The organism is Bradyrhizobium sp. CSA112 (assembly GCF_029051645.1).
Lineage (GTDB): Bacteria > Pseudomonadota > Alphaproteobacteria > Rhizobiales > Xanthobacteraceae > Bradyrhizobium.
Genome location: NZ_JAACFS010000009.1, coordinates 57672 through 115342 on the forward strand (window position 1 = coordinate 57672; position 57671 = coordinate 115342).

The 57671-nt window shown below is 63.6% G+C and carries 48 protein-coding genes and 1 pseudogene (2 of these 49 cut by a window edge); 20 read left to right on the forward strand and 29 right to left on the reverse strand.

Going from position 1 to position 57671, the window contains the following annotated elements; genetic code table 11:
• The 4 genes from hpaE to GWE18_RS18090 all read left to right on the forward strand — a co-directional run.
• Window positions 1-59, forward strand: the 3' portion of a protein-coding gene (gene hpaE, locus GWE18_RS18075; protein WP_275187057.1) for a 5-carboxymethyl-2-hydroxymuconate semialdehyde dehydrogenase. Its footprint begins 1477 nt before the window's first position; 59 of the gene's 1536 nt are visible here — the last part of the coding sequence; its start codon lies off the left edge, out of view; its stop codon occupies window positions 57-59.
• A gap of 107 nt (window positions 60-166) precedes the next feature.
• Window positions 167-1150 (forward strand): 3,4-dihydroxyphenylacetate 2,3-dioxygenase, encoded by a 984-nt coding sequence (gene hpaD / locus GWE18_RS18080; RefSeq protein WP_275187058.1) that lies wholly within the window; start codon window positions 167-169, stop codon window positions 1148-1150.
• A gap of 5 nt (window positions 1151-1155) precedes the next feature.
• A complete protein-coding gene (locus tag GWE18_RS18085; RefSeq protein WP_275187059.1) occupies window positions 1156-2025 on the forward strand; it encodes a fumarylacetoacetate hydrolase family protein in 870 nt (289 codons plus the stop codon).
• Between the two features lie 29 nt (window positions 2026-2054).
• The gene (locus tag GWE18_RS18090) at window positions 2055-3683 is read left to right on the forward strand and encodes a thiamine pyrophosphate-dependent enzyme (RefSeq protein WP_275187060.1); all 1629 of its coding nucleotides are present in this window, start codon (window positions 2055-2057) and stop codon (window positions 3681-3683) included.
• Window positions 3684-3823: 140 nt separating this feature from the next.
• On the opposite strand, the gene GWE18_RS18095 is transcribed toward GWE18_RS18090, so the two are convergent.
• From GWE18_RS18095 to GWE18_RS18115, 5 genes are all read right to left on the reverse strand, one after another.
• Window positions 3824-5062 (reverse strand): MFS transporter, encoded by a 1239-nt coding sequence (locus GWE18_RS18095; protein WP_275187061.1) that lies wholly within the window; start codon window positions 5060-5062, stop codon window positions 3824-3826.
• A 190-nt stretch (window positions 5063-5252) separates the two neighbouring features.
• The gene (alkB, locus tag GWE18_RS18100) at window positions 5253-5906 is read right to left on the reverse strand and encodes a DNA oxidative demethylase AlkB (protein ID WP_275187062.1); all 654 of its coding nucleotides are present in this window, start codon (window positions 5904-5906) and stop codon (window positions 5253-5255) included.
• Between the two features lie 12 nt (window positions 5907-5918).
• Window positions 5919-6659: a 2OG-Fe(II) oxygenase gene (locus GWE18_RS18105; protein ID WP_275187063.1), complete on the reverse strand. Its 741-nt coding sequence runs from the start codon at window positions 6657-6659 to the stop codon at window positions 5919-5921.
• A gap of 188 nt (window positions 6660-6847) precedes the next feature.
• The gene (locus tag GWE18_RS18110) at window positions 6848-7534 is read right to left on the reverse strand and encodes a DUF2848 domain-containing protein (RefSeq protein WP_275187064.1); all 687 of its coding nucleotides are present in this window, start codon (window positions 7532-7534) and stop codon (window positions 6848-6850) included.
• The gene (locus GWE18_RS18115) at window positions 7527-8876 is read right to left on the reverse strand and encodes an amidase (RefSeq protein ID WP_275187065.1); all 1350 of its coding nucleotides are present in this window, start codon (window positions 8874-8876) and stop codon (window positions 7527-7529) included. The genes GWE18_RS18110 and GWE18_RS18115 overlap by 8 nt, the downstream gene beginning before the upstream one ends.
• Before the next feature lie 251 nt (window positions 8877-9127).
• Between GWE18_RS18115 and GWE18_RS18120 the strand changes: the two genes are divergently transcribed.
• The 4 genes from GWE18_RS18120 to GWE18_RS18135 all read left to right on the forward strand — a co-directional run bounded on the left by GWE18_RS18120 (window position 9128) and on the right by GWE18_RS18135 (window position 13026).
• Window positions 9128-9541 (forward strand): Zn-ribbon domain-containing OB-fold protein, encoded by a 414-nt coding sequence (locus GWE18_RS18120; protein WP_275187066.1) that lies wholly within the window; start codon window positions 9128-9130, stop codon window positions 9539-9541.
• Between the two features lie 5 nt (window positions 9542-9546).
• Complete coding sequence (locus tag GWE18_RS18125) at window positions 9547-10686, forward strand: thiolase (protein WP_057849243.1); 1140 nt, start codon at window positions 9547-9549, stop codon at window positions 10684-10686.
• A 105-nt stretch (window positions 10687-10791) separates the two neighbouring features.
• On the forward strand, window positions 10792-11706 hold the full coding sequence (locus GWE18_RS18130) for an SDR family oxidoreductase (RefSeq protein WP_275187067.1): 915 nt from the start codon (window positions 10792-10794) through the stop codon (window positions 11704-11706).
• Between the two features lie 153 nt (window positions 11707-11859).
• Window positions 11860-13026, forward strand: a complete 1167-nt coding sequence (locus GWE18_RS18135) for an SMP-30/gluconolactonase/LRE family protein (RefSeq protein WP_275187068.1) — start codon at window positions 11860-11862, stop codon at window positions 13024-13026.
• A 169-nt stretch (window positions 13027-13195) separates the two neighbouring features.
• On the opposite strand, the gene ppc is transcribed toward GWE18_RS18135, so the two are convergent.
• The 3 genes from ppc to GWE18_RS18150 all read right to left on the reverse strand — a co-directional run bounded on the left by ppc (window position 13196) and on the right by GWE18_RS18150 (window position 18701).
• Window positions 13196-15988, reverse strand: a complete 2793-nt coding sequence (gene ppc / locus GWE18_RS18140) for a phosphoenolpyruvate carboxylase (protein ID WP_275187184.1) — start codon at window positions 15986-15988, stop codon at window positions 13196-13198.
• 230 nt (window positions 15989-16218) lie between these two features.
• The gene (locus GWE18_RS18145) at window positions 16219-17763 is read right to left on the reverse strand and encodes an acyl-CoA synthetase (RefSeq protein WP_275187069.1); all 1545 of its coding nucleotides are present in this window, start codon (window positions 17761-17763) and stop codon (window positions 16219-16221) included.
• A gap of 122 nt (window positions 17764-17885) precedes the next feature.
• Window positions 17886-18701: a crotonase/enoyl-CoA hydratase family protein gene (locus GWE18_RS18150; protein ID WP_275187070.1), complete on the reverse strand. Its 816-nt coding sequence runs from the start codon at window positions 18699-18701 to the stop codon at window positions 17886-17888.
• 100 nt (window positions 18702-18801) lie between these two features.
• Here GWE18_RS18150 and GWE18_RS18155 point away from each other — a divergent pair, with 100 nt between their 5' ends.
• Window positions 18802-19674 carry an SDR family oxidoreductase gene (locus GWE18_RS18155; RefSeq protein WP_275187071.1) on the forward strand — a complete coding sequence of 291 codons (873 nt, stop codon included), beginning with the start codon at window positions 18802-18804 and terminating at the stop codon, window positions 19672-19674.
• A gap of 193 nt (window positions 19675-19867) precedes the next feature.
• A complete protein-coding gene (locus GWE18_RS18160; protein WP_275187072.1) occupies window positions 19868-21448 on the forward strand; it encodes a fatty acid--CoA ligase in 1581 nt (526 codons plus the stop codon).
• A gap of 164 nt (window positions 21449-21612) precedes the next feature.
• Here the strand turns inward: GWE18_RS18160 and GWE18_RS18165 are convergent, their stop codons facing one another.
• Both GWE18_RS18165 and GWE18_RS18170 read right to left on the reverse strand, forming a co-directional pair.
• Entirely contained in the window at window positions 21613-22083 is a 471-nt protein-coding gene (locus GWE18_RS18165) for a GFA family protein (RefSeq protein WP_275187073.1), read from the reverse strand.
• 87 nt (window positions 22084-22170) lie between these two features.
• Window positions 22171-23445, reverse strand: a complete 1275-nt coding sequence (locus GWE18_RS18170; protein WP_275187074.1) for an acyl-CoA dehydrogenase family protein — start codon at window positions 23443-23445, stop codon at window positions 22171-22173.
• A 224-nt stretch (window positions 23446-23669) separates the two neighbouring features.
• Between GWE18_RS18170 and GWE18_RS18175 the strand changes: the two genes are divergently transcribed.
• Window positions 23670-24449: an enoyl-CoA hydratase-related protein gene (locus GWE18_RS18175; protein ID WP_275187075.1), complete on the forward strand. Its 780-nt coding sequence runs from the start codon at window positions 23670-23672 to the stop codon at window positions 24447-24449.
• Between the two features lie 133 nt (window positions 24450-24582).
• Here GWE18_RS18175 and GWE18_RS18180 read toward each other — a convergent pair whose 3' ends face one another.
• Genes GWE18_RS18180 through GWE18_RS18190 form a run of 3 tightly spaced genes read right to left on the reverse strand, consistent with a single transcriptional unit; the run spans window position 24583 to window position 26733 of the window.
• Window positions 24583-24957 (reverse strand): DUF6285 domain-containing protein, encoded by a 375-nt coding sequence (locus GWE18_RS18180; protein ID WP_275187076.1) that lies wholly within the window; start codon window positions 24955-24957, stop codon window positions 24583-24585.
• Between the two features lies 1 nt (window position 24958).
• Window positions 24959-25945: a phosphotransferase family protein gene (locus tag GWE18_RS18185; protein WP_275187077.1), complete on the reverse strand. Its 987-nt coding sequence runs from the start codon at window positions 25943-25945 to the stop codon at window positions 24959-24961.
• Window positions 25942-26733, reverse strand: a complete 792-nt coding sequence (locus GWE18_RS18190; RefSeq protein ID WP_275187078.1) for an enoyl-CoA hydratase/isomerase — start codon at window positions 26731-26733, stop codon at window positions 25942-25944. The genes GWE18_RS18185 and GWE18_RS18190 overlap by 4 nt, the downstream gene beginning before the upstream one ends.
• A gap of 167 nt (window positions 26734-26900) precedes the next feature.
• On the opposite strand from GWE18_RS18190, the gene GWE18_RS18195 reads away from it, so the two are divergent.
• Window positions 26901-27680, forward strand: coding sequence for an SDR family oxidoreductase (locus GWE18_RS18195; protein WP_275187079.1), 780 nt, complete (start codon window positions 26901-26903; stop codon window positions 27678-27680).
• A gap of 308 nt (window positions 27681-27988) precedes the next feature.
• Here the strand turns inward: GWE18_RS18195 and htpX are convergent, their stop codons facing one another.
• Entirely contained in the window at window positions 27989-28924 is a 936-nt protein-coding gene (gene htpX, locus GWE18_RS18200) for a zinc metalloprotease HtpX (protein ID WP_275187080.1), read from the reverse strand.
• A gap of 294 nt (window positions 28925-29218) precedes the next feature.
• Between htpX and GWE18_RS18205 the strand changes: the two genes are divergently transcribed.
• The 3 genes from GWE18_RS18205 to GWE18_RS18215 all read left to right on the forward strand — a co-directional run bounded on the left by GWE18_RS18205 (window position 29219) and on the right by GWE18_RS18215 (window position 32059).
• The gene (locus GWE18_RS18205) at window positions 29219-29599 is read left to right on the forward strand and encodes a VOC family protein (protein WP_275187082.1); all 381 of its coding nucleotides are present in this window, start codon (window positions 29219-29221) and stop codon (window positions 29597-29599) included.
• A gap of 247 nt (window positions 29600-29846) precedes the next feature.
• Window positions 29847-31121: an acyl-CoA dehydrogenase family protein gene (locus GWE18_RS18210; protein ID WP_275187083.1), complete on the forward strand. Its 1275-nt coding sequence runs from the start codon at window positions 29847-29849 to the stop codon at window positions 31119-31121.
• 317 nt (window positions 31122-31438) lie between these two features.
• Window positions 31439-32059, forward strand: a complete 621-nt coding sequence (locus GWE18_RS18215) for a flavin reductase family protein (protein ID WP_275187084.1) — start codon at window positions 31439-31441, stop codon at window positions 32057-32059.
• 120 nt (window positions 32060-32179) lie between these two features.
• Here the strand turns inward: GWE18_RS18215 and GWE18_RS18220 are convergent, their stop codons facing one another.
• Together GWE18_RS18220 and yghU are read right to left on the reverse strand one after the other, a co-directional pair.
• Complete coding sequence (locus tag GWE18_RS18220; RefSeq protein ID WP_275187085.1) at window positions 32180-32944, reverse strand: alpha/beta hydrolase; 765 nt, start codon at window positions 32942-32944, stop codon at window positions 32180-32182.
• 295 nt (window positions 32945-33239) lie between these two features.
• Window positions 33240-34133: a glutathione-dependent disulfide-bond oxidoreductase gene (gene yghU, locus GWE18_RS18225; RefSeq protein ID WP_275187086.1), complete on the reverse strand. Its 894-nt coding sequence runs from the start codon at window positions 34131-34133 to the stop codon at window positions 33240-33242.
• A 252-nt stretch (window positions 34134-34385) separates the two neighbouring features.
• Here yghU and GWE18_RS18230 point away from each other — a divergent pair.
• Window positions 34386-35444 (forward strand): annotated as a pseudogene (locus GWE18_RS18230) (aminotransferase class V-fold PLP-dependent enzyme); the annotation flags it as partial.
• On the opposite strand, the gene GWE18_RS18235 reads toward GWE18_RS18230, so the two are convergent.
• Entirely contained in the window at window positions 35416-37299 is a 1884-nt protein-coding gene (locus GWE18_RS18235) for an NAD(P)/FAD-dependent oxidoreductase (RefSeq protein ID WP_275187087.1), read from the reverse strand. The pseudogene GWE18_RS18230 and the gene GWE18_RS18235 overlap by 29 nt on opposite strands.
• Before the next feature lie 311 nt (window positions 37300-37610).
• Here GWE18_RS18235 and GWE18_RS18240 point away from each other — a divergent pair, with 311 nt between their 5' ends.
• Together GWE18_RS18240 and GWE18_RS18245 are read left to right on the forward strand one after the other, a co-directional pair.
• Entirely contained in the window at window positions 37611-38744 is a 1134-nt protein-coding gene (locus tag GWE18_RS18240) for a nitronate monooxygenase (protein ID WP_275187088.1), read from the forward strand.
• Window positions 38745-38879: 135 nt separating this feature from the next.
• On the forward strand, window positions 38880-40394 hold the full coding sequence (locus tag GWE18_RS18245; protein WP_275187089.1) for an acetyl-CoA acetyltransferase: 1515 nt from the start codon (window positions 38880-38882) through the stop codon (window positions 40392-40394).
• 182 nt (window positions 40395-40576) lie between these two features.
• On the opposite strand, the gene GWE18_RS18250 is transcribed toward GWE18_RS18245, so the two are convergent.
• From GWE18_RS18250 to ltnD, 8 genes are all read right to left on the reverse strand, one after another.
• On the reverse strand, window positions 40577-42319 hold the full coding sequence (locus GWE18_RS18250) for a methyl-accepting chemotaxis protein (protein WP_275187090.1): 1743 nt from the start codon (window positions 42317-42319) through the stop codon (window positions 40577-40579).
• Window positions 42320-42579: 260 nt separating this feature from the next.
• Entirely contained in the window at window positions 42580-43548 is a 969-nt protein-coding gene (locus GWE18_RS18255; protein WP_275187091.1) for a helix-turn-helix domain-containing protein, read from the reverse strand.
• Window positions 43549-43981: 433 nt separating this feature from the next.
• Window positions 43982-45682: a cache domain-containing protein gene (locus GWE18_RS18260; protein WP_275187092.1), complete on the reverse strand. Its 1701-nt coding sequence runs from the start codon at window positions 45680-45682 to the stop codon at window positions 43982-43984.
• Window positions 45683-46050: 368 nt separating this feature from the next.
• Window positions 46051-48081, reverse strand: coding sequence for a methyl-accepting chemotaxis protein (locus tag GWE18_RS18265; RefSeq protein ID WP_275187093.1), 2031 nt, complete (start codon window positions 48079-48081; stop codon window positions 46051-46053).
• 215 nt (window positions 48082-48296) lie between these two features.
• The gene (locus tag GWE18_RS18270) at window positions 48297-49988 is read right to left on the reverse strand and encodes a methyl-accepting chemotaxis protein (protein WP_275187094.1); all 1692 of its coding nucleotides are present in this window, start codon (window positions 49986-49988) and stop codon (window positions 48297-48299) included.
• 185 nt (window positions 49989-50173) lie between these two features.
• Entirely contained in the window at window positions 50174-51451 is a 1278-nt protein-coding gene (gene otnK / locus GWE18_RS18275) for a 3-oxo-tetronate kinase (protein ID WP_275187095.1), read from the reverse strand.
• Window positions 51448-52230 carry a 2-oxo-tetronate isomerase gene (gene otnI, locus GWE18_RS18280; protein ID WP_275187096.1) on the reverse strand — a complete coding sequence of 261 codons (783 nt, stop codon included), beginning with the start codon at window positions 52228-52230 and terminating at the stop codon, window positions 51448-51450. The genes otnK and otnI overlap by 4 nt, the downstream gene beginning before the upstream one ends.
• Window positions 52231-52256: 26 nt before the next feature.
• Entirely contained in the window at window positions 52257-53171 is a 915-nt protein-coding gene (gene ltnD, locus GWE18_RS18285; protein ID WP_275187098.1) for an L-threonate dehydrogenase, read from the reverse strand.
• A 129-nt stretch (window positions 53172-53300) separates the two neighbouring features.
• Here ltnD and GWE18_RS18290 point away from each other — a divergent pair, with 129 nt between their 5' ends.
• Together GWE18_RS18290 and GWE18_RS18295 are read left to right on the forward strand one after the other, a co-directional pair.
• On the forward strand, window positions 53301-53963 hold the full coding sequence (locus GWE18_RS18290; protein WP_275187099.1) for an aldolase: 663 nt from the start codon (window positions 53301-53303) through the stop codon (window positions 53961-53963).
• 114 nt (window positions 53964-54077) lie between these two features.
• Window positions 54078-54365, forward strand: a complete 288-nt coding sequence (locus tag GWE18_RS18295; protein WP_275187100.1) for a GIY-YIG nuclease family protein — start codon at window positions 54078-54080, stop codon at window positions 54363-54365.
• Window positions 54366-54813: 448 nt separating this feature from the next.
• Here GWE18_RS18295 and GWE18_RS18300 read toward each other — a convergent pair whose 3' ends face one another.
• The 4 genes in view from GWE18_RS18300 to GWE18_RS18315 are tightly spaced (each overlapping or abutting the next) and all read right to left on the reverse strand, a layout consistent with a single transcriptional unit that may run on beyond the window.
• Window positions 54814-55518 carry an ABC transporter ATP-binding protein gene (locus GWE18_RS18300; RefSeq protein WP_275187101.1) on the reverse strand — a complete coding sequence of 235 codons (705 nt, stop codon included), beginning with the start codon at window positions 55516-55518 and terminating at the stop codon, window positions 54814-54816.
• A complete protein-coding gene (locus tag GWE18_RS18305; RefSeq protein WP_275187102.1) occupies window positions 55502-56236 on the reverse strand; it encodes an ABC transporter ATP-binding protein in 735 nt (244 codons plus the stop codon). Before GWE18_RS18305 ends, GWE18_RS18300 begins: the two co-directional genes overlap by 17 nt.
• On the reverse strand, window positions 56233-57213 hold the full coding sequence (locus tag GWE18_RS18310) for a branched-chain amino acid ABC transporter permease (protein ID WP_275187103.1): 981 nt from the start codon (window positions 57211-57213) through the stop codon (window positions 56233-56235). The genes GWE18_RS18305 and GWE18_RS18310 overlap by 4 nt, the downstream gene beginning before the upstream one ends.
• Window positions 57213-57671, reverse strand: the 3' portion of a protein-coding gene (locus GWE18_RS18315) for a branched-chain amino acid ABC transporter permease (protein WP_057854060.1). 420 nt of this gene lie beyond the right edge of the window; only the last 459 of its 879 coding nucleotides appear in the window; the start codon falls outside the window, past its right edge; it ends in the stop codon at window positions 57213-57215. The genes GWE18_RS18310 and GWE18_RS18315 overlap by 1 nt, the downstream gene beginning before the upstream one ends.

The window sequence follows — 57671 nt, forward strand, 5'->3', positions numbered from 1 at the left end:
AAACCAAGCACGTCTCGCTCGCGCGCGGGACGCATAAGATTCAGAAGCTGGGTATTTAAGACACCGTCGTTCCGGGGCGATGCGAAGCATCGAACCCGGAACCTCGAGATTCCGGGTTCAGCCCTGCGGGCTGCCCCGGAATGACGAACCAACCAAGGGAACGCCCATGCCGGTGCCTACTCACACCTTCGATCCGCCCTTCAACATCATCCGCTGCAGCCATGCCGTGCTTGATGTCGTGGACCTCAACAAGAGCCGCGCGTTCTATGAGACCACCGTCGGCCTCCATGTCGAGGACGCCGACGACAAGGCCGTGTATTTGCGCGGAAGCGAGGAGCATCAGCATCACTCGCTGGTGCTGCGGAAAGCCCCTGTTGCGGCCTGCAGCCGGCTCGGCTTCAAGGTCGGCAATGACGGCGATCTCGACAAGGCGGCGACGTTCTTTTCCGAGAACGGTATCGCCTATGCCTTCGCCGATCAGCCGTTCCAGGGCCGCACCCTACAGTTCACCGATCCCGCCGGCTTCCAGTTCGAACTCTACGCAACGATGGAAAAGCGCCCGCACCTGCTGCGCCGCTACGACCTCTACAAGGGCTGCCATCCGCAGCGGCTCGACCATTTCAATGTCTTTTCGCCCGAGGTTCAGGGCACGATCGACTTCTATGCCCGGCTCGGCTTCCGCCTGACCGAATATGGCGAGGAGGACGGCCCGAACGGGCGGATCGCCGCCGCCTGGATGCACCGCAAGGGCAATGTCCATGACCTCGCGATCACAAATGGCCGCGGCCCTCGTTTGCACCACTTTGCCTATTGGGTGCCGACAGCGATGAACGTCCTGCATCTCTGCGACGTCATGGCTTCGAGCGGCTACCTGAAGAACATCGAGCGCGGCCCGGGTCGGCACGGCATCTCGAATGCATTCTTCCTTTACGTCCGGGATCCGGACAGCCACCGGCTCGAGCTATACACCAGCGACTATTTTACGGGCGATCACGACCATGAGCCGCTGCGCTGGTCGCTGAAGGACCCGCGCCGGCAGACGCTGTGGGGCGCGCCCGCGCCACGCTCCTGGTTCGAAGAGGGCTCGCCGTTTTCGGGGCAAGCGGTACGCGAGCCGGCCTTTGTCGCCGACGTCACGATTGCGGATTGATGCCGATGGCCACTCCCCGCCTCGCCACCTACACCGTCAACGGTGCGGAGAAATATGGTGCCGTGACCGATTCCGGCATCGTCGATCTCTCCGCGCGCTTCGGAAAGGACTATCCGACGCTGCGCGAAGTCATCGCCGCGGGCGCGCTGATGAAACTCGCGGAAGAAGGCGCGCAGCACACGGCGGACCACGCGCTCGACGCGATCACCTGGCAGCCGCCGATCCCCTCGCCGGAAAAGATCATCTGCATCGGCGTGAACTACCCGGACCGCAACGCCGAATACAAGGACGGGCAGGACGCGCCGAAATATCCGAGCATGTTCATGCGCACGCCGCGCTCCTTTGTCGGGCACAACACGCCGCTGGTGCGCCCGCGCGCCTCGACGCAGCTCGATTACGAAGGTGAACTCGTGATCATCATCGGCAAGGCGGGGCGGCATATCAGGGAGAGCGACGCGCTTGACCATATCGCCGCGGTCACGCTCTGCAACGAAGGCACGATCCGCGACTGGGTGCGGCACGCCAAGTTCAACGTCACGCAGGGCAAGAACTTCGATTCCACCGGAAGTCTCGGCCCGTGGCTCGTGCCCTACACCGATGAAAGCCAGATCGCGGACATCCGCCTCACCACGCGGGTCAACGGCGAGACGCGGCAGGACGACCGCACGGGACGATTGATCTTCAGCTTCCGATACCTCATCAACTATCTCTCGACCTTTACCACACTGGTGCCGGGCGACGTCATCGTGACGGGAACGCCGACGGGGGCCGGCGCGCGGTTCGACCCGCCGCGCTATCTCAAGCCCGGCGACGTTATCGAGGTTGAAGCCGAGGGCGTCGGCGTGCTGAAGAACGGCGTGATCGACGAAGCCTGACAATCCCCCGCAAGCGAGTGGACAGTACGATGAAATCAACTTCCGGCGGCGAAGCGATCGTCAATAGTCTCGTCGCGCATGGCGTCGACACCGTGTTCGGCCTGCCCGGCGCGCAAATCTATGGCTTGTTCGACGCCTTTCATCAGGCGCAGTTGAAGGTGATCGGCGCACGCCACGAGCAGGCCTGCGGCTACATGGCCTTCGGCTACGCGCGGTCTTCGGGGCGGCCCGGCGTGTTCAGCGTGGTGCCCGGCCCCGGCGTGCTCAACGCGGGCGCGGCGCTTTTGACCGCATTCGGCTGCAACGAGCCGGTGCTCTGCCTGACCGGCCAGGTGCCGACGTCCTTTCTCGGCAAGGGCCGCGGCCATCTGCACGAGATGCCGGATCAGCTCGCCACGCTGCGCACTTTCGTCAAATGGGCCGAGCGCATCGAATATCCCGACGTGGCGCCGGCCATGGTGTCGCGCGCGTTTCAGGAGATGCTGTCGGGCCGCCGCGGTCCCGTGTCGCTCGAAATGCCGTGGGACGTGTTCACGCAACGCGCGCAGGTCGGCCCTGCCCAGATCTTCGACACCCTCCCCGCGCCACAGCCCGACCCTGACCGCATCAAGGCTGCGGCTGCGCTGATCAACGATAGCAAGCGGCCGATGATCTTCGTCGGCAGCGGCGCAATCGATGCCGCTGAGGAAATTCTCGAACTCGCGGAAATGATCGACGCGCCCGTGGTGGCGTTCCGCAGCGGTCGCGGCATCGTCTCCAATGCGCACGAACTCGGGCTGACCATGGCGGCGGCCTACAAGCTCTGGCCGAATACCGATCTGATCATCGGGATCGGCACCCGCATGGAGCTGCCGACCTCCGGTTTCCGTTGGCCGTACCAGCCGAAGGGTTTGAAATCCGTTCGCATCGATATCGATCCCGTCGAAATGCGCCGGGTTTCGTCCGACGCTGCCATCGTCGCGGACGCCAAGGCGGGCACGGCCGATCTGGTGGCGGCCGTGAAGAAGTCCGGCTACAGCAAGACCAGCGGCCGCCGCGCCGAAATCCGCGAGGCTACGGCAGTGGCGCAGCAGGAGATCCAGAAGGTTCAGCCGCAGATGGCGTACCTGAACATCCTGCGCGAGGTGCTGCCGGCCAACGCCATCGTCACCGACGAGCTGTCGCAGGTCGGCTTTGCCTCCTGGTACGGCTTTCCGGTCTACGAGCCGCGCACTTTCATCACCTCAGGCTATCAGGGCACGCTCGGCTCGGGCTTCCCCACCGCGCTCGGCGCCAAGGTCGCCAATCCGGACCGGCCAGTGGTCGCGATCACAGGCGATGGCGGCTTCATGTTCGGCGTGCAGGAACTGTCGACCGCCGTGCAGTTCAAGATCGGCGTGGTGACGCTGGTGTTCAACAACAACGCATATGGCAACGTGCGCCGCGACCAGCGCCAGCATTTTGACGGACGCGTGGTGGCGTCCGACCTGGTCAATCCGGATTTCGTGAAGCTCGCGGAATCCTTTGGCGTCGGCGCCGCGCGCGTCACCTCACCGGATCATTTCCGTCCCGCGCTGGAAAAGGCGCTGGCCGACGGCGGACCCTACGTGATTTCGGTGGAGGTGCCGACGGATTCGGAAGTCTCACCGTGGGCGTTCATTCATCCACCGAAGCCGTGATCTAGGCACGTCGTTCCGGGGCGATGCGAAGCATCGAACCCCAATGTGCAATTGCACATTGTGGAACCTCGAGATTCCCCGATGCGCAATTGCGCATCTGAGGTCTGGTCCTTCGGACCATCCCGGAATGACGACAGAGGTTAAATCGGCTTCTCCGCCAAACTCCGCTGCATCCGTGACGCCGCAACCACCAACAGGCCTGCGCCGGCGACCGACCAGCAAGCGACAGGGGCCCACTGCAACAGCGGCGCATATTCCGGCAGCTTCTGCAGGCCGCCTGCGACCGCCGCCATCCGCGCAAAGGTCGCGAGCGCGAGCGCTGAGAACACCAGCCCCACCACCTTACCCTCGGCACCGGTTTCGCCGATCGCGAGCGCCGCGGAGACCGCGGCCATCAGCATGCAGCCCCACGCGGCGCCAGCGATGAACTGCGCCACAATCAGCATGTTGAGATTGCCGGCCACTTCCGCGCCCAGCACGGCCAGCGCACCGAGCAGGCCCGCAGCGCCCATCACGACCAGCCCGCCACGGTGCTTGACGACGGCACTCGCCGGAAACATCGCGATGTTGAAGCCGATCCAGAACACCGGCATCAGCCATTGCAACTCTTCCGGCTTGGCGAAACGCAGGAAGAACGGCGTGCTGTTGATGGAAAAATGCAGTTGATAACCGAGCGACAGGATGACCATCGAGGCGATGAAGAACATCGGCACCGGGCCCAGCGATTTTGCAGGCGCCGCCGGTTGTTTCGCGACAGATGGCGCCTGCGCCAGATCACGTTCGACCTTCGACAAGGCTAGCGTGGTGAGCAGCAACACAGTGCCTGAAATCACAAAAGGCAGCCGCGGATCGTGATTGCGCAACACCACACCCAGATAGGGTGATACCGCGCCCGCCAGACCATAGCCGAGCATCGCCAGCGCCGACAAAAACGGGATCGCCGGCCGCGCGCCGTATTTGCCTAGTAGCGTCAGCGGCGGCGCGCGCAGGGCCGAAGACGTCACAACCCAGACCAGGATCAGTCCGATGAACCAGACCTGCGCGGCCGGCCCGGTGCCGGCCACGAACGGCAGCGCGACAAAGGCCGCGCAGGAGATTGCGGTCAGGCCGCCGACGAACACGCCGAGCCGGCCGACAAACGGCGCGATCTTGTCGGCGGCAATTCCCATCGCGGTGTCGGTGACCGTGAAGATCGCCTGATCCAGCATCAGGATCAGGATCACGGCCGATGGCGCAATTCCGACGTCGGCGCACAGTTTTGGCAGGTAGATGACGTAAGTGGTCCAGCCCAGCGTGAACACGAGTTGCAGCACGGCGAGATAGACGCCGGTGCTGTTAGCGCTGGTGCTGGTTTCGGACTTGATGTCTGTGGCGGTCATGTTTGCCCCCGGCAGAGGGAGCATAGACCAGAGAATATGCGGATGGAACGCCTCTTCCCTTCTCCCCTTGTGGGAGAAGGTGGATCGCTGACGCGCAGCGGCAGCGAGACGGATGAGGGGTCTGTCTCCGCGGAGAGAACCCCTCATCCGGCGCTGCGCGCCAGCTTCTCCCACAAGGAGAGAAGGAAGATCACCGTGCTTTGCGAAAAGTCAGATTGATGCGCTGGCGGCCCATCAGCGCATGCTCGCCCTCGGCCAGCGGCGCCACACCGTGAAAGAACAGCCGCGATGGGCCGCCCCACACCACGACGTCGCCATGCTCCAGCCGCTGACGCGCAGGCTTGTCGGCGCGCTTCAAGCCGCCGAACAGGAAGATTGCGGGCAGCCCCAGTGACACCGACACGATCGGCGCGGCAAAATCCTGCTCGTCTTTGTCCTGATGCAGCGACATCCGCGCACCGGGCGCATAACGGTTGATCAGGCAGGCGTCCGGCGCAAAACCGTCGAAGCCGCCCGCTGCGGCTGCCTGCTCCGCCAATTGACGAAACACAGCCGGCATCGCCGGCCATGGCCGGCCGGAGTTCGGATCGATGCCGTCATATCGATAGCCGCTCGGATCGGTAACCCAGCCCGCGCTGCCGCAATTGGTCATCGCGACCGACATCTGGTGACCGCCAGGGGTAACCATGCGCCGGAACGGCGCCTGTGCGATGACCTCGCGCAGCGCCGCGGTGACCTCACCTTCAAACGGCTTGGCGAAACCTCGCAGCAGCACCGCGCCCTCGGCCATCGCTTCGCGCGGCGGGCGCACATCAGGAGCAGCGTCGAACAAATCTGCAGTCAACTCAGTTCGCACTCATTTGGCATCGTGAAAGATCACGCCGACGGTGTGACGATGGCCGGAACGGATCCGGCTGACGCCGTGGCGCAGATTAACGCGGTAAGGCCCGCGCGTCCCCTGCACCGGCCGGTGATGCACAGCAAAGGCAACCGCATCGCCCTGCCTGAGCGGGACCACCTCGGGCCGTGACTGCATCCGCGGCCGCTGCTCGGTCAGCACGAACTCGCCGCCTTCGAAATCGCGCCCCGGCTCCGACAGCAGGATCGCGACCTGCAGCGGAAACACATGCTCGCCGTAAAGGTCCTGATGCAGGCAATTGTAGTCGCCCTCGCCATATTGCAGCAGCAGCGGCGTCGGCCGCGTCTGCCCGGCGTCGTGGCAGCGCTTCAAGAATACCTCGTGCCGGTCGGGATAGCGGATGTCGATGCCCATCGCCTCGTTCCAGCGGTTGGCGACACTGCACAGCCGCGCATAGAGCACAGGCCGCAGTTCCGCGATCAGCTTCGGCAGTGGATATGTGAAGTATTTGTATTCGCCGCGGCCGAAGCCGTGGCGGCCCATCACGATCCGGCTGCGGAAGTTCGCGTCGTCAGGATAGAGCGCCGCCAGCGCGTCGCATTCTTCCGGCGACAGCAATCCCTTCAGGACGGCGCAGCCCTGTGCGTCGAGGTCAGCGGTCGCCGGGGCCCAGTCGATGGCGTCGACGCGGGCGGCGATGGTGGGCAGACGGTCGATATTTCTTGCGGTTGCTCTCATAGCGCGGAGTCTCGCAATCAGGCCACAACAAAACCACCCGATTTCCGTTTCTGACGTCGTCCCTGCGAACGCAGGGACCCATAACCACAGGTCATCGTGGTTCGCCGGGCTGTGGCTCCAGTCCGCCACAACAACGAACAACGGTGGTTATGGGTCCCTGCGTTCACAGGGACGACAAGTGGAGAAATCTAACCCAACACCGGCATCGTGATCACATCATAGCCGTGGCTGATCTTCCGCTTCAGCACGGGGTCCTCGAGCTCGAACTCGAAGCGATCAGCTGGGCGAATGCCGCCCTTGGCGGCGAAGGTGCCGCCGAACATGGCGCAGCCGTCAGGAAGGCCCTTGCCGCCGAAGCCGCGCTCGATCAGGTCGTTCACCGGCAGCATCGCATCAAGCGTGCCTTCCTGGTACAGCACGCGCGCGCCGCCGATCACGGCCCAGGAGCGCAGGATCAACTTGTCCCAATGCGCGATGACCTCATCCAGCTCCCACAGCACCGAGGCTACCGGCTTGTCACACATCTGCTTGGAGACGGTGACGCTGTAGCTCTCGACCTTGCGATCGGTGTGGTCGGAGCCGCAGCCAACGAAGATGCGGCCCTGCCAGCCGATCAGCACGAACTCGACCTCGCCGCTGGAATTTTCGCCGCAGACCTCGATGCGGTCGTCCTGCGTAATCCGCCGCGCCGAGCAGCGGTAGTAGATCGGCGTCGAAGCTGGCCGCGCGATGCCGAGCGCTTCGAGCTCGGCGATGTGCTTGTCGCGCGCCACCGGATCGCGGCCGGTCCAGCCGGCGATGACGGCCTGATCGATCGCGAGCGTCAGCGGCGTCAACATACCCTTGTCGTCGACGTTGAAGGTCAGATCAAACACGGATGATATCCTCCATTCCGGCGGCGAGTTCGAAGATGCGGCGGTCCGATCCCCCCGCTGCCGCGAGCATCAGCCCGACCGGCATGTCTCCTTCGCGGTGCGCCGGCAGCGAAATCGCGCAGCCGTCGAGCATGTTGATCAGCGTGCAGTTGCGCAACGACCGCAAATTCTGCCTGGCGAAGGCCTGGTCGTCGGCGAGGTCGGCGATGACAGGCGGCGTGTTTGATGTGGTCGGCAGCACCAGCGCGTCATACGGCGCGATGCGCTTCTCGGTCCGCGCAATGAACGCGCGGCGCGCACCGACGATATCAATATAGTCGGCCGCGCTGATGCTTTCGCCGCGCAGGATGCGGACGCGAACGCGCGGGTCGTAGACATCTCCCTTGCTCGTGAGCAGATAACGGTGCCAGGCGTAGCTTTCCGCGGCGGCAAAACCGCCTTTGCTGTTCATGACGCCGACGTCATGGAATTCCGGCACCTCGATCCGCTCGATCGACGCGCCCTGCCGCGACAGCGTCGCCAGCGCACGCTCGAATGTTTTCGCGACCTCGTCGTCGAGATCGTCGAGTGCGATCGTGGTCGGCACCGCGAGCCGCATGCCCTTGACGGCGCGCGGCTGCAACGGCTGCACGGCTTCATCGGCCAGGACGGCATCCAGCACCGCGCAGCAGCCGACCGAACGTGCCAGCGGTCCAAAACTGTCGAGCGAAGAGGACAGCGGCACGCCGCCGTCGAGCGGCACCCGGCGTTGCGTCGGCTTGTAGCCGACGATGCCATTATAGGCCGCCGGAATCCGGCAGGAGCCGCCGGTATCGGTGCCGAGCGCACCATGGGCCATCCGATCGGCGATCGATACCGCCGCGCCCGAGGACGAGCCGCCGGGGACATGGCCGACGCCGCGATTGAAGACGCTCTTCGGCGTGCCGTAATGCGGATTGATGCCGATGCCGGAATAGGCGAACTCGGTCATGTTGGTGCGACCGATCACGATGAAGCCGGCACGGCGGAGCCGCGCCACCACAGGCGCATCGGCTTCGGCGGGAGCCGAATCCTCCAGCGCGCGCGATCCTGCGCGGGTCACCTGCCCCTTGATGTCGAACAGGTCCTTGATCGAGACGGGGATGCCGGCATAGGGCGATGGCGCGGCGTTGGCTTTACGCAGATGATCCATCGCATCGGCTGCTGCGATCGCGGCGTCCTTGTCGACGTGGATAAAGGCGCGCGCGCCCTCGCCGGCTGGATCGGCAATTTTGGCGAGACATTCCTCGACCAGTTTGCGCGCGGTAGTGCGTCCGGCATCGAGGTCGGCGGCGACGCTGGCGAGCGTCGGATGGTTCGGCATGGCTTTCTTGTTCGCTTCCTTTGGCGTCACTTGTGTCTGAAGCGAGCCTGATGACGAAAAATGCAGTCGGCAATTTGCCGTGGGGCGGACTATCTCCGATGATACGCTGGCATACAAGCGCCCTCACGCGGAGGAATGCGGCCATGCAATCGCCGTCGTCGCTGAGCCGTTGACGGGCAACTGCCAAATGTCGCATCAAGACCGCAAGCAAGCGGGCAGACGCCCGGCTTCCCCGAGGAGAAATTGCCGATATGGCCGAGCCCGCCCGCGCGAGACCAAAGCCCACACCTGAAACCCAGCATTTCTGGGACGGAACGCAGGCCGGCGAATTGCGCCTGCAGCGTTGCGACGTCTGCGCCAATGTCTATTTCCCGCCGCGGCCGTTCTGTCCCTCCTGCGCCTCGCGCAAGGTGAGTGTGTTCAAGGCCAGCGGCAAGGGCAAGCTCTACAGCTACGTCATCAACCATCGCCCGGCGGCGCCCGGCTTTACCCCGCCTTACGCAATCGCGGTCGTCGAACTCGACGAAGGCCCGCGCATGATGAGCAACATCATCGACTGCCCGCAGACGCCGGAGGCGCTGGAGCTCGACATGAAACTCGAAGTCGCGTTCGAAAAGCTCGACGACAAGATCACCCTTCCCATGTTCCGTCCGGCGAAGGGCTAAGCACCATGCGCAGAAACCAGGTCGCCGTCGTCGGCGCTGCCGAGACCACCGAGCTCGGCGTCATCCCGAACGTGTCGCAGATCCAGCTCCACGCGGATGCGGCGCTCAACGCCATTGCCGATGCCGGGCTGAAATTGTCCGATATCGATGGCATCGCCACGGCGGTGGAAACCCCGCAGCAGATCGCCCATTACCTCGGCATCACGCCGACCTGGGTCGACGGCACTTCCGTCGGCGGCTGTTCGTTCATGCTGCATGTCCGCCATGCCGCGGCCGCGATCGAGGCCGGCCTCTGCAAGACCGTGCTGATCACGCATGCCGAGAGCGGCAAGTCGATGATCGGCAAATTGCCGCGCTCGATCCCCGCCGATAGCTTGCAGGGCCAGTTCGAGGCGCCGTTCGGCATCTACGGCCCGCCCAGCATGTTCCCGATCCCCGTGCTGCGCTACATGAAGACCTACGGCATCACCCATGAGCAGATCGCGATGGTCGCCGTGGTGCAGCGGGAATGGGCCGCGAAGAACCCTCGCGCGATGATGAAGGACCCGATCACGGTCGCCGACGTCCTTAACTCGCGGATGATTGCCTATCCCTTCCGCCTGCTGCAATGCTGTCTCGTCACCGACGGCGGCGGCGCGCTGATCCTCACCTCCGCCGACCGCGCCAGGGACTTTCCGAGAAAGCCGGTCTATATTCTCGGCACCGGCGAGAGCGTGGAGACGCCGATGGTCAGCCAGATGGAGACGTTCAACTCCTCGCGCGCCTTCAAAGTCGCCGGCCCTACTGCCTTCAAGGAGGCCGGCATCACCCACAAGGACGTCGATCATCTGATGATCTACGACGCCTTCGCGCATCTGCCGCTTTATGGGCTCGGCGATCTCGGCTTCATGCCGCACGAGGAGACCGGCAAGTTCATCGCCGACGGCAACACCCGCCCCGGCGGCAAGCTGCCGCTCAACACCAATGGCGGCGGCCTGAGCTACATGCATTCCGGCATGTACGGCATGTACGCGCTGCAGGAGAGCGTGCGGCAGATGCGCGGCATTGCGCCGGCGCAGGTCAAGGACGCGAAGATTTCGGTCTGCCACGGCGTCGGCGGCATGTTCGCCGCAAGTGGCACGATCATCTTTACGAACGAGAAGTAACACCCTGTCATTCCGGGGCGCGCGAAGCGCGAACCCGGAATCTCGAGATCCCGGGTCTGGTGCTTCGCACCATCCCGGAATGACGGGCACAACCGGAGCAACACAATGGCAAAATCACTGCAAGACAAAGTCATCATCGTCACCGGCGCAGGCCGCGGCATCGGGCGTGAAATCGCGCTGCTCTGCGCCGCCGAAGGCGCCAAGGTCGTGGTCAACGATCCCGGCGTTGCCGCGGACGGCGCCGGTTCGAGCGCTGCGCCCGCCGAGGAGGTGGTCGAGGAGATCAAGAAGCGCGGCGGCACCGCGGTCGCCAACTTCGAGTCGGTGGCGGAAGCGATCCCCGCGAGCAAGATCGTGAAGACGGCGACCGACCATTTCGGCCGCCTCGACGGCGTCGTCAACAACGCCGGCATCCTGCGCGACATGATCTTCCACAAAATGAGCGTGGAAGCGTTCGAGGCCGTCATCAAGGTGCACCTGATGGGTTCGTTCTACGTCTCCCACGCCGCGGCGCGGCTGTTCCGTGAGCAGGAGAGCGGCTCCTTCGTGCACTTCACCTCGACCTCCGGCCTGATCGGCAATTTCGGCCAGGCCAACTACGCCGCCGCCAAGCTCGGCATTGTCGGCCTGTCGAAATCGATCGCGCTCGACATGGGCCGCTTCAACGTACGCTCGAACTGCGTCTCGCCCTTCGCCTGGACCCGCATGATCGGCACCATCCCGACCGAGACCGAGGCCGAGAAGGCGCGCGTGGCCAAAATCCAGCAGATGGGACCGGAGAAGATCGCGCCGATCTGCGCTTATCTGCTCAGCGATGCCGCCAAGGACGTGACCGGCCAGATTTTCGGCGTGCGCATGAATGAGATCTTCCTGTTCAGCCAGAATCGTCCGCTGCGCTCGGTGCAGCGGAGCGAAGGCTGGACGCCGGAAACCATCGCCGAGCACGGCATGCCCGCGCTCAAGGGATCGTTCTACAAGCTCGACCGCTCGGCGGACATTTTCCCCTGGGATCCGATTTGAGAATGCTCTTGGTCGTCCCTGCGAATGCAGGGACCCATACGCCGCGGCCTATCCGTGGAGCGATGAGATAAATTATTTCCACCACAGCCCGCCCGCTTTATGCCGGAATGCGGGCTGATGTTTTCCTCCCAACAAAAAACATGGGAGGAAATCATGACAACCTCGTTGACCCTTTCCGATCCCCAGCACCAAGGCGGCGGTGTCGACCGCCGCAAGATATTGACAGGCGCAGCGGCGCTTGCCGCCTCGGCCGTGACGATGAAGACGGCTTCCGCGGCCTCCGTGGCACCGCTCGGCCAGACCGGCGCGCCGACCACGGCAACGCAGCCCCTGCCGCTCGGCCCGCTTCCCGGCGCCCGCTATCCGGATTCCCGCCTGGAGTCGATGAAGAAGCCCAAGGTCTCGTTCGGGCCCACCGGTTTCCCGGCCTTCGCGGGCACCATGGCGGTCGAGCGCGTCGCAACCGGATTCCGTTGGGCCGAAGGCCCGGTCTATTTCGCAGCCGGACGCTACGTGCTGTTCTCCGACATTCCCAACAACCGCATCATGCGCTTCTCGGAAGATGACGGCCATCTCAGCGTCTACCGCCAGCCGTCGATGAACTCCAACGGCAACACCATCGATCGCGAAGGACGCCTGATCACCTGCGAGCATTCCGGCCGCCGGGTAACCCGGACCGAACTCGACGGCTCGATCACGATCATCGCCGACAAGTACAATGGCAAGAAACTGAACTCGCCGAACGACGCGGTCGTCGCGGCCGACGGTTCGATCTGGTTCTGCGACCCAGCCTACGGCATCGGCGGCTTTTACGAGGGCATCAAGGCCGAGCCCGAGCAGGAAAAGAAAAATGTCTACCGGGTGGATCCGAAATCCGGCGACATCAAGATGGTGGTCGATGACTTCGTGCAGCCGAACGGCCTTTGCTTCTCGCCTGACGAGAAGAAGCTCTATATCTGCGATACCGGCTTCACCGACGGACCGGATAACCCGTCGCATATCCGCGTGTTCGACGTCGATCTCGCGGCCGGAAAGCTTTCGAACAGCAAGGTCTTTGCGGACATGCCCAAGCCCAGCATTACCGACGGGCTGCGCTGCGACACCGCCGGGCGTCTTTGGTGCTCCGTGGGTTGGGGCGATCCGAACGAAGACGGCGTGCGCTGCTACACTCCTGACGGCGATCTCCTCGGCAAGATCCACATACCGGAAACCGTCGCCAATTTGTGCTTCGGCGGTCAGCAGCGAAACAGACTTTATATCTGCGGCTCGTCATCGCTCTATGCCGTCTACACCAGTGCGCAGGGCGCCATGAAGCCGTGAGAAGCTGGGAGGCAGCAAATAGGCCTTACTCGTCGCCCCCGCGAAAGCGGGGGCCCATAACCACAGGGCGTCGTTGAAGGAGAACGGCATCTCCCACCCTGCTTATCGAGAGATCACGCGGTATGGGTCCCGGCGTTCGCCGGGACGACGGTGGGGGGAGCAGCGTCCCTCACCCGCTATTCCGTAGCCCCGCCGAAATGCCATTGATGGTGAGCTGAATCCCGCGCAGCACCTGCTCGTCCGGGTTCTGCGCGCGGTGCTCCTTCAACAGTTCGACCTGCACGTGGTTGAGCGGGTCGAGATAGGGGAAGCGGTTGCGGATCGAGCGTTCCAGCAGCGGGTTTCCCTGCAACAGCCGCTCATGCCCCATGATGTCGAGCAGCGACTCGATCGAGGAATGCCATTCGCGCCGGATGCGCCCAAAGATACTCTCGCGCAAGGCGACATCAGGCACCAGCTCGGCATAGCGCGAGGCGATCGCGATCGAGCTCTTCGCCAGTACCATGTCCATGTTCGACAGCAGCATGCGGAAGAACGGCCATTCGCGGTAGAGTTCCTGCAGGAACGGCATGCCCTGCTCCGGATGCTCCGCAATCCAGGTCTCTACCGCCGAACCAAAACCATACCAGCCCGGCAGCATCAGCCGGCATTGCGCCCAACTGAACACCCAGGGAATGGCGCGGAGGTCCTCGATCTCGCGGGTCTTCTTGCGCGACGCCGGGCGGCTGCCGATGTTGAGCGTCGAGATTTCGGTGATGACGGTGGAGCCCCAGAAATAATCGGCAAAGCCTTCGGTCTCGTAGACCAACCCGCGATAGGCCATGAAGGCCAGCGCGGACAATTGCTCCATCGCAGTCAGGTATTCCTTGCGCGGCGCGCTTTGCCGCGGATGCAACAGGCTCGCTTCCAGCGTGGCGGCAGCGAGGATTTCCAGATTGCTGCGGCCGACCTCGGGGTTGGAGTATTTGCTGGAGATGATTTCGCCCTGCTCGGTGATGCGGATCTGGCCGTTCACGGCGCCCCCGGGCTGCGCGATGATGGCGTCATAGCTCGGCCCGCCGCCGCGGCCGACCGATCCGCCGCGCCCGTGAAACAGTCGCAGCCGGACGCCGTGGCGCTCGAACACGTCGACCAGATCGATCTCGGCCTTGTAGAGCTCCCAGCCCGAGGTGACAAAGCCGCCATCCTTGTTGCTGTCGGAATAACCGAGCATTACTTCCTGGACGCCGCCGCGGCTGTCGACCAGTTTGCGGTAATCGTGCAGCGCCAGCATCCGGTCCATGATGCGGGACGACGCCTGCAAATCTCCGATCGTCTCGAACAAGGGCACGATGTTGATCGCACTACGGCCGGAGGGATTGACGAGCCCTACCTCCTTCAGCAAAAGCGCCACCTCCAGCATGTCAGACATGCCCTTGCACATGGAGATGATGCATTGGGGGATTACATCGGCACCGAATTTGGCGTGCGCCTCGGCGGCGGCGTGAAATACCGCGAGTTCACCCAGCGTTTCCTCGCTGTACTTGACGAACGGCGATGCAAGCGGCCGCGCATTGCGCAACTCGTTCGCCAGCAGCGCAACGCGCGCTTCCTCGCCGAGCGCGAGATAGGACATTCCGGGCGTCGCGGCATCGAGCAATTCGGCCACGGTGCGTTCATGCACGGCCGAATTCTGTCGCATGTCGAGCCGGGCGAGATGGAAGCCGAAGCAGTCCACGGCCCGGCGGAGCAACCGCAGGCGCCCGCGCGCGATCACGCCGGAATTGTTCGCAATCAGGGAACGATCGAGCACGTCGAGATCGGCCTTGAATTCCTTCACGCTTGCATAAGGCGCAGCCTCGCCGACCGGTCGGCGGGTGGTCTCGACCTCCAGCCGCACCGCCGTCGCCGTCAGCCGGGCATAGATGCCCGACACCGCCAGGCGATAGGGTTCACCGCTCCGATGCGGCGAGGTGTCGGGCGAGCGTCCGGCCAGCGCGCGCAACTCGTCGGAAATGTCGGCGAGGTGCGCCGCCAGCGACAGTTCCGAGCCAAGGACGTGCAACTCCTCGAGATAAAAACTCATGACCCGGCTCGACTGCAGGCGCAGCGTGCCGCGCATGACGTCGGCAGTGACGAACGGATTGCCGTCTCGATCGCCGCCGATCCAGCTTCCCATGGTCAGGAACGAGGCCAGCTCGCCCGGCGCACCGCCCTCCTCCTGGTTCAGCCGGTCCTCCAGCGCGCAATGCAGCCGCGGTACCTCGTGCAGGAAGGTGTAGTCGTAGAATGAGAGTCCGTTGGCGACCTCGTCGAGCACGGTCAGCTTGGTCCGGCGCAACAGATTGGTCTGCCACAGCGTCAGTACGGCGCGGCGCAATTGCTCGTCGCAGGCTTCGGCTTCTTCCGGGGTGAGCTGCACCCGTTCGCGCCGGTCGAGCAGCGCCGCGATCTCCATTTCGCGGTCGATCGTGCTCTTGCGGCGGACCTCCGTGGGGTGCGCGGTCAATACCGGGCTGACGAGCGCACCCTTGAAAAAACGCCGCAAATCAGCGGCACTGAAGCCGGCCGTCTTGGCATGTGACAACGTCTGCGTCAGCAGGCTCGGCCGCGGCCCGCCGGGACCTCGACCGCGCATCTGGCGGATGTTGTTCTGGTCCTCGGCGATGTTGGCAAGATGCGAAAAATAGCTGAAGGCGCGGACGATCCGCAGGGTGTCACTGGTCGACATGCTGTCGAGTATGGTCTCGAGTTCCCGCCGCGCCAGCTTGTCCTCGTCGCGATGGAACCTGATCGAGGTCTGCCTGATACGTTCGACCAGGTCGAAGACGTCAGCGCCTTCCTGGTCCCGCACGGTGTCGCCGAGAATCCGCCCGAGCAGGCGGATATCGGTCCGCAGCCGCGCATCTTCCTCCAACGCCAGCGCTTCGTCGCTGCGATTGGACCGGACGTCGGTCTGGGACGGCATGGTCTGGGAAGACACGATCTGGGAAGACATGGGCTGGCTACCTCAGAAACTGTCCGGCGATTCCGAGTGTGCAAGTTTTCTGCCGCAGTGCAAGATAAAGATGGAGGCGGCCTCTCTTCGTCGTCCCTGCGAACGCGGGGACCCATACTCCGTGTCCTCTCTCGTGACACGCTGGGGAGAGAGACCTTTCGTAAGCCCCACGGCCTGTGGCCATGGGTCCCTGCTTTCGCAGGGACGACAGCAAGCTAAATCTTCCGTCCCGCCCGCTCCCAATAGGGATCGCGCAGGCGGCGCTTGAAGATCTTGCCGGAGTCTTCCCGCGGCAGGTTGGACTGGATCTCGATGTGTTTTGGCACCTTGTAGTCGGCCAGCGAGACCTTGAGCTGGCTGCGGATGGACGCAAGATCGAGCGTCACCGCCGGCTGCGGCTCCACCACAGCCATCAGCGCCTCGCCAAATTCCGCATCGGGAATGCCGAACACGGCGCAGTCATGCACGCCTGGAATCGCATGCAGCGCGGCCTCGATCTCGGCCGGATAGATGTTGACGCCGCCTGAAATCACCATGTCGCGCTTGCGGTCACAGATGAAGACATAGCCGTCCGCATCGATGTATCCGACGTCGCCCGAGGTGATGAACCCCTCGCGATCGATCTCGGCGCGCTTTTCCGGCTTGTTGTGGTAGGTGAAGTCCGGATTACCCGCGATACGCGAATAGATTTCGCCGATCTCGCCCTGCGGCAACAGCCTTCCGTCGTCGCCGATAAAGCGCAGTTCCGCGCCCGGAGCAATCTTGCCGACGGTGCCGGGCTTCTTCAGCGCATCCTCGGAAGTGGCAAAGGTGACGGCGCCTGACTCGGTCGAGCCATAGAATTCGTAAATGATCGGCCCCCACCATTCGATCATCGCGCGCTTGACGTCGGCCGGACAAGGCGCAGCGGCATGGATGACGTGGCGCAGGGATGACATGTCGTACTTCTTGCGGACCTCCTCCGGCAGCTTCATCAGGCGGATGAACATGGTCGGCACCATGAAGATGGTGTCGATCTTTTCGCTCTCGATCACGCGCAAAAACTCTTCCGCGTCGAAGCGCGGCATGATCACGAGCGCACCACCGAGGCGGCCGGCACGCAGGCCGAACGAGTTCGGTGCGGAATGATAGAGCGGTCCCGGAAGCAGCGCGCGGGCGCCCGGCTTGAGGCCGTAGATCAGGCTGCGCATGCGTTCGGCATTGGCGCTCTGCTCCGGCGTCGGCGCAAAGCGCCGTACGCCTTTGGGGTGCCCCGTCGTGCCCGACGTGTAGATCATGTTCTGCGGCTGCGGCACTGCCGGCCCGTCATAGCGCGGGTGCTGCGCGAGCCAGGATTCGAAATCGATCGCAAAGTCGGGCGTCGCGAGATGATCGGGGTTGATCTTGTAATGGCTGAGGATTTCCGGCGGCGTCGGCACGCTGAGTGCGGTGACGCCGCCCGGGATCGCTTCGCGCAACTGATGCAGCATGTCGGCATGCGCGATCAGCACCGATGTGCCGGAATCCTTCAGCACATAATTGATTTCTTCCGGCTTGAAGTGCCAATTCACCGGCACACCGTAGGCGCCGAGCCGCATGGCCGCATAAGCCGCCTCGATGAAGGCGATGTCATTACGCATCAGCATCGCGACGCTGTCGCCCTGCTTGACGCCGAGCTTTTGCAGGCCGGTGGCAATGCGGTCGACGCGATCGGCGACTTCTGCATGGTCGCGCCGGCGCGGGCCGCTGATGATGCCGAGGAAGAGTTGGGAGGCGGGCATTGTCTCTTTTCCGATCTGTTGCCGGGTTGTGACCGTCATTCCGGGGCGATGCGAAGCATCGAACCCGGAATCTCGAGATTCCGGGTCTGGTCCTTCGGACCATCCCGGAATGACGACGGAGGCTACCCCACATCCACAAACCGCGGCGCCCGCTTTTCCATATTGGCGCGTACCGCCTCGGTCTGGTTGGGGCTGCCGAGCAGCTTCTGCTGCTCGACGGATTCGGCCAGCAGCGCCGGAGCCGGATCGACAGACAGTTTGTTGAGCATGCGTTTGGCGGCGCGGATCGCATCGGGGCTCTTGCCGGCGATTTCGCGCGCAACCTCGTAAGCCGCGGCACGCGGGTCGTCGCAGATCCGCGTCGCGAGACCATAGCCCATGGCTTCCTGCGCCGAGAAGATGCGGCCGGTGTAGGTGAGTTCGCGCAAGATGTCGTCACGGACGAGGCTTGCGAGGATCGGCGTGCCGGCCATGTCGGGCACCAGGCCCCATTTGATTTCCATGATCGACATCCGCGCGTCTGGCGTCAGGAAGCGCATGTCGGCGCCGAGCGCGAGCTGGAAGCCACCGCCGAACGCCACGCCCTGGATTGCAGCAATCACCGGCACCGGAAGCTGGCGCCAGCCCCAAACCGCAGCTTGCGGAAAGTTCGCAACACCATGCGTGCGTGCAGTGAGGTCACGCTTCTCGCCACCGGCGACCCCGTTACCGCCATTCTCCTTCATCGCCGCAAAGCGTCCCATATCGAGACCGGCACAGAACGCCCGCCCCTCCCCGGACAATACTACCGCCCGGACACCTTTTTCATGAGCAAGCCGTTCAGTTGCGGCCACCAGCGCCTCAAACATCGCGGCATCGAGCGCGTTCATCTTGTCGGCCCGCACCAAGCGGACATCGGCAATGCCGTCCGAAATCGAGATCGCGACGCGTTGCTCCATGATAAATCCTCCACACTTTCTTTCTTGACGCTTTACAGAAAGGCTGTTGTCCGGTTTTAGTCAATCGACCAATTAACAGACAATCCCGTGGGTGGAAACGATGTTCAACGATCAGCTTCTCGTCGGGCGGCGCATTCTCGTGACCGGAGGCGGCACCGGCCTCGGCAAGTCCATGGCCGCACGGTTTCTTCAACTGGGAGCCGAGGTCCACATCTGCGGCCGCCGCAAAATCGTATGCGACGAGACCGCGACCGAATTGATGGACCTGCACGGCGGACGTGTGATCAGCCACGGCGTCGACATCCGCAATGCGATGGCCGTCGACGAAATGATCGAGCAGATCTGGACCGAAGGTCCCCTCACCGATCTCATCAACAACGCCGCCGGCAATTTCATCTCGCGTTCGGAAGAGCTGTCGCCGCGCGGCTTCGATGCCGTCGCCAACATCGTGATGCATGGCACCTTCTACGTCACGCACGCGGTAGGACGGCGCTGGATCGCCGCCAAGCAGCGCGGCAATGTGGTGTCGATCACGGTGACATGGGTGCGCAACGGCTCGCCCTATGTGGTGCCGTCGGCGATGAGCAAATCGGCGATCCACGCCATGACCATGTCGCTTGCGGTCGAATGGGGCAAACACGGCATCCGCCTCAATACGATTGCGCCGGGCGAAATCCCGACCGAGGGCATGAGCAAGCGCATCAAGCCGGGCGACGAGGCCGGTGCGCGCACGCGGGCGCAGAACCCGATGGGCCGGGTCGGCACCATGGAGGAATTGCAGAACCTCGCCGTGTTCCTGATCTCCGGTGGCTGCGACTGGATCAACGGCGAGACCATCGCCATGGACGGCGCGCAGGCGCTCGCGATGGGCGGCAATTTCTACCAGCTGCGCGACTGGAGCGACGACGACTGGAACAACGCGCGCGAGTCGATCAAGGCGCAGAATGAGAAGGACCGCGCCGCGCGGGGTTAGGTTGTCGTCCCTGCGAAAGCAGGGACCCATAACCACCGGCATTCGTTTTGCGAAGGAAAACTGACCGTATCGTCTTTGCCGATAAGCCGCGGCGCATGGGTCCCTGCGTTCGCAGGGACGACGTACCGTATTGTCTTTGTCGCGCGATATCGCCAAACTCCGCGCAACGATAACAAGACGCTACGGGAGAGACATGTCCGCGCCAGAGCAGCTGACGAACCTCGCCGACATGGTGCGCGAACGCGCCAGAACGCGCGGCGAGGCGATCGCCTATGAGTTCGAGGGACGCCAGACCAGTTTTTCCGAGTTCGACATCAAGACCAACCGCGTCGCGAACGCGCTGATGGCGCTCGGCGTCAAGCCGAGCGAGCGGATCGCCTACCTCGGCAAGAACAGCGACATCTATTTCGAGCTCTTGATGGGCGCGATGAAGGCCAAGGCGGTGATGGCGCCGGTCAACTGGCGCCTGGCCGGCCCCGAGATCGCGTTTATCGTCGACGATTGCAAGGCCCCGGTGCTGTTCGTAGGCCCCGAGTTCATCACACAGGTCCGCAACATCAAGCCGCAACTGCCTGATGTCCGGACGGTCATCACGACCGAAGGCGGCGCGCCGGAATGGCAGGATTTTATGGCTTGGCGCGATGCCGCCAACGCGAGCGATCCGAAGGTCCCAATCAGCCCCAAGGACATCGCGATCCAGCTTTATACGTCGGGCACGACAGGCAAGCCCAAGGGCGCGATGCTGTCGCATGCCAACTTCCTCAATCTGGTGAACGCCGGCAGCGAGGCCGAGAAACCCGAATGGAACAAATGGTCGAGCGATGACGTCTCCCTGGTGGCGATGCCGATCTTTCACATCGGCGGCTCCGGCTGGGGTGTGATGGGCCTCTATCACGGCGCCAGGGGCGTGATCGCGCGCGAGTTCGATCCGACCAAGGTGCTGGATTTCTTCGAGCAGTCCGGCATCACCAAACTGTTCATGGTGCCGGCCGCGATGCAATTCGTGGTGCGCCAGCCGCGGGCGCGGCAGGTCGATTTCTCCCGCCTGAAATACATGCTCTACGGCGCCTCGCCGATTCCGGCTGCCCTGCTCAAGGAGTGTATCGAGGTGTTCAAATGCGGCTTCGTGCAATTGTACGGCATGACCGAGACGACAGGCACCATCGCAGCCCTTCCGCCTGAAGACCATGTCGAGGGGCTGGAGCGCATGCGCTCCGCCGGCAAGGCGCTGCCCGGTATCGAGCTTGCGATCGTCGACCCCGACGGCAAGCGGCTGCCGCCGCGCCAGGTCGGCGAGATCGCCACCCGTTCCGGCTCCAACATGGCCGGCTACTGGAACCTGCCGGAGGCGACCGCCAGGACGCTCGGCAGCGACGGCTGGCTGCGCACCGGTGACGCCGGCTACATGGACGAGGACGGCTATCTCTACATCCACGACCGCATCAAGGACATGATCATCTCCGGCGGCGAGAACATCTATCCCGCCGAGGTCGAAAGCGCGATCTGCGACCATCCCGATGTCGCCGAGGCCGCCGTGATCGGTGTTCCCGACGACAAATGGGGCGAAGCGGTGAAGGCGATCGTGGTGATGAAGCCGGGCAAGCAGGCGACCGCCAGCGACATCATCAATTTCACCCGCGAACGCATCGCGGGATTCAAGACGCCGAAGTCGGTCGACTTCATGGCAGCGCTGCCGCGCAATCCGTCGGGGAAGATTTTGCGGCGGAATTTGCGCGAGCCGTACTGGGCGGGGAAGGATCGGCAGGTGAATTGATCTGTGATCTATCAACGATGTCGTCCCTGCGAACGCAGGGACCCATAACCACTGATGCCAGTGCTTATGCTTGGCTGGAGCTCCAGCGTTTTTCAACAATCGAGATTTGTGGTTATGGGTCCCCGCATTCGCGGGGACGACAGCACGTCAAGGCGTAGCACCCGTCACTTCTTCATCCGTTCACGCACCGCGCGGTGGCGCGCCTTCGCCTCATCCGACCAGACCTCCGCGGGATTGTAGAATTCGGCGAACGCTTTTGCGCCCGGCGGCAGCGTCACCCAAGGCTGCTTGGTCGACGTGAAGATGTGGACGTCAGGCGGGCACTGGGTCGGATCGTCCATGGTGCCGACACGAACGAAGCGCACGGCGGGCCCGGAGCCCGGATAGTTGCTCCAGACGGCGACCTTGCAGACCGGGCAGCGTGCGATGCGCTGGCCCTTGCCGCTGGCCGACGGCGTATCAATGATCTCGGGCTCGGCGGCGATATGCTCGACCAGTTCCGCCTCATAGAGCGCGTTGAGGGCATGCACGGTGCCGGTCTCGCGCTGGCACCAGGTGCAGTGGCAGGCGTGCACGATCATCGGCCTGCCGTTGAGGCGATAGCGGATATTTTTGCACGTGCATCCACCTTCCATCTCTCGCTCTCCTCTTTCTGTTTGAGTATGATCCTTGGCCGAAAACCCACTTTGCGCTGACGCGGCCCTTCGGGTCGGGGATCATGCTCAGTGCTTGCCGGGCCCCATGTAACCGAACAAGAATCCCGCCACCTTCCGCATCTGGATTTCCTCGCTGCCTTCGGTGATACGGTAGCGACGGTGATGACGGTAGATGTGCTCGAACGGCTTGTGCCGCGAATAGCCCATGCCGCCATGCACCTGCATGGCGCGGTCGGCGGCCTCGCAACACAGCCGGTTTGCCCAATAGTTACACATCGAGACCCGGTCGGACAGCGTGTGCTCAACCTGGGCCTGGGTGAGCTGGTCCATCTCCCACGCGGTCTTGCGGATCAATAGCCGCAACATCTCCGCCTGCGTCGCCAGTTCCACCAAGGGCCATTGGATCGCCTGGTTCTCCGCCAGCGCCTTGCCGAACGGCTTTCGCTCGCGGGCGTATTTCACGCTTTCGTTAATGCAGTAGACGGCCGCCCCCAGCGAGCTTGCGGCCTGCCGGATCCGGTTCTCATGCACAAAACACTGCGCCAGCGACAGGCCACGGCCGATCTCGCCGAACAGGGCATCCTCGGGCACGAACACATCGGTAAAGCTGACGCGCGGATGGTCGGTCGGCATGTTGAAGGTCCACATGTACTCCTCGACCTTCACGCCTTCGCTCCTGGCCGGCACCAGGAAGCACGTGATGCCGCGCGCATCGCCGTCATTGCCGGACGTGCGCGCAAACAGCGCGCAGTGAGTCGCGACATGCATGCCGGTCGTCCACATCTTCTGGCCGTTGATGATCCAGCCCTTGACGTTGTCGCGGGTCACCTGGATGGCTTTGGTTTCCATATGCGTCGCATCGGAACCATGGTCCGGCTCGGTGAGGCCGAAGGTGATGCGAAACTTGCCGGTGATCGAGCCGTCAATCATCGCCTTCTGATCGTCAGTGCCGTAGCGGTCGAGCATGGTGACGATGGGCAGATTGCCGACGATCGAGTGCTCGTTCTGCAGGTCGTTATGCAGGCCAAGCCCCTTCGAGGCAAAATGCTCGCGGATCACGGCCATCCAGAGGTTTGAACCGTCCTTGCCGCCATAGCGCTTCGGAATCGCAAAGCGCAGATGGCCGGCGGCGTCGGCGAGGTTCTTCGCCTTGCGCAGCAGCGCTTCCCATTCATGCCGAGGCAGGCCGCCGTTTTCGAAATCGGTGCGCGCCCATTCGCGGCGATGATCGAAGAAGCGGATGTTATCGTCGGCCTCCTCCAGCGGCTTGATCTCGCGCGCGATGAAGCGGTCGAGCTCGTCGAGATAGGCTGTGAGGTCGGCAGGCAGGTTGAAATCCAAGGTGGTCGCTCCCGGAATTATCGTTTGTTTTGATTTGCGTTTAGGCGCTGCGCGAGCGCTCCTGCTCGGATGGATTTAGCTGAGAAGACCACGCCCAAGTCAAGCAACGGAATGGACCTTGGCACGCGCGGGGGCGTTGCGTAATTGGATGGTATCGGACGCCGCGCTGGCGCTATGATCGCGGCCAATATTCTTCGCCGCAGAAAATCCAAACGGGAGCAAACATGGACCTGAAATTCTCCAAGGTAACGCGCAAGGGACCGATCACGATCATCACGCTGTCGCGGCCCGAAGTGTACAATGCGTTGCATATCGACGCGCATTTCGAGCTCAACAAGGTGTTCGACGATTTCTCGGCCGATCCCGAGCAATGGGTCGCAATCGTCACCGGCGCCGGCGACAAGGCGTTCTGCGCCGGCAATGACCTGAAATGGCAGGCCGCGGGCGGCAAGCGCGGCTGGGACAAGGGCGGCTTCGCCGGCCTCACCTCGCGGTTCGACTGCGACAAGCCGATCATTGCCGCGGTGAATGGCGTCGCGATGGGCGGCGGTTTTGAAATCGCCCTGGCCTGCGACCTCATCATTGCGTCGGAGAACGCGACGTTCGCGCTGCCCGAGCCGCGCGTCGGCCTCGCAGCGCTTGCCGGCGGCGTGCACCGGCTGCCGCGGCAGATCGGGCTGAAGCGCGCCATGGGCATGATCCTCACCGCGCGCCACGTCTCGGCCAAGGAGGGGCTTGAACTGGGCTTCGTCAACGAGGTGGTTCCCGCCGGTGAAGCGCTTGCGGTCGCCGAGCGCTGGGCAGAGACGATCTGCAAGAATTCGCCGATGTCGATCCGTGCTTCCAAGCAGGCGATTCAGCGAGGGCTTGAAGTCTCGCTGGAACAGGCGATCGCCGAGCAGCGGGAATATCCCGCGGTGAAGGCGATGGCGGCCTCGCAGGACTACATCGAGGGGCCGAAGGCGTTTGCCGAGAAGCGGCCGCCGAAGTGGCTGGGGCGGTGAGGCTTCTTTGCGCGTAACGGCCTCTCTCTCCGTCATGGCCGGGCTTGACCCGGCCATCCACGTCTTGCTTCTCGCAGACAAAGACGTGGATGCCCGGGACAAGCCCGGGCATGACGACGGGGTGACATCCGAGCTACTTATTTCCCAACTCCCGCTTGTATGACGCGTAATTCGGTTGATCGACGGCGAGCTTGTCCATCGTGGTTTGCCAGAGATGTTCGGACAGCCCAGGCGTCTGCAGATCGACCTCGCCTTTGGCAATCTTGTCCGACAACGCGCGATTGAGTTCGATCAACGCCCCGTCCATGCCAAGCACCTGCCTCAGCCGCGCGTGCTCTGCGGCATCACCCCCCTGCTCCAACGTCAATTGTCGTGTGACCAGATCCAGCGCGTTGATGCCAACGCGGAGCTTGAAGGCGTTGTGGCCCTTGATCTCCGGCGCGATCTCGTTGCGGAGGAAGTCCGCGACCGCCTTGATCAGTTCGGTGGGTGTCGGTTCGTCCTGCATGTTATTTTCCCCGCGGAACGAGTAGTCTCAGCAAATCGATCTCCGTCTCCGACGAGCGGCGGCCAATCATGGCGCGTTCCATCGAATGATCCGGGCCGGTGCGAAAGCGCTGCATCATGCCGCAGCACATGATGCCCCAGCGCAGCGTGCCCATCACTTCCCAAAACATCACGCGATCAGGATCGACCTTGCGACCCGCTTCCTCGTATCCCGCGAACAACTCTTCGCGCGAACCGAAGCCGCCGACCGGCTTGTCGATCTCGCCAAAGCGCCAGGAGTTGACGCAGATCCAGCCGAGATCCTCCATGGGATCACCGAAATGCGCGAGCTCCCAGTCCAGCACCGCGCGCACGCCATCGGGGCCGATGATGAGGTTGCCGTGGCGGAAATCGCCATGCACCAGCGTCACCTCCTTCGACGGTCCGGGATCGCGCTCGCGCAGCCAGCGCAGCGCCAGCTCGAACACCGGACGCGGCCAATTGAAACTGCGGTATTCCCGCTCTAGGTCGGCGATTTCCTTCGTCGCGGTCATCTCGCGCAGCCTTAGTGACCTTCCAGCCGGCAGACCGTGAATGCCGGCGATCACGCGGCCAAGCTGCCGCGCCAGGATCGGCCGTGCCTTGGCAAACTGCTCGTCGCGCAAAATTTTGCGCGCAATGGTCTCGCCCTCGATCCTCTGCATGATGAAGCCGGTGCCGAGTTCGTCCTCCGGCTTCAGCACATGCATCACCCGCGGCGACGGCAGGCCGGCGTCATGCGCGAGCTGCATCAACGTCGCCTCGGCATCGAGCCCGGCGGCCCGCCCCGGCGACGCGCCATAGCCCGGCGGCGCGCGGCGCAGGATCGCGCCGACATTGCCGCCCGGGTGGATGATGTCGAACGTCCAGGTCTCCTGGCTGGCGCCGCCGGAAAGTTTTGCGGCGCCGGTGACGCCGCTCGCTCCCGGATACCAGGAGGCAATGCAACGTTCGAGTTGGTCCTCGATCATTTGCCTTTGAACTTGGCGGGGCGCTTCTCAAGGAATGCGGTGACGCCTTCCTTGAAGTCTTCGGCCGCGCCCGCGATGCGCTGCGATTCGAATTCGAGGTTGAGCTGTTCCTCAAAGGAATTTTCCGGGCTATCCCAATAGAGCTTTCGGATCAGCGACAGCGCGATCGTCGGCCCGTTGGCGAGGTCATGCGCGAGCTTCATCGCCTCTTCCATCAGCACCGCATCGTCATAGACGCGGTTAACGAGGCCCCACTCCAGCGCCTTCTCCGCCGGCAGCCGCTCGCCCATCAAGGACAGTTCGACCGAGCGTGCCTTGCCGATCATCCGCGGCAGCAGCCAGGTCGAGCCGCAATCCGGCACCAGGCCGATGCGGCGGAACGCCTGCAGGAAATAGGACGAGCGCGCGCACAGGATCATGTCACCCATCAATGCAAAGCTCATCCCCGCGCCGGCGGCCGGACCGTTGACCGCTGTCACGATCGGGCAATGCAGCCTGCGCAGCCGCCGCAGGAACGGATGAAAGCCGATCTCCAGCGATTGCCCGGCATTGCTCTTGCCGGGCTTCTGGTTGTTGCGCCCCTGCAGATTGGCGCCGGTGCAGAAGGCGCGCCCGGCGCCGGTGAGCACGAGGCAGCGCACCTCATCCCGCTTGTCGTCGACCGCGTCGAGCGCCTCGCCGAGACCGCCCAGCATGTCCATCGAGACCGCGTTCATGACCTCCTGGTGGTCGAGCCGGAGAATGGCGACTGCGCCGTCGAAATCGAGCGTGACGTGCTTGAATTGCATTGTTTCCTCATGACTTGCGTTTACGCGCTATTTCGCTGCGCGGAAGATCGGACGATGTCTCAACCCATATTTGATTTTCCGGGCGCGGTTGTCCATGCTTGCGCGAGAACATCTGCCCGCCACCGGGCGCACGGCTTAGCGCGCACGACATCAAATGGAAACATCCAATGAGCATCTTTGACCTGACGGGCCGCACGGCGGTCATCACCGGCGGCAATGGCGGCATCGGCCTTGGCATCGCGCAGGCGCTGAACGCGCAAGGCTGCAACGTCTCGATCTGGGGCCGCAATGGCGAGAAGAACAAAAGCGCAGCGGCAACGATGTCGGCGGGCCCGGGCAAGGTCGACACCCAAATCTGCGACGTCTCCGATCCTGCTTCGGTGAAGGCCGCAATGCAGGCGACCCTCGACACGTTCGGCCGCGTCGACGGCTGCTTTGCCAATGCCGGCATCGGCGGCGGCGGACGGCGGGCCTTCATCGACCGCACCGAGGAGGAATGGCGACGGATGTTCGCGACCAATCTCGACGGCGTCTTCCACGTGTTTCAGGTCGCCGCCCGCCACATGACCGAGCGCGCCGAGGTCGGCGACAAGTTCGGCCGTCTGGTCGCAACCTCCAGCCTGGCATCGCTGTTCGGCACCGCCCGCAACGAGCACTACGCCGGCACCAAAGCAGCGCTGAACGCGCTATGCCGCGCGCTTGCGGTCGAACTCGCGCGCCACGGTGTCACCGCGAACGCGATCCTGCCCGGCTGGATCAAGAGCGACATGACCGCCGGCATCATGGCGAACGACAAGTTCGTCGCCAACGTGATGCCACGCATCCCGGCGCGCCGCTTCGGCGAGCCGAGCGATTTCGGCGGCATCGCGGTGTACATCATGAGCCAGGCGTCGTCGTATCATACGGCGGATTGTTTCGTGATCGATGGCGGGTATACGGCGTTTTGATGTCGTTTGACGTAGGCGATCTCCATCGTCGTCCCTGCGAACGCAGGGACCCATACGCCGCGGCAGCTCTTGTTGGAAAAGACAAGATAACGACGACCTCACAAAACAACTTGGGCCGGTGGCTATGGGTCCCTGCGTTCGCAGGGACGACGGAAGAGCTGTAGGGTGGGCAAAGCCACCGGGTCGTGCGAATGCGTGCCCGATGACAGGCTCCGCGTGCCCACCATTTTGCAAGTACGATCGGTGAGAGAAGATGGTGGGCACGGCGCGAATGCGCCTTTGCCCACCCTACGCGACTTTCCGATAGTCTATCCCCACGGTCCGCGCGAGGCCGAGGGGCGGCCCCACGGGCTGCGGCGGGGATAGTTGCCGCGGGTGCTCGCGGAAAGCGTTCCGCCATGCGCGCCCATCTCCGCCGCAAGCTGCTGCAACGCGGCGATGCGGTTCTCCGTGGACGGGTGCGTCGTGAACAAATTGTCCATGCCCTGGCCCGACAGCGGGTTGATGATGAACATGTGCGCCGTCGCCGGATTGCGCTCGGCTTCCGGATTCGGGACCACATGTGCGGCGTTGGCGATTTTGGCGAGCGCCGACGCCAGCCATGTCGGCTGACCGCAGATGCGCGCGCCGAGATCGTCGGCGGCGTATTCGCGGGTGCGGCTGATCGCCATCTGCACCAGCATGGCGCCGAGCGGCGCCAGGATCATCATGGCGATCGAGCCGATGATACCCGGGCCTTGGTCGCGGTTGCCGCCAAAGAACATGCCGAACTGCGCCAGCATCGAGATCGCGCCGGCGATCGTCGCGGTGATGGTCATCAGCAGCGTGTCGTGGTTCCTGATGTGCGCGAGCTCATGCGCGATCACGCCGGCGAGCTCCTCGCGGCTGAGCGACTGCATGAGGCCCGTCGTCACGGCGACCGCCGCGTTCTGCGGATTGCGGCCGGTGGCGAACGCGTTGGGCTGCGCTTCGTCCATCACGAACACGCGCGGCATCGGCAGACCGGCGCGGCCGGCCAGCTCGGCGACCAGATTGAAGAGATCGGGCGCGGTGCTCTGGTCGACCTCATGGGCGCCGTACATCGACAGCACCATGCGATCCGAATTCCAGTAGGCAAACAGGTTGGTCGCGGCGGCGATCACGAGCGCGATCACGGCACCGGTGGCACCGCCGATCAGATAGCCGACGCCCATGAAGAGGCCGGTGAGACCGGCCAACAGAATGGCAGTCTTCAGATAGCTCATTGTCGTCTCCTTGCCGCCTGCGGCGGATGCGCCCTGGCTGGCATTCCAAAGGTAGGAACTCCTCCGGCGGCGCTGCAAGATGCCCGCGGTGCGTCGAGGCGCCGCGCTCGGGCGTGGAAACCAGTCTTCCGGGCGGGATTACCGAAACGTAATCTGGCGGCCCCGGGGTGCTTCCCGGAGCTCCCGCCAGCCCGCTCGCCAGCTTGTGCAACGCCAATGGCGGAGTCTACATTGCACGGTAACGAGCACCGCGCGGGGTTGTTCCGCCACGCGAAACTGGGAGGAATTGAGGAAATGTTTTCGCACGTGATGATCGGCACCAACGACCTCGAAAAGGCCAAGGCGTTCTACGACGCGCTGCTCGGCACGCTCGGCGTCCGGCCGGCCAAGGTCGACGGTCACCGCATTTTCTACTTCACCAAGACCGGCGTGTTCGGGGTGACGAAGCCGATCAACGGCCAGCCCGCGACGCCCGCGAACGGCGGCACCATCGGTTTTGCGGCAGACTCGCCCGAGCAGGCCGACGCGTGGCACGCCGCCGGCATCGCCAACGGCGGCACCACGTGCGAAAATCCGCCGGGCATTCGCGAAGGCAGCGCGGGCAAACTCTATCTCGCTTACTTGCGCGATCTCGACGGCAACAAGATCTGCGCGATGCACAGGATGCCAGCGTAGTTTTGGTTCTTTCGTCATGGCCGGGCTTGTCCCGGCCATCCACGTCTTCGTTGCAAGAGGAAGAAAGACGTGGATGCCCGGGACAAGCCCGGGCATGACGAACCATGCTGCACACTTGCCATAAGGCGGAAAATCGCGGCGCCTCGCCCGCGCTTGTACAAGCCCCTTCCCCACGTCTACATTGCCGGCCAACGAGCCGAGTGCGCGCCCCGCAGCGACAATCTGCGCAAATGGGAGGAAATAATCCATGAAACACGCCTACATCCCGCGAACGACGACCTACAACCTCAATCCGGGCGAAGAACTCAACGATTTGCGCATGTCGGACGAGGTCCGTCCGCTCTACGAGCACGTCAAGAAATTCATTCGCGAGACGGTCGACCCGATGTCGGTCGAGTTCATGCGGCTTGGCGAAGGCAAGAAGGACCGCTGGAGTTTTACGCCGGAACAGCTCGCGGTGCTGCAGAAGGCCAAGGACAAGGCAAAAGAAGAAGGCCTGTGGAATTTCTTCCTGCCTGACGACGAGACCGGCCAGGGCCTGAAGAATTTGGACTACGCCTATATCGCGGTCGAGCTTGCGAAGAATCCGCTGGCATCCGAGACCATGAACTGCTCGGCGCCGGATACCGGCAACATGGAAGTGCTGGAGCGTGTCGGCACCAAGGAGCAGAAGGAGAAGTGGCTGAAGCCGCTGCTGGCAGGCGAAATCCGCTCGGCCTATGCGATGACCGAGCCGAATGTCGCCTCATCCGACGCCAAGAACATTTCCACCACGGCAAAACTCGTCGGCGACGAATGGGTAATCAACGGCGAAAAATATTACATCTCCGGCGCCGGCGATCCGCGCTGCAAGATCATGATCGTGATGGTGAAGACCAATCCCGACGCGCCGCCGAGCAAGCAGCAGTCGCAGATCCTGGTGCCAACAGACACGCCCGGCGTGGAGATTCTGGGCCCGATGCATGTGTTCGGCCACGACCACGCGCCGCGCGGCCACATGCATTTGCGCTTCAACAATTGCCGGGTGCCGAAGGAGAATATCCTGCTCGGCGAAGGCCGCGGCTTCGAAATCTCGCAGGTCCGCCTCGGGCCCGGCCGCATCCATCACTGCATGCGCACCATCGGCAAGGCGGAGAAAGCGCTCGACCTGATGGTGTCGCGCGGGCTCACCCGCGAAGCCTTCGGCAAGAAGATCGCCCATCTCGGCGGCAATCTGCAGATCATCGCGCAGGCGCGCTGCGAAATCGAGGCGATGCGGCTGATGGTGCTCAAGGCCGCAAAGGCAATGGACGTGCTCGGCAACAAGGAAGCGCGGATATGGGTGAGCATGGTGAAGGCCATGGTGCCGGAGCGCACCTGCAGGATCATCGACCAGGCGATCCAGATGCACGGCGCCACCGGCATCTCGCAATGGAGCCCGCTCGGTGAGATGTATCAGGATGTTCGGCACCTGCGCTTCGCCGACGGTCCGGACGAGGTGCACTGGATGGTGGTCGGAAGGCACGAACTGAGCATGCCGTAGCCTATTCCCCCTCTCCCCGTCTTCACGGGGTCGAGACAAGCGAAGCTTGCTCTTAGAGGGTCGGGGTGAGGGGCTGCTTCCGCAAATACAGCAGGCAGCGAGTTCGCGGAGAGTCCCCCTCACCCGCCGCGCTCAGGCGCGCAAGAGCGCTGCCGAGCGCGTCGACCTCTCCCCGCAAGCGGGGCGAGGCAAGAACCTCCGCCGAAGCAGTCGCAGGGTAGGCAAAGGCGCGCAAGCGCCATGCCTCACCACCACTTGTACCCGCGCTGAATGGTGGGCACGCTGTGCTTTGCCCACCCTATGCGGAGCCCCCTTGCATGCAATACGACCCCAGCGACCTCAAACCCCGCGAGCGCTACAAGGTGCTCACATCCTTCGTGCTGCCGCGGCCGATCGCGTGGGTGACGTCGATCGGCCCCAACGGCGTGGTCAACGCCGCGCCGTTCAGTTTCTTCAACGTGTTCTGCGAGGATCCGCCGCTCTGCATGTTCGCTGCGAATCTGCGACCCGACGGCCGGATCAAGGATACCGTGATCAACATCCGCCGTACCGGCGAGTTCGTGGTCAACATGACCGACGAGCCGCTGGCGCGCGCGATGCACGAGAGCAGCGGCGATTTCCCGCCCGATATCGGCGAGCCGGATTACCTCAATCTCAAGTTGGCGCCCTCGACGAAAATCGCCGTGCCGCGGCTGGCGGACGCGGCGTTTTCGATGGAGTGCAAAACCTGGAAGGAGATCGACGTCAACGGCGACCGCCTCCTGGTGATGGGCGAAGGCATCCACTTCCACATCCGCGACGAATTGTGGGACCATGCCGCGATGCGCGTGCACATGGATCACTATCAACCGATCGGCCGCATGTTCGCCGATCGCTATTGCCGGACCGACGACCGCGTGGTGTTTCCGCCGGCCGAGGGGGCGAAGACGGCCGTTTAGACGTAGGATGGGTGGAGCGAAGCGATACCCATCGCATCACGAACGGTATTGATGGGTATCGCGGAGCCTGTCATCGGGCGCGCGTTCGCGCGACCCGTTGGCTCCACCCATCCTACGAAACTACAAATTCGCGGGCGTTGGCCTATGCGCGCGCAAGAAAGACCGGATCTGGCGCACCGCGAACGGCACCCTCTCCTTCGGCTCCTTCCACGGAAACAGGCTGACTTCCGCGTTCGGCGCCAGCATTGCGCTCTCCATCGCGACTGCGTAGGGATGCGCGGGGATATCGTCGGGCAGGATCAAGACCGGCGTCTGGCATTGCCGTACGAAATCGCGCGGTACGGTGAAGACGAAATCCGGATCAGTGCGGTACATCCGCGTCAGGAATTTCTGGGCCTGCTCCATCGTGATGTCGGGCCGGCGTTTCGTCAGTTCCGGCGCCCAACCCTTCATATTGTTGTCGTAGAACAGATCACGCATCTCGGGACGCGAGCCTGACGGCATCGCCAGTACGGCAGCGACAACGCGATCCGGCGCGCGCTTGATCAGATTCCAAATCAGGGGCCCGCCGATGCAGAAGCCCAGCACCATGAATTTTTCGAAGCCGAGGTGGTCCATCAGCGCGAGCTGGTCGTCGGTGTGGGAATCCCAGGGGCGATCGATTTCGAGCGGGCCGGACGACTGGCCGGGCGGGGCGTTGCGCAGGTCGTAGGCGATGCAGCGGTACTCGTTGCCGAACTCCTTGATGGCGTTGAAGGGCGGATAGTCGCCGGTGATCCCCGAGATGTTCGAGTTCAATCCGCCGCCGGCGATCAGAAGCAGCGGGAAGCCGGAGCCGGCTTCTTCATAGTGGATGCGGACGGCGCCCTTTTCGAAAAAGCTCATGGTGTTTTCCCTTTTGCCCGTTCGTTCTACGCGGCGCGGGATTGACGGGCTTATGGTTAGAGTCCCCGTGGGGCGCCCCAACCCAGCCCTCCCCCGCAAGCGGGAGAGGGAGAAGAGCGCGCCGTGTGGTGAATAGCTTAGTCGACAAGACAGATGTGGCCAACAGACGTGGGCGTGATGATCTCCAGTCGCTCGCAACCGCCAGTGCGCCCCCTCTCCCGCTTGCGGGGGAGGGTTGGGGTGGGGGTGTCTCCGCGAATTCGACTTGCAGTGAGTCCCGTCACCCACTCCGCCATCACCCCTTCGCGGGCTCGCCGATCTTGTCCTGCGTCTTCGTGTCAAAATCAGAGGCGTCGTGCCGCTCATGCAACTGGCTCGCCGGATCGCCCGAGATCCGGTTGACCATGCGGCCGCGTTTCACCGCCGGGCGTTTGGCGATCGCATCGGTCCAGCGCTGCACGTTCTTGTATTCGTGCACCGACAGGAATTCGCCGGCGCCGTAGACCAGGCCCTTTGCCAGCGCGCCGTACCACGGCCAGGTGGCCATGTCGGCGATCGTGTACTCGCTGCCTGCAAGATATTCGTTGTCGGCAAGACGCCGGTCGAGCACGTCGAGCTGACGCTTCACCTCCATGGCGTAGCGGTCGATGGCGTATTCGATCTTGGTCGGCGCATAGGCGTAGAAATGGCCGAAGCCGCCGCCGAGAAACGGCGCACTGCCCATCTGCCAGAACAGCCATGACAGGCATTCGGCCCGCGCCGCACCACCGGCCGGCAGGAACGCCCCGAACTTTTCCGCGAGATGCATCAGGATCGCGCCGGACTCGAACACCCGGATCGGCTCAGTCCCGCTGCGGTCCATCAGCGCGGGAATTTTCGAGTTCGGATTGACAGAGACAAAGCCGCTGCCGAACTGGTTGCCGTCGATCTTGATCAGCCAGGCGTCGTATTCCGCGCCGCTGTGGCCGGCGGCCAGCAGCTCCTCGAACATCACGGTGACCTTGACGCCGTTCGGCGTCGCCAGCGAATAGAGCTGAAACGGATGACGGCCGACCGGCAACTCGGCCTCATGCGTGGGGCCTGCAATCGGGCGGTTGATGGCGGCGAACTGGCCGCCGCTCGCCTTGTTCCAAGTCCAGACTTTTGGCGGAGTGTATCCCGCGGGTTCGTTGAGGGGGGCGTCAGTCATTCGGGTTGGCTCCAGGCTCCTTCGAGCCGTCTCGCGATTGCGTGATCTGTCGCGCGGCGGCCGGCGCAATCCATGTAAGGTTTCGTATCAGCACTGCAACTAAACAAAAAGCGCACAAAAGTCAGAGGAGGAATGCGTCATGCCACGCCTGCCCTGATTGCACGAGGCGGGCGTACTCGGAGCAATGCTGCTGTGGCTGACGTAGTCGAGATCAGCCATAATGGATGTGCCGTCACCAAAGAGACCATCCAAATGCTCCCATCACAGCGCGCCTTGTTCGAGATACCGCGCCAGATTTGCTACCTGAATGCCGCCTCCTACAGCCCGCTGCCGCTTCGAACGCTGGAGGCCGGCCGTGCCGCGGTTCTCCGTAAGGGCACGCCGTGGACGCTCAAAGCCTCCTTCGCCAACCAACAGTACGAACGCGCGCGCCTTGCTGCCGCCCGGCTGATCAATGCCGAGGCCTCCGATATCGCGCTGATTCCCTCGATCAGCTACGGCGTTGCGACCGCCGCGAAGATACTGCCGATCGCCCATGGCACGCGCGTGATCGTGCTGGAGGACGATCATTCCTCGCCGGTGCTCGAATGGCACACGCGGGCTGAAACGGAAGGGTTCACCGTCGAGACGGTTCGGCAGCCTGGCGATGGCGACTGGACGTCGGCGGTGCTTGCCGCGATCGAACGATCCGGCGCACCGCCCGTGAGCCTGGCCTCGATCTCATCGGTGCACTGGTCGGACGGCGGGTTGATCGATGTCGACAAGGTCGGCGCGGCACTCCAGCAGCAGGGCGCGGCCTTCCTTGTCGACGCGACGCACAGCACTGGCGTACTATCGACGGACGTGAAGCGTCTCGACCCGGATTTTGTGATCTTCCCGACCTACAAATGGCTGCTCGGCCCTTACGGCCGCGCCTTTCTCTATGTTGCTAAACGCCATCAAGGCGGCATCCCGCTCGAGCAGACCGCGTCCGGCCGCCGCAACGTGCGCGCCGAGAACGCGGTCTATTTCACAGATGTCAGTTACGTTGGCGATGCGCGGCGCTTCGATATGGGCGAGCGCGATCATTTCATCTCGATGGAGATGGCTTCGATCGGCATGGAGATGATGGCTGATTGGGGCGCGCCGGCGATCGTGCAACGTCTCACGATGCTGACGGATCGGATCGCCGAGGGCGTGCACGGCATCGGCGTCCACGTTCCCCAACCTCATCTGCGGGCGCCACATATATTGAGCCTCGCGTTCAAGGGCGGAATGCCGGCCGGCCTCGTCGAAGGATTGGCTAGCGAAGGCGTCTATGTCGCACAGCGCCTCGGGCGCATGCGCATCTCGCCCCACGTCTATAATGACGAGGCCGATGTCGACCGGTTTGTTGAGGTTTTGACGCGGCGGCTGCGGGCAGACATGTAGGGTGGGCAAGCGAAGCGTGCCCACCATCGGTGCTATCGAACCGGAGGGACGGTGGGCACGGCGCTTGCGCGCCTTTGCCCACCCTACGGCAGCCGCTTACGATACCGCCACCTTTTCGCGGCTGCTCTGCGCCGGTCATCACAAACCCCTCGTAGCCCTTGGCCGCAACATCGTTGCAGATCTGCCGGTAGGGGCCGACGCCGCCGATATAGGGCATGAAGATACGCGGCTTGCCGGGGACGTTGGCGCCCATGTACCAGGAATTGGCCTGCGGGTAGAGCGTGGTGTAGGCGACCTCGTTGACATGGGCGACCCATTTGTATTCGGCATGGCTATCCGCTTCCATGGTATCGAGGCCGTGATCGCGCATATAGGCCATGCAGTCGGCGATCCAGTCGACATGCTGTTCGATCGAGACGATCATGTTCGACAGCACTGAGGGACTGCCGGGGCCTGTGATGACGAAGAGATTGGGAAAGCCAGCGCTCATCAGGCCGAGATAGGTGCGCGGACCCGCCGCCCATTTCTGATTCAACGTCTGGCCGTTGCGGCCGTTTATATCGATCTTCGCCACTGATCCTGTCATGGCGTCGAAGCCGGTCGCCAGCACTAGCGCGTCGACCTCGTAGTCCTTTGCACCGACACGCACCGCGTTATCGGTGATCTCCTCGATCGGATTGGACCTGATGTCAACCAGCGTCACGTTCGGACGGTTGAAGGTCGCGAAATAGTCGGTGTCGATGCAGATGCGTTTTGAACCGATCGGATGGTTGTTCGGCTGCAACAGTTTTGCGGTCTCCGGGTCCTTGACGATCTCGGCGATCTTTTCGCGGACGAAATTCGCGGCGGTGTCGTTGGCGGCCTTGTCAAGTGCGAGGTTGTTGTAGACCGACATGAAGGTAAGCCCGCCGCGGCTCCAGCGCGCCTCGTATTTGGCACGACGCTCGTTGTCGCCGTCGTCGAGCGCGCCGCGGTCAGGCATTTCGGTGTAAATACCGTTCTTCGCCACCTCGCGCGCGAAGCGCCTGATCTCGGGATAGTTATCGCGGAATTTCTGCCGCTCCACTTCGCTCAACACGGCGTTGCGCGCAGGGATCGAGAAATTCGCAGTGCGCTGAAACACCGTCAGATGGCTCGCCTGTTCGGCGATCACCGGCACCGACTGGATTGCGGAGGATCCCGTGCCGATCACGCCGACGCGCCGACCGGTGAAGTCGACTTCTTCGTGCGGCCAGTGGCCGGTGTGGTAGACCTTGCCCTTGAACCGATCGAGACCCTTGATGTCGGGCATCCGCGCGTTCGACAGGCAGCCGGTGGCGAGCACGACAAATTTTGCGGTAACCGTCTTGCCGTCTGAGGTCGTGACGGACCACAAGGAGGCGGTCTCGTCGAACACCGCGCTGTTGACGCGGGTGTTGAACTGGATGTCGGGCCGCAGGTTGAAGCGGTCAGCGACGTGATTGGCGTATTTCAAAATCTCCGGCTGCGGCGCGTAGCGCTCGCTCCAGTCCCATTCCTGCTGCAGCTCGTCGGAGAACGAATAGGAGTATTGCATGCTCTCGACGTCGCAGCGCGCACCGGGATAGCGGTTCCAGTACCACGTGCCGCCGACGCCGCTGCCCTGCTCATAGACCCGCACCGTCATCCCCTGCCCCCGCAACCGGTGCAGCATGTACATGCCGGCAAAACCTGCGCCGACCACGACCACGTCGTAGGTCTCGGGCGATTTGGCGGAAACGGAAGACGTGGCGGACATAAAGGCTCCCTGAAAAATTCTTTTGGTTGATTGGCAGCATTCTCTCGATAACGCCAAAGCGCAAGACGCAAATCGGCGGCCGTGCTCTGCATATTTTGCGAGATGGAATTGCAAGCCCCTCGTGGTGAGGAGGCGCGAAGCGCCGTCTCGAACCATGAGGCCCCATCTGTGGCCTTCATCCTTCGAGACGCCTGCTGCGCAGGCTCCTCAGGATGAGGAACTAACACCGCTTGGCATGCAAGCCTCCAATGGGCTAGCGTCTCGCGGAAAGCCAAGCAGCATCCAAGTGCTGCCGCCCGGAGGACAAAGCCATGAAATCGCCGATCTGCGACATGCTGGGCATCGAGTTTCCGCTGCTCGCCTTCAGCCATTGCCGCGACGTCGTTGCCGCGGTCAGCCGCGCCGGCGGATTTGGCGTACTGGGCGCGACCTCGCATTCGCCTGAAACCATCGAGCAGGAATTGAAATGGATCGACGGTCACACCGACGGCAAGCCCTACGGGCTCGACGTGCTGATCCCCGAGAACATTTCGACCGCGGGTGAAAAGGACGTCACCTGGAAGAGCCTGGAGGCGCGGATCTCGCCGCAGCATCGCGACTTCACCCGCAACCTCCTGAAGAAATACGGCGTCGAGCTGACGACGACCAACGTTGCCGACAACCAGCCGCAGCCGTTCGACGCGCAGCGCGCGCTCGAGGTGCTCGAGGTTTCGTTTCGCCATCCGATCAAGCTGATCGCCAATGCGCTTGGCGTGCCGCCGAAGGCGATGATCGACATGGGCAAGAGGCATAATGTCCCGGTCGCGGCGTTGGTCGGCGCCAAGGAACATGCGCTGCGACAGGTCGCGGCCGGCGTCGACATTCTGGTGGTGCAAGGCACCGAGGCCGGCGGCCATTGCGGGGAAGTCTCGACCATGGTGCTGGTGCCCGAGGTGATCAAGGCGATTAAGCCAGTTCGTGACGTGCCGGTGCTGGCCGCCGGCGGCATCATGACCGGGCGGCAGATGGCGGCCTGCATGGCGATGGGAGCCGCCGGCGCTTGGACCGGCTCGGTGTGGCTCGCCACGGTCGAGTCCGAAACCACCGAGATCTTCCGCGAGAAGATGATCGCGGCGTCCTCGCGCGACGCGGTGCGCTCGAAGGGCCGCACCGGCAAGCCCGCGCGGCAACTGCGCTCAGTGTGGACGGATGCGTGGGACCGCGGACCCGACAGTCCCGGTGCGCTGCCGATGCCGCTGCAAAGCATCATCAGCCGCGACGCCTTCAACTCGATCGATCGCGCCGCCGCCGCCGGCAACGTGCAGGCGCGCGACCTCGTGACGTATTTTGTCGGCCAGGGCGTCGGCCTGATCGACAGCGTGAAATCGGCCGGCGCCGTGGTGCAGGAATTCAAGGAGGATTTTGCCGACGCGGTGGAGCATATGAATATGCTGATGGAGGAGTGAGAGCGACCTCCCGTAGGGTGGGCAAAGCGAAGCGTGCCCACCATTTTCGAGCAAGACGTTAGATGGTGGGCACGGCGCTGGCGCGCCTTTGCCCACCCTACGAGTTTGAATCTTGAGAAAGCGAAACAAGAAGAAATGTCCAGCACGCCCCTCCCCGAAGACCGCATTCCCGTCATCGTCGGCGTCGGCGAAATCGTCGACCGGCCCAAGGACATCGCCGATGGCCTCGAGCCGCTCGCGCTGCTCGAGGAGGCCGTGCGGCGCGCGGAGGCCGATAGCGGAGCAAAACTGCTCGGCTCGCTCGGCTCGCTCGACGTCGTCAATTTCCTGAGTTGGCGTTACCGCGATCCCGAGAAGCAGTTGGCCGTGCGGCTGGGCGCCAACCCGGCGCATTGCTATTACGGCCCGGTCGGCGGCGAGAGTCCGATCCGCTACATTCACGAAGCGGCCAAGCGCATCGCGCGCGGCGAATGCAGCGTGGCGGTTGTCTGCGGCGCGGAGGCGCAATCGACCGCGACCAAGGCCGAGCGCGGCGGGATCTCGCTGCCGTGGACGCCGTTCGCCCACGATGTCGAGGAGCCGAAGCGCGGCGCGGCGTTTCAGAAGCCGATGGCGGTGAAGCTCGGCGTATTCCGCCCCATTACGGTCTACCCGCTCTATGAATCCGCCACATCAGCGCATTGGGGCCAGACCCCGCGCGAGGCGCTCGCCGAATCCGGTGCGCTGTGGTCGACCTATTCGCGCGTCGCGTCAGAAAATCCGAACTCCTGGCTGAAGAAACGTTTTGAGCCGGACGAGATCACCACGCCGACGGCTGACAACCGGTTGATCGCCTGGCCCTACACAAAACTGATGGTGGCGAATCCGACCGTCAATATGGGCGGCGCCGTCCTGCTGACATCGCTGGCAAAAGCACGTGCGGCCGGCGTTCCCGAAGATCGCCTGGTCTACCCGATCGGCGGCGCCTCGGCCGAAGAGCCGCGCGACTATCTCGTCCGCGACCAGTTCTACGAAAGCCACCCGCAGAACGCGGTGCTGAAGGCGGTGATGGATCTCGTCGAGGGCGACGGCAAGAAGTTCGATGCGATCGAGCTTTATAGCTGCTTTCCCTGCGTGCCCAAGATGGCGCGGCGGACGCTCGGCCTCGGCCGCGACGTGCAGCCGACGGTAACTGGCGGCCTCACCTTCTTCGGCGCGCCGCTCAACACCTATATGACGCATGCGGCATGCGCGATGGTGCGAGCCTTGCGTGAGCGCGGCAAGCTCGGCCTGCTCTACGGCCAGGGCGGTTTCGTCACCAAGCATCACGGGCTGGTGTTGTCGCGCGCGGCGCCGAGGCAAGCGATCGCGCAGGACACCAGCGTGCAGACCGAGGCCGACCGCAACCGCCGCAAGGTGCCGGAGTTCGTCACGGAAGCTTCAGGCAAGGGCAAGGTCGAGAGCTTTACCGTGATCTACAAGGCCAAGGGCGACGTCGAGCACGGCGTGGTGATGCTGCGCACGGAAGCCGATCAACGGGCGCTGGCCCGCATCCCCGCTGCTGACGCAGCGACGCTGAAGCATTTGCTGAACATGGATCGGACACCGGTGGGAACCGTGGGCTCGATTGTTGCGGCAGACGACGGCGTGCTGGAGTGGCGCGTGGCGTAATACCTTCTTCCCCTCTCCCCTTGTGGGAGAGGGTGGATCAATCGCGCGCAAAGCGCGATTGAGACGGGTGAGGGGTCTGTCTCCGCGGATACAGACCCCTCATCCGCCTTGCCTTCAGGCACCTTCTCCCACAAGGGGAGAAGGGAAAGGAATTCTGCTTCTTCCTCGCCCCGAACCGGCGCTTACGCCGCCCGCACCGTATCCAGGAACTTGCTGACCTCCATCTTCAGGCGGTTGCTGTCGGCTGAGAGCGACTGTGCCGCCGAAAGCACCTGTGCGGAGGCAGAGCCGGTCTCGCCGGCGCCGCGCTGCACGTCGGTGATGTTGGAGGAGACCTGCTGGGTGCCCTCGGCCGCCTGCTGCACGTTGCGGGAGATTTCCTGCGTCGCCGCGCCCTGCTCTTCCACGGCGGCCGCGATGGTCGAGGCGATCTCGGCCAGCCTTTCGATGGTGCCGCTGATCTCCTTGATCGCGCCCACCGACTCCTGGGTGGCGCTCTGGATGCCTGATATCTGCTGGCCGATCTCGCCGGTGGCCTTCGCGGTCTGTTCGGCGAGCGCCTTCACCTCGGAAGCCACGACCGCAAAGCCGCGGCCGGCCTCGCCGGCGCGCGCCGCCTCGATGGTGGCGTTGAGCGCTAGCAGGTTGGTCTGGCCCGCGATGGTGTTGATGAGTTCGACGACGTCGCCGATGCGGCTCGCCGCCTTCGACAGTTCGCTGACCCGATCGTTGGTAATGCGCGCCTGGTCGACCGCCTCGCCGGCCATCCGCGCCGATTCCTGCACCTGCCGGCTGATCTCGTTGACGGAAGAGGAAAGCTCTTCCGTCGCCGAAGCAACCGATTGCACATTGGTGGACGCCTCTTCCGAGGCCGCAGCCACCATCGTGGTCACCTGCTGGGCGCGCTCGGCGGTTGCCGTCAGCGTACTGGCGGAGGCTTCGAGTTCGGTGGACGCCGACGATACGGTTTCGACGATCTCGCCAACCGCCGTCTCAAAGGAATCCGCCAGCCTGACCATGTCGGCCCTGCGCTGCTGGGCCGCGACCTGGTCCTGCTTGATCTTGGCTTCCGCCTCGTCGCGCGCCTTCTGTTCCGAGACGACCTTGAACTTCTCGACGGCGCCGGCGACTGCGCCGAGTTCATCGTGACGGCCGAGACCAGGCAGCACCACCGCGAAATTGCCGCCGGCGAGTTCCTCCATCGACACGCTCAGCGCGCGCATCGGACGGGCGATCGTGAAGTAGGAGAATATGCTGGTTCCGATCAGCAACAGCATCGTACCGATACCGACTGCCATGGACTCCCGTTCGGCGGCGGCCATTTCCCGAGTGGCCCGGGCCGCTTCCTGATCCACACCCTGCTTGGCCGACTCGGCGATCTGGTTGGCAAGAGATTCCAGTTCGGCCGCAATCGGCAGCGTCACTTCGCGGGCAATCCGGACCGCCTCTTCATTCAGTTTGGTGATCCGTGTGGCGGCGTCGGACCCGCCCGCCGCAGCCACGGCTTCACCGCGAACCGATGCGATCTGTTGGGCTGCTTTCGCATAGTCTGCTGCCCTGGCCTTGAGCTTCTCGGTGCGTGCGCGGGTTTCTCCGGGGTCAGACAATTGCAGCAGTTCGTCGGCAAAACGGTTCACCGATTTGAGCCGCGCCGCCAGATAGTCGTTGGCCTTCTGCAGATCTGCCGCATTGTTTGCGAGACGGAGATCACGGACGCCGGTCTGCATGCCGCGAATCGACGCCTTCGCGTCCACCCCATCTCGCGCGATCGTCTGCTGCGCCGACTTGCGCACATCCGCGTCGCGCATCGCCGCGTTGGCCCGCATCTGGCTGACCATCATCACGGCGACGAGCAGAACACCGAGGCCCGAGGCGATACCGAGCTTGGCGCCGATCGAGAGATTCAGAAGAAAACGGATCGACATGATGTGGGCGTCCTTGAAAGCAGCAGCGTCGGTGAAATCGCAGCGATGCCGTTGTTTCCCGCGCAGCGGGATCACGGTTGAAAAGCGCCGGGCCGGATAATCGGACGAGCCGGTTCGTTGCGAACGAAGGGCTCCTGCGGCGTCCTCGCCACAGAGCGACACTCATGCCGATAGGGTTTCATACGATGGTTAATCAGGGGCTAAGCGGAGAGACTTGGGGAAATCGTAGAACTACGGTATCGACGCTCGCTTCGCCGGTATCACGACTGACTGTCCGTATTGTTACGTGCCGCCGACAATGTCTGCTGCGGCGTTTCGCCGAACAGCTCGCGGTACATCGAGGTGAACTCGCCCATGTGCCAGAAGCCATTCACAAGCGCGACCGCCTTGACCGATTGCGGCGATTCTCCCCGCACCAGTTGCTGACGCACGTTCCAGAGGCGCCGCAGCCGCATATAGCGGTGCATGCTCATGCCGCGAATGGCAACCACGGCGTTATGCAGCGTCCTCACCGAGACTCCAAGCTGTCGCGCCACATCGGCGCTGTACAGCGTCTTGCCGGCGTTCACGGCAACGAACTCGTCGAGCTTTCGGACCAGCGCCAGATAATTGCTCAGGCTCAGGCGCCTGGCTTCGTGCGTGGGCGATGCCGCCGCCATCGCCAGATCGACCGCCTGCAGAATCGATTCCTCAACATGCTCGATCACGTTCGGCTGGGCGAACGTATCGGGCGAATGCGAAGCGAGCGTCAGGACATCGCCGACCATTGCCCGCAGCGCTTGGCATTTGTCAGGCAGTGTCACTATCAGTTGAGCGCTATCGGCATCGCCCGGCCAGCCTCGATCGTCGATCGAAGCGAAGTTCACAAGCGCCAGCAGATTGGCCCGCTGCTCCACGATCTCGCACGTCGCGGTACCCTTGACCAGGAGCAGGGCCGGCGCACGGGCCTCAACGCCGTCGATGATCAACGAAGCCGCATCGTCCATCGTGAAGCCGACGATCGCGCCGGTCGTGGAATAGTGCATCTGCAGAATTCGCGGAAACGTCCGCTGCAGATGGATCGAACAGGACTTCAGCTTCAACGAGGCGAACGAGGCGGCGAAGTTCTTGGCGTCGATCGGAATGCTCCTGGCCTCGCCCAGTCCTTCGATGCTCCGGAAACGATCAACGTCCAGAGATCGGCTAACCTTTACGAAGTCAGATTCAACTAGTTCATCAAGCAACGACACGCGGCGGTCATCCGAGCCGTCGGTAGCGATCGTCGCAACAACGAAAAAAAGCGCTAGCCGGGATTGAGAGGGATCATATGCGCAACTTGACCATGGCGGATGGGTGCCTCGATGCGCCCTGCCATCGAACGAAGCGTCTTCAGTCCTGCCGTCTTCATTGACGCAGAACACGTGGCATCAGATCTTCCCGATACACTTGCATCTTACCACTTTTTCCCGACTTCGGAAATCCGTTGGCTGCATTCGGCATCAGTTTCACTCAGGGCGATTGGTCGGCCCATGCCGCAATCGCAATCTTGCGATCTAGGGATGTCTCCCGCTCCTCGTGCAGCCGAATAGCAAGCTGCTTGCGGCGCTCGCGCTTCTGATTCGCGTCATGGATGATCGCGAAGCCGGCATGAGGAGCCGGCTTCGGACCGAAGAGTCACCATGATCAGGCCGCCCGCACCGAATCGAGGAACCTGCCGACTTCGACCTTGAGGCGGTTGCTGTCGCCCGACAGCGATTGCGCCGCCGCGAGCACCTGCGAAGACGCCGATCCGGTTTCGCTGGCGCCGCGCTGCACGTCGGTGATGTTGGAGGAGACCTGATGGGTACCGGTCGCTGCCTGCTGCACGTTGCGGGAGATTTCCTGCGTCGCGGCGCCCTGCTGTTCCACGGCCGCTGCGATGGTCGACGAAATCTCCGACAGCTTCTCGATGGTACCGCTGATCGCCTGGATCGCGTTCACGGATTCCTGGGTCGCCGCCTGGATGCCGGTGATCTGCTGGCCGATCTCGCCCGTGGCCTTTGCGGTCTGCTCGGCCAGCGCCTTTACCTCGGACGCCACGACCGCAAAGCCGCGGCCTGCCTCGCCGGCGCGCGCCGCCTCGATGGTGGCGTTGAGCGCAAGCAGGTTGGTCTGGCCCGCGATGGTGTTAATCAGCTCGACGACGTCGCCGATGCGGGTTGCCGCTTTCGATAGTTCGCTGACACGATCGGTGGTGGTACGGGCCTGGCCGACAGCGTCAGAAGCCATTCGCGCCGATTCCTGGACCTGGCGGCTGATCTCGGTGACGGACGACGCCATCTCTTCGGTGGCCGATGCGACCGACTGCACATTGGTCGAAGCTTCCTCGGAGGCCGCCGCGACCGTTGTCGCGAGTTCCTGCGCGCGTTCCGCGGTCGACGTCAGGGTGCCCGCCGAGACTTCGAGCTGGCTGGACGCCGACGATACCGCTTCGACGATCTGACCGACCGCCGCCTCGAAATCGTTGGCCATCTTGTTCATGTCCGCCTTGCGGCTCGCCACGGCGCGGCTCTCGGCCGCGCGTTGCTCGACCTCCAGCGACTGGCGGGCGACGGCGTTGCTCTTGAACACCTCGACGGCCTTGGCCATTTCGCCGACCTCGTCGCCGCGCCCGATGCCCGGCACCTCGACGTCGAGTTTGCCGTTGGCGAGGTCGTTCATGGTCTCGGTCATATGCTGCAGCGGTGCGGTGATGCTCCGCGCCACGAAGATCGACACTGCAAGCATGAACAGCAGGATCACGCCGGCAAAGATCAGGGAGCGCTGGGTCGATACCCAGGCCTGCGCCTTCAGGTCGTCGATGTAGACGCCGGTGCCGATGACCCAGTTCCAAGGCGCAAAACCGACCACATAGGACAGTTTCGGCTGCGGCTTGTCGAAGCCCGGCTTGGGCCACTCATAGGGAACGAAGCCTGAGCCGTCCTTTTTGACGGTATTTACGAAATCGACGAACAACAGATTGCCGTTCGGGTCCTTGTAGGTCGAGAGATCGTTGCCATTCATTTCCGGCCTGATCGGATGCATCACCATTTTCGGATGCATGTCGTTGATCCAGTAATAGTCGTTATTGCCGTAGCGAAGCGCGGCGATCCGCGCCATCGCCCGCTTCTGGGCGTCCGCCGCCGGAACGTCGCCCTTCTGCGCCGCGGCATGCTCTTCCTTGACGATGCCGAGCGCGAGTTCGCCGAGGTGTCGCAGTTCGATCTGCTTCTGCTGATTGAGGCTCGACGCCAGTTCGCGCGAGTCTAAAAAGGCGACGCCCAGGAGCCCGACGAAGCTGAGGCAGATGAGGGCATAGATCTTTCGGCCAACCGTCATCCTGGCCCGACGTACCATTGCAAACATGCTTGATCTCCACGCGACGACGGAGGTCGTCCATCCCATTGCGCGGAATCGTATAGGTCAGCCGCTTTCTTCCCGTTAATTTTGCAGTCAGTAAATCTACTGGGTTTTCGTTAACCAGAACCCTTCGGGCCGCCTCCGTGCCCCGGACGCAGCGCGGCACGAAGTGACGCGCTGCTGAGCCGGGGCCCAACTTCTGGGCTCGCATTGTGGGTCCCGGCTCTGCGGCGCATCGCCATAGCGCGTCGAAGACGCGCGTGAACGCGCTTATGGCGCTGCACCGCGTCCGGGACACGAGTGTCTCAAACGGCAGAAGGCCCGCCCCCTTCAATCAAGAGGGTGGGCCTTTTGGGTTGCGTTTTGTCGGCCGATTATGCCGCCCGCACCGAATTCAGGAACTTGCCGACCTCGCGCTTGAGGCGGCTTGAGTCTGATGACAGCGACTGCGCCGAGGAGAGCACTTGCGAGGAGGCCGTGCCGGTCTCGCCGGCGCCGCGCTGCACGTCGGTGATGTTGGCCGAGACCTGCTGGGTGCCCCGGGCCGCCTGCTGCACGTTGCGGGAGATTTCCTGGGTTGCGGCGCCCTGCTCTTCCACGGCGGCCGCAATGGTCGATGATATCTCCGACAACTTCTCGATGGTGCTGCTGATCGCCTGGATCGCGCCGACCGACTCCTCGGTCGCGGCCTGGATGCCGGTGATCTGCTGACCGATCTCGCCGGTCGCTTTCGAGGTTTGTTCCGCCAGCGCCTTCACTTCGGAAGCCACCACGGCGAAGCCGCGGCCGGCATCGCCGGCGCGCGCCGCCTCGATGGTGGCGTTGAGCGCCAGCAAATTGGTCTGTTCGGCGATGGTGTTGATGAGTTCGACCACCGCGCCGATGCGGGCCGCCGCCTTCGACAATTCGCTGACCCGGTCGTTGGTGGTGCGGGCCTGGTCGACGGCCTCGTTGGCCATCCGCGCCGATTCCTGAACCTGACGGCCGATTTCGGTGATGGACGACGCCATCTCCTCGGTGGAGGAGGCTACCGACTGCACATTGGTGGAGGCTTCCTCGGAAGCCGCGGCCACCATCGTGGTCAGCTCCTGGGCGCGCTCGGCGGTCGCCGTCAGCGTGCCGGCGGCGGATTCGAGTTCGGTAGATGCTGACGACACGGTCTCCACGATCTGGCCGACCGCACCTTCGAAATCGTCGGCGAGCTTGATCATTTCGGCCTTGCGCCGCTGCGCCGCGACCTGGTCCTGCTCGACCTTGGCCTCGGCTTCCTCACGCGCCTTTTGCTCGGCGTTCTCGCGAATGACGGTGACCGTCTTGGCGAGGTCGCCGATTTCGTCGCCGCGGCCGGCGCCGGGAATCTCGACATCGAGATCGCCGCCGGCCATCTTGCCCAACGCACCGTTCAGGCGCGTCATCGGACGTGCGACCCCGAGGAAGGAAAACACGACCGAGGCGATCAGCGACATGACGACGATGATCGCCATGATCAGATTGATGCGGTTGGCACGCTCGGTATCGGACATCACCGCGTCCTTGGAAACCTTCGCATCCTTCTGCGCACCCTCGACCGTCGCCTCCATCAGGCCGGCGACGTCAGCGGCAGCCTTGACGGTGCGGGTCGCGATGATTTCGCTCTTCGACTGCTCGGTCCTGACAGCCTCCTCATTGGCGGCCAGGAAGCGCTTCACGATCGAGGAAAGGTTGCTGACCACGACCAGCAAATCCCGGTCATCGGCTTCGCCACGCAGCTTGTTGAAAACATCCTTCAGCGAGGCCTCGGTCTTGGCCATCTCCGTGACCAGGTTGGCATCGCCGGTGGCGCCGAGCTTCCAGGCAGCCGCCCGCAGCGCGTTCACCTTGCCATCGGCCTGAAACAGCAAACGCTCGATCTCGAGACGGTTGTCCAGCTTCGCCATGGCCGGCAACTTCATCTGAGTATCGACCGACTTGTTCCATTCTTCGGAAATGACCGACCGCTTCTCGATCTGCGCCAGCAGCGTCGTCTGCGCCTTCGCGAGATCTTCCACTGCCGCGGCAAAGCCTTCCATCAAGGCCTTGGTCTTCTGGAGCTGTTCTTTGGCTTCCGGCCGCTGCGCCATTGCCAGCGCCGCCTCCAGCTCCTTTGCCGCGCTCGCCTTGTGGTGCTGCAAATCGGCAAGGGCCTTTTCGACTTCCGCCGGAGTTCTCGCCAGGCGGACATCGCCGGCGGCAAGCTGAATCTTGCGCAGGTCGATATGCGCGGCGAGCGCATTACCCGCCACCTGCTGCGATCGGGCGGCGCGCTCGCTGGATTCCTCGATCTTCGATTCGGTGACCATCTGGTTGGCCACCATGCCGATCGCCAGCAAGACGCCGACCGCCCCGGCCAAGCCGAGTTTGTTTCCGATACGGTTGAGCTTGATCATGACGACGACCCCAAATTTTTCTGAAGCGGAATTTGCAACGGAACCGGCAACCTGCGCATGCAAATCCCGAAGATGCGGGCCAGCGTAGCGGCGACCGGTTAATTTCCGCTTGCGCGAAACTACGGAAAACCCAATCGGGTTGTAGCGCCATCGACTTCGCGCCAGGCGCGAAAAGGCGCGGCCTTTTCGGGAGCCGGCCTGCCGGCGGCCGGTTGTCAGGCTGCCCGAACCGACTCCAGAAACTTGCCGACCTCGAGCCTGAGGCGCTTGCTGTCGCCCGACAGCGACCGCGCCGCCGACAGCACCTGTGACGAGGCGGCGCCGGTTTCGCCGGCCCCGCGCTGCACATCGGTGACGTTGGCGGAAACCTGCTGGGTGCCCTCGGCCGCCTGCTGCACGTTGCGGGAGATTTCCTGCGTCGCTGCGCCCTGCTCTTCCACGGCGGCCGCGATGGTCGAGGCGATCTCGGCCAGCCTTTCAATGGTGCCGCTGATCTCCTTGATCGCATTCACCGACTCCTGGGTCGCGCCCTGGATGCCCGTGATCTGCTGGCTGATCTCGCCGGTGGCTTTTGCGGTCTGCTCGGCCAGCGCCTTCACCTCGGAGGCCACCACGGCAAAGCCGCGGCCGGCCTCGCCGGCGCGCGCCGCCTCGATGGTGGCGTTGAGCGCCAGCAGATTGGTCTGGCCCGCGATGGTGTTGATGAGTTCCACCACGTCGCCGATCCGGCTCGCCGCCTTGGACAATTGGCTGACGCGATCGTTGGTGACGCGGGCCTGACCGACCGCGTCCGTCGCCATCCGCGCCGATTCCTGCACCTGGCGGCCGATCTCGCCGACCGAGGTGGAAAGCTCTTCGGTCGCAGACGCCACCGACTGCACGTTGGTGGAGGCTTCTTCGGAGGCCGAGGCCACAGCCGTGGTCAGGGCCTGCGAGCGTTCGGCAGTCGCCGACAGCATGCCGGCCGAAGCTTCGAGCTGGGTCGACGCCGACGACACCGTCTGCACGATCTCGCCGATTACGTTTTCGAAGTTACGGGTGATGCCGTCGACCCGCCGGCCGCGCTCGATCTTGGCTTCGGCGTCGGCGGCTGCGGCGGCATCCGCTGCCTTCTTGGCAATCAAAGCCTGCTTGAATACCTGCAAGGTGTCCGCCATCGCGCCGATTTCCGTCTTCTCGCCCTGATGCGGCACATCCGCGCTCAAGTCGCCGTTGCCCAGCGCCTGCATCGGGGTCACGATCGAGGCGATGCCATCAGATACGTCGTGAACCAGATAATAGCTGACGGCGATGCCAATGAGCACGGCCGCGCAGAGGATCACGGCCAGCATGATCAAGGCGGAAGCGTAACTGTCGGCCGCGTCCTGTGCCGCCTTGTCGGCGCCTGTGTTGTTGAGGTCGATACTTTTCTTCAGGACGGCATCGGCCTGGAGCCCGATCTTGTTCACGGTCGTTGCATTCAGGTCGTTGGCTTCAGTGGGAATCTGGCCGACCGCATTGCGGGACAGTTCCATGACTTCCTGGGTGCCCCTGCGGTATTTATCCCAGAGCTGCGCCCACTCGCTATACAGCGCGCGCTCTTCCGCCGACGTAATCAGCGGCTCGTAGGCCGCGCGGATCTTGGTGTTGGCCTCGATCACGGCAGCCAGGGTCTTTTCCGTCGCCAGCTTTTCTTCCAGCGTCTCAGACAGCATGTGCTCGCGGATCACGTTGCGATAGGTGATGACGCCGGCGCGCAAATCACCCAGCACGCGAACGCTCGGCATCCAGCTTGTCGCGATGTCCACCGTGTTGGCGTTGATGGCCCGCATGTTCCGGACCGCGAGCAGGCCCATGCCCGTCATGGCGGCGAGCAGGAAGGCGACCACGACGATGATCTTGGTGCGGATGGAGTACCTGGCGAACATGGCTGGAATCTCTTGGTCTTGGGCGCGCGGGGGAGCACGCCGGATGGCGGCAAGGCGGGAAGACTGGAAGACGGAGAATGCCTCGCCGACATCAAACCTGATGCGTCCTCAGGTTGAGTTAACGCGCGTTGGCAAAAATACCGACGCGAGCCGACCTCACCGGGACATAAACGCCGTTGTGGCGATCAGCGCATCAGCTTCAGCGCATCGGAAAAAAACTCGGGCCCGCCGAAATTGCCCGATTTCAGGGCAAGCAACATCTCGCCGCTGTCGGCGCCAACCGCGCTCAAAACCGGCACTCCTGCAGCGATTTCTGCGCCTACCAGGAATCCGGGAATGTGCAGGCGATCGACGACGGCGCCTGAAGTTTCACCGCCTGCGACCACCAATCGCCGCACGCCTGAGCGCACCAAGCCTTCCGCAATATCGGCCATCGCCTGCTCGATGGCATGCCCGGCTGCATCGCGGCCATGCCTAGATTGCAGAGCTGCGACCTGATCCGGCGTCGAGCTGCTGGCGATCAGAATCGGGCCGTCGCTGATTCGGTCGCTCGCCCAGGCCAGCGCGCGACGTGCCTCGGTAGGGCCCGCGATGATCTGTTCGGGATCGAGGTGCAGGACGGCCATGGTCTTTTCGGCATTGGCGATCTGCGCCAGCGTCGCCTGCGAACAGCTCCCCGCCAGGCACGCCGCCGGCCCGCCGACCGGCGCCCCGGACGCCGCACCTGCGGAAGCCGGTTTGACCTTTCCGGAGGCCACCAGCGCCCGGGCGAGACCGAGGCCGATCCCGGACGCGCCGACCGACAGGCGATGATCCAGCGCGACGGTGCCGATGGTTTCGAGATCGCGGTCGAACACGGCATCGATGATCGCAGCGCCGATGTTCTTTGCCGAGAGATCGGCAAGACGTTCGCGAACCGCATCCGCGCCGCGCGAAAGCGTGGCGAGATCCACCAGCCCGACCTTGGTCTGGCTCTGGCGCGCCAGCACCCGCACCAGGTTGGAATCGTGCATCGGGTTGAGCGGGTGATCCTTCAGCGGGCTCTCGTTCAGCGGCACGCTGCCCACGAACAAATTGCCCTGGTAGACGGTGCGGCCGGTTTCCGGAAAGGCCGGGGTCACCAGCACGATGGTCTCGCCCGAGTCGGCGCGCAGCGCATCCATCACCGGGCCGATATTTCCGGCATCCGTGGAATCGAAGGTCGAGCAGATCTTGAACAGCACGTGACCTGCGCCGCGGCCGCGCAGCCATTTCTCCGCAGCACGCGAACGCGTCACGGCGAGGCCAGCCTCGATCGAGCGGCTCTTGAGCGACACCACGACCGCATCGACCTCGGGCAGTGCCAGATCGTCCGATGGCACGCCGATGGTCTGCACCGTGCGCAGGCCGCAGCGGGTCAGCGTGTTGGCGAGATCGGAGGCGCCGGTGTAGTCGTCGGCGATGCAGCCCAAAGACAATTTCACGGTTTCACTCCGGCATAGGGTTTGAACCAGGCAAGCCCCTCGGTGGTCTTGCCGCGCGGGTTATATTCGCAGCCGACGAAGCCGCCATAGCCAAGCCGGTCGAGCTCGGTGAACAGGAACGGATAGTTCAGCTCCTCACCGTCAGGCTCGTTGCGCGAGGGGATGCTGGCGATCTGGACATGGCCTGTGATCGGCATCATCTCGCGCAGCCGCATGGTGACGTCGCCGTGGATGATCTGGCAGTGGTAGATGTCGAACTGCAGCTTCAGGTTCGGGATCTTCAATTCGGTAATCAGGTCGCGCGCGAAGTTAAAATCGTTGAGGAAGTAGCCTGGCACGTTGCGCGCGTTGATCGGCTCGATCACGACGTCGAGACCGTGAGGCGCATAGAATTCGGCCGCCCACGTCACCGATTTATAAAACTGCTCGACGGCTTTCGGTTCGCTCCGGTTGGCGATGCCGGCCATCAGATGCAGCCGCTTGACGCCGGTCGCCTGTGCGTAAGGAAGCGCCGTCTCAAGGCTGCGCTTCAGATCGTCAAAACGCTCCGGCAGCGCGGCAAAGCCTTTTTCACCTGCGTCCCAATTGCCCGGCGGGAGATTGAACAGCGCCTGCGTCAGGCCGTTCTTCTTCAACCTTTCGCCGACGGCCTCCGCGGGATGATCGTAGGGAAACAAAAATTCAACCGCGGCAAAGCCCGCTTTCGCCGCCGCCGCGAAGCGGTCGAGGAACGGGACTTCGGTGAACATCATGGAGAGATTGGCGGCAAAGCGCGGCATCGGCGGTCCTCTTCTTGATCCTGGCTCTATTTCGGCTCGCCCGGCAGATGCGTGCCGGTGACGCGGGCATACATCCGCGCCACCGAGGCGTCGTCGTCGCGGCCCATGCCTGATGCGGCCGTCATCAGAAACATCTGCAGCGCAGCAGCCGCAACCGGCACCGGGAATTTCTGAGAGCGCGCCATGTCCTGGATAATGCCGAGGTCTTTGACGAAAATCTCGACCGCGCTGCGCGGCGCATAGTCGCCGTCGAGCACATGCGGCACGCGGTTTTCAAACATCCAGGAATTGCCGGCAGAGGCCGTGATCACCTCGTAGACCTTTCGGATGTCGAGACCCTGCTTGGCGGCAAACGCGATCGCCTCCGACGCGGCGGCGATGTGCACGCCCGCGAGCAACTGGTTGATCATCTTGAAGGCGGCGCCCTGGCCGGCGGCGTCGCCGAGTTCGTAAAGCTTTGCGGCCATGGCATCGAGCGCCGGGCGCGCTTTGGCAAAGGCCGCCGGACTGCCGGATGCCAGGATCGTGAGTTCGCCCTGCGCCGCGCGCTGTGCGCCGCCTGAAATCGGCGCGTCGAGGTAGTGCCGCCCGGTTCCCTCCAACTGCTTGGCGAGCCGGCGCGCGACGTCGGGGTCCATGGTGGCAGAGGAGATAAACACCGCGCCCTTCCCCAAGGTTTCGGCGACGCCATTGGGGCCGAACAAAATGGTCTCGGTTTGGGCTGCGTTGACGACCACGCTGACGACGATGTCGGCGGATTTCGCGGCTTCCGCCGGCGTCCCGGCGCCCTTGCCACCGTCAGCCACAAACCGCGCCACGGTATCCGCCGAGACGTCGCAGCCGGTGACTTCGAGGCCGGCGCGGCGCAGCGAGGTCGCCATGCCGAACCCCATCGAGCCCAGCCCGATGACGGCAACACGCGGTTTGGCGGATTCTGGCATGCGGCGGTCCCTCAAATGGTTTCATTTTAGCCGCGATCTGGCCGGCGGCTTTGCCTCTGGGTATCACGGCTTGGCCGCGCTGCCAAAGCGTGGGACAAGACAAAAAAGGGATGCCGCCGGAATACTGACATGAGCGAAACCAGGATCCGTGAGGAAATCTGCCGCCTCGGCCGCTCGCTGTTCGAGCGCGGGCTGACGCCGGGCTCCTCGGGCAATATCAGCGTGAAACTCGACGATGGCGGCTGGCTGGTGACGCCGACCAATGCCTCGCTGGGCTCGCTCGATCCGGCGCGGATGTCCCGGCTTGGCCCCGACGGACGGCTGACGTCCGGCGATGCACCGACCAAGGAAGTCCCGCTGCACACCGCGCTCTACCAGACCCGTAGCGCCGCGCGCGCCGTGGTGCATCTGCATTCGACTCACTCGGTGGCATTGTCGATGCTGCCGGAGATCGACCCCCGCGCCGCGCTGCCGCCGATGACGCCTTATTATCTGATGAAATGCGGCCACACCGCGCTCTTGCCCTACTACCGCCCCGGCGATCCCGCGGTCGCCGACGCCATCAAGGGGCTGGCCGGGAAATACTCATCCGTGCTGCTCGCCAATCATGGGCCGGTGGTATCGGGCGACACGCTGGAGGCTGCGGTGTTCGCGATGGAGGAGCTGGAGGAGACGGCGAAATTGTATTTGCTGCTGCGCGGACTGAATCCGCGGTATCTGTCGCCGGCGCAGGTGAAGGATTTGACGAAGGTGTTTGGGCTAACGCTGCCGGAGCATGACGAGCATACATAGCGATTATGCCAAACTCTCTCCACGTCATTGCGAGCGAAGCGAAGCAATCCAGGGGCCACGGGAAGACTGATTGCTTCAGCGCTAGCGCCCCCACAATGACGGCGGAGAGATCGGATGAAACAGCCCTGCGTCTACATCATGGCGAGCCGCCGCAACGGGACACTCTATACCGGCGTGACAAGCAACCTGCCGAAACGGGCTTTTGAACATCGCGAAGGCTTGGTTGCGGGGTTTTCAAAGAAGCACGCGTGCAAGATTCTGGTTTGGTACGAGCTTCACGGCAGCATGATCGAGGCCATCACTCGCGAAAAACAAATCAAGGCAGGCAGCCGCGCCAAGAAGCTGGCGCTGATTGAGGGTCATAACCCCAGTTGGAAGGATCTTTACGGCGATCTCATTTGAGTTCGTCATTTCGCGGAGCATGGTCGACGTGCCCCCAGACCGTCTCCGCGGTGAAATTTCTGGATTGCTTCGCTTCGCTCGCAATGACGCGGAGAGAGCTTACTGTCTCCGCTCTACCGCAATTAGAGCCTCAGCAGCCGTAGCCCGGATGAGCGAGGCGACATCCGGGGTTTCTGTCGCCGGACCAAGTGAAGGATTTGACTGACATGTTCGGGCCCCGCCGGAGCATGGGGAGCACACATTAGCGATTATATGCCAAGCTCTCTCCACGTCATTGCGAGCGAAGCGAAGCAATTCAGGGGCCACGGAAAGACTGATTGCTTCGGTGTTCCAACGCCATTTCGCGGAGCATGGTCAACGATACCCCAGACCGTCTCCGCGGTGCGATTTCTGGATTGCTTCGCTTCGCTCGCAATGACGTGGAGAGAGCTCGCCTTCACGGCAGCGGCTACAGCCCCAGATATGCCTTCCTGACATCCGGATTGACCCGAATGTCCGCCGCACTGCCCTGCATCAGGACGCGGCCGGTCTGCAGGATGTAGGCGCGGTCGGCGATTTCGAGGCATTCGGACATGCGCTGCTCGACGATCAGCACGGTCATGCCGGCATCGCGAATGCGCTTCACCGCCTGGAAGATTTCATCGACGAGCTTCGGCATGATGCCTTGCGACGGCTCGTCCAGCATCAACAGGCGCGGGCGCGTCATCAGCGCGCGGCCGATCGCCAGCATCTGCTGTTCGCCGCCGCTTAGCGTTTCGGCGCGCTGCTCCAGCCGTTCCTGCAGGCGCGGAAACAGCTTGAACACGAGATCGAGCGGCTCTTCGCGGTTGGCCTCGCCGCGATAGAGATAGCTGCCGAGCCTTAAGTTGTCGCGCACCGACAGGCGCGGAAACAGCCTTCGGTTTTCCGGCACATAGGCGATCCCGCGCGAGGTGATGACGTGCTGCGCCATGCCGTCGATCCGCATTCCGTCGAACGACACGGTGCCGGAGCGCGGACGCTCCGCGCCGGCGATCGATTTCAGCAGCGTCGACTTGCCGGCGCCGTTGGCGCCGGCCACGCAGACGATTTCGCCTTTTGCCACTTCGATCGAGACTGCCGAGATCGCGACCAGGCCCTGATAGGCGGTGGTGACTTCATGCACCGACAGCATGACGGTCTCCCAGATAGGCGGTAATGACTTTCGGATCGCGGACTACGTCGGCAGGCTTGCCCTCGACCAGCACCTTGCCGAGGTCGAGCACGATGGCGCGGTCGACCAGCGGCATCACGATTTCCATGACATGCTCGACCATCAGCACGGTGACGCCGGTGTCGCGCACCTTGCGCACCAGCTCGACGCCGGTCTTGGCTTCGACCGGCGTGAGCCCGGTGAGCACCTCATCCAGCAGCAGCAATTTTGGCTCTGTTGCGAGCGCCCGCGCCACCTCGAGGCGGCGCTTTTCGGACGGCACCAGATCGCTGGCGAGCACATTGGCGCGCGGGCCGAGACCGCAAAACGCCAGCACCTCATGCGCCTTGCGGCGGGCGTCGCGCATCACGGTGGAGCGGACCAGCGCACCGACGATGACGTTGTCGATCACGGTCATGGTCTCGAAACTCTTCACGACCTGGAAGGTACGGCCGATGCCGCGGTGGCAGCGTTCCGCCGCCGGCAACGCGGTGACGTCCTCGCCGTCAAAGATGATCGAGCCTTGGGTCGGCGGCAGCACGCCCGCGATCAGGTTGAACAGCGTCGACTTGCCGGCGCCGTTCGGCCCGATCAGGCCGACGATCTCGCCGCGCCCGACCGAGATCGAGACGTCGCTGTTGGCGATCAGGCCGCCGAAGCGCTGCCAGACGCCGCGGGTTTCCAGAAGAGGCGTGGTCATCGGGCCGCCTCCTTGCGCCTGGGCGAGAACAGCCCGACCAGGCCCTGCGGCCGCGCCAGCGAGATCGCGATGATCAGGCCGCCATAGACGATCAGGTCGACGCCGCGGCCGGAGCCGCCGATGAAGGAGCGCGTCAGTTCCGTGAGCGGGATCAGGATCACCGCGCCCAGCAGAGGACCCCACAGCGTGCCGATGCCCCCGAGCACTGCCGGAAGCGCCATCAACAGCGAGAACTGAAAACCCATCACACTTTCAGGATCGATGTAGGAGACGAACTGCCCATAGAAGCTGCCGCCGACCGCGACCAGGAACGCCGACACCGCCGCCGCGCCCATCTTGGAATTGAAGACGACGACGCCGAGGCTTTCGGCGGCGTCCGGATTGTCCTTCACCGCGCGCCACCAATAGCCCCATTTGGAATCTTCCAGCCACCAGGTGACGAACCAGGCGACGCAGGCCAGCGCCAGCGCGAAGTAGAAATACGGCAGCTTGCTGCGCGTGAACTGGAACTTCAGCCAGCTATCGCCGCGCACGGGGATATCGATACCCATCGCCGCGCCTGCCCAATCCCAGTTATGGAACAGCAGCAGCACGATCTCGGCGATGACGATGGTGGCGATGACGAAATAGTGGCCGCGCAGCCGGAAGCAGGGATATCCGAGCGCCATCGCAAGGACGGCAGAAATGATGCCGCCGCCGAGCATGCCGAACCAGGGCAGCACGCCGAACTTGGTGAACAACAGCGCAGTGGTATAGGCGCCGATGCCGAAATACATCGCGTGGCCGAGCGATATCTGGCCGCAATAGCCGGAAAGGATATTCCAGCTTTGCGACAGCGCGCCCCACATCAGCGTCAGAACCATGATGTTCTGAACGTAAACGTCCTTGACGAACAGCGGCACGACGGCTGCGATCGCGGCAAGACAGAATGCAACGATGAGGTCGCGGCGGCGGCTTCTGGCGAAACTCGTATCCATCACATCGATCCGAACAGGCCGCGCGGCCGGATGAAGACGACAAGGAGATAGACGGCGTAGATACCGACCGCCTTGAGCGAAGGCGGCAGCAGCAATGCGGTCGTCGCCTCGACGAGGCCGACGATGATGCCACCGGCGAAGGCGCCGAACACGCTGCCGAAGCCGCCGAGCGCCACCGTCACATAGGCGATCAGCGCAAAGGAAGCGCCGACGTCGGGATAGATGTAGAAGAATATCGCCATGACCGCGCCTGACAGCCCCACCAGCGCCGCACCGAGCCCCCAGCCCAGCGCAAACACCTTGTTCTTGTCGATGCCGACAAGCGCCACCGCGCCGGCGTCCTCGCGGGTCGCCTCCAGCGCGCGGCCGAAATCGGTGCGGTTGATGAAGAGGTAGAGCGCGCCGAACGCCGCGATCGCGACCAGGGCGCCGACCAGTTGCGGCACCGGCAGAAAGAT

Bases quoted from the DNA above. Each gene is read 5' to 3' on its own strand.
- GWE18_RS18300 (WP_275187101.1), bottom strand. From the start codon at position 55,518: ATGCTGTCGGTGCATGAAGTCACCACCGCCTATCAGGGCCTGGTCGCG.
- GWE18_RS18245 (WP_275187089.1), top strand. From the start codon at position 38,880: ATGTCCAGCACGCCCCTCCCCGAAGACCGCATTCCCGTCATCGTCGGC.
- GWE18_RS18155 (WP_275187071.1), top strand. From the start codon at position 18,802: ATGTTCAACGATCAGCTTCTCGTCGGGCGGCGCATTCTCGTGACCGGA.
- GWE18_RS18305 (WP_275187102.1), bottom strand. From the start codon at position 56,236: ATGACCACGCCTCTTCTGGAAACCCGCGGCGTCTGGCAGCGCTTCGGC.
- GWE18_RS18195 (WP_275187079.1), top strand. From the start codon at position 26,901: ATGAGCATCTTTGACCTGACGGGCCGCACGGCGGTCATCACCGGCGGC.
- GWE18_RS18085 (WP_275187059.1), top strand. From the start codon at position 1,156: ATGGCCACTCCCCGCCTCGCCACCTACACCGTCAACGGTGCGGAGAAA.
- GWE18_RS18205 (WP_275187082.1), top strand. From the start codon at position 29,219: ATGTTTTCGCACGTGATGATCGGCACCAACGACCTCGAAAAGGCCAAG.
- GWE18_RS18175 (WP_275187075.1), top strand. From the start codon at position 23,670: ATGGACCTGAAATTCTCCAAGGTAACGCGCAAGGGACCGATCACGATC.
- GWE18_RS18135 (WP_275187068.1), top strand. From the start codon at position 11,860: ATGACAACCTCGTTGACCCTTTCCGATCCCCAGCACCAAGGCGGCGGT.
- GWE18_RS18240 (WP_275187088.1), top strand. From the start codon at position 37,611: ATGAAATCGCCGATCTGCGACATGCTGGGCATCGAGTTTCCGCTGCTC.
- GWE18_RS18165 (WP_275187073.1), bottom strand. From the start codon at position 22,083: ATGGAAGGTGGATGCACGTGCAAAAATATCCGCTATCGCCTCAACGGC.
- GWE18_RS18290 (WP_275187099.1), top strand. From the start codon at position 53,301: ATGAGCGAAACCAGGATCCGTGAGGAAATCTGCCGCCTCGGCCGCTCG.
- GWE18_RS18160 (WP_275187072.1), top strand. From the start codon at position 19,868: ATGTCCGCGCCAGAGCAGCTGACGAACCTCGCCGACATGGTGCGCGAA.
- hpaD (WP_275187058.1), top strand. From the start codon at position 167: ATGCCGGTGCCTACTCACACCTTCGATCCGCCCTTCAACATCATCCGC.
- GWE18_RS18185 (WP_275187077.1), bottom strand. From the start codon at position 25,945: ATGATCGAGGACCAACTCGAACGTTGCATTGCCTCCTGGTATCCGGGA.
- GWE18_RS18270 (WP_275187094.1), bottom strand. From the start codon at position 49,988: ATGTTCGCCAGGTACTCCATCCGCACCAAGATCATCGTCGTGGTCGCC.
- GWE18_RS18310 (WP_275187103.1), bottom strand. From the start codon at position 57,213: ATGGATACGAGTTTCGCCAGAAGCCGCCGCCGCGACCTCATCGTTGCA.
- GWE18_RS18190 (WP_275187078.1), bottom strand. From the start codon at position 26,733: ATGCAATTCAAGCACGTCACGCTCGATTTCGACGGCGCAGTCGCCATT.
- GWE18_RS18120 (WP_275187066.1), top strand. From the start codon at position 9,128: ATGGCCGAGCCCGCCCGCGCGAGACCAAAGCCCACACCTGAAACCCAG.
- otnI (WP_275187096.1), bottom strand. From the start codon at position 52,230: ATGCCGCGCTTTGCCGCCAATCTCTCCATGATGTTCACCGAAGTCCCG.
- GWE18_RS18215 (WP_275187084.1), top strand. From the start codon at position 31,439: ATGCAATACGACCCCAGCGACCTCAAACCCCGCGAGCGCTACAAGGTG.
- GWE18_RS18095 (WP_275187061.1), bottom strand. From the start codon at position 5,062: ATGACCGCCACAGACATCAAGTCCGAAACCAGCACCAGCGCTAACAGC.
- GWE18_RS18210 (WP_275187083.1), top strand. From the start codon at position 29,847: ATGAAACACGCCTACATCCCGCGAACGACGACCTACAACCTCAATCCG.
- yghU (WP_275187086.1), bottom strand. From the start codon at position 34,133: ATGACTGACGCCCCCCTCAACGAACCCGCGGGATACACTCCGCCAAAA.
- GWE18_RS18090 (WP_275187060.1), top strand. From the start codon at position 2,055: ATGAAATCAACTTCCGGCGGCGAAGCGATCGTCAATAGTCTCGTCGCG.
- GWE18_RS18125 (WP_057849243.1), top strand. From the start codon at position 9,547: ATGCGCAGAAACCAGGTCGCCGTCGTCGGCGCTGCCGAGACCACCGAG.
- ltnD (WP_275187098.1), bottom strand. From the start codon at position 53,171: ATGCCAGAATCCGCCAAACCGCGTGTTGCCGTCATCGGGCTGGGCTCG.
- GWE18_RS18115 (WP_275187065.1), bottom strand. From the start codon at position 8,876: ATGCCGAACCATCCGACGCTCGCCAGCGTCGCCGCCGACCTCGATGCC.
- GWE18_RS18150 (WP_275187070.1), bottom strand. From the start codon at position 18,701: ATGGAGCAACGCGTCGCGATCTCGATTTCGGACGGCATTGCCGATGTC.
- GWE18_RS18260 (WP_275187092.1), bottom strand. From the start codon at position 45,682: ATGTTTGCAATGGTACGTCGGGCCAGGATGACGGTTGGCCGAAAGATC.
- GWE18_RS18180 (WP_275187076.1), bottom strand. From the start codon at position 24,957: ATGCAGGACGAACCGACACCCACCGAACTGATCAAGGCGGTCGCGGAC.
- GWE18_RS18220 (WP_275187085.1), bottom strand. From the start codon at position 32,944: ATGAGCTTTTTCGAAAAGGGCGCCGTCCGCATCCACTATGAAGAAGCC.
- GWE18_RS18250 (WP_275187090.1), bottom strand. From the start codon at position 42,319: ATGTCGATCCGTTTTCTTCTGAATCTCTCGATCGGCGCCAAGCTCGGT.
- GWE18_RS18130 (WP_275187067.1), top strand. From the start codon at position 10,792: ATGGCAAAATCACTGCAAGACAAAGTCATCATCGTCACCGGCGCAGGC.
- GWE18_RS18235 (WP_275187087.1), bottom strand. From the start codon at position 37,299: ATGTCCGCCACGTCTTCCGTTTCCGCCAAATCGCCCGAGACCTACGAC.
- GWE18_RS18105 (WP_275187063.1), bottom strand. From the start codon at position 6,659: ATGAGAGCAACCGCAAGAAATATCGACCGTCTGCCCACCATCGCCGCC.
- GWE18_RS18295 (WP_275187100.1), top strand. From the start codon at position 54,078: ATGAAACAGCCCTGCGTCTACATCATGGCGAGCCGCCGCAACGGGACA.
- GWE18_RS18265 (WP_275187093.1), bottom strand. From the start codon at position 48,081: ATGATCAAGCTCAACCGTATCGGAAACAAACTCGGCTTGGCCGGGGCG.
- GWE18_RS18145 (WP_275187069.1), bottom strand. From the start codon at position 17,763: ATGCCCGCCTCCCAACTCTTCCTCGGCATCATCAGCGGCCCGCGCCGG.
- htpX (WP_275187080.1), bottom strand. From the start codon at position 28,924: ATGAGCTATCTGAAGACTGCCATTCTGTTGGCCGGTCTCACCGGCCTC.